General features: G+C 37.1%; 41 protein-coding genes. 19 read left to right on the top strand and 22 right to left on the bottom strand.

Going from position 1 to position 41,735, the window contains the following annotated elements:
* Both H4J39_RS17970 and H4J39_RS17965 read left to right on the top strand, forming a co-directional pair.
* A partial coding sequence (locus H4J39_RS17970; protein WP_182228802.1) for a RimK/LysX family protein occupies positions 1–115 on the top strand: 115 nt, incomplete at its 5' end.
* 24 nt (positions 116–139) lie between these two features.
* On the top strand, positions 140–1,021 hold the full coding sequence (locus H4J39_RS17965; protein WP_182229707.1) for a mechanosensitive ion channel family protein: 882 nt from the start codon (positions 140–142) through the stop codon (positions 1,019–1,021).
* A gap of 84 nt (positions 1,022–1,105) precedes the next feature.
* On the opposite strand, the gene H4J39_RS17960 is transcribed toward H4J39_RS17965, so the two are convergent.
* Both H4J39_RS17960 and H4J39_RS17955 read right to left on the bottom strand, forming a co-directional pair.
* Positions 1,106–1,963 (bottom strand): mechanosensitive ion channel family protein, encoded by an 858-nt coding sequence (locus H4J39_RS17960; protein ID WP_182229706.1) that lies wholly within the window; start codon positions 1,961–1,963, stop codon positions 1,106–1,108.
* A 27-nt stretch (positions 1,964–1,990) separates the two neighbouring features.
* Positions 1,991–2,629, bottom strand: a complete 639-nt coding sequence (locus H4J39_RS17955) for a phospholipid-binding protein MlaC (protein WP_182229705.1) — start codon at positions 2,627–2,629, stop codon at positions 1,991–1,993.
* A gap of 463 nt (positions 2,630–3,092) precedes the next feature.
* Here H4J39_RS17955 and H4J39_RS17950 point away from each other — a divergent pair, with 463 nt between their 5' ends.
* From H4J39_RS17950 to H4J39_RS17935, 4 genes are all read left to right on the top strand, one after another.
* Positions 3,093–3,416: a hypothetical protein gene (locus H4J39_RS17950; protein WP_182178248.1), complete on the top strand. Its 324-nt coding sequence runs from the start codon at positions 3,093–3,095 to the stop codon at positions 3,414–3,416.
* Between the two features lie 116 nt (positions 3,417–3,532).
* Positions 3,533–3,739, top strand: a complete 207-nt coding sequence (locus H4J39_RS17945) for a cold-shock protein (RefSeq protein WP_070374424.1) — start codon at positions 3,533–3,535, stop codon at positions 3,737–3,739.
* Between the two features lie 324 nt (positions 3,740–4,063).
* Positions 4,064–4,654, top strand: a complete 591-nt coding sequence (locus H4J39_RS17940) for a LysE family translocator (RefSeq protein WP_182229704.1) — start codon at positions 4,064–4,066, stop codon at positions 4,652–4,654.
* Between the two features lie 229 nt (positions 4,655–4,883).
* Complete coding sequence (locus H4J39_RS17935; protein WP_182229703.1) at positions 4,884–5,909, top strand: hypothetical protein; 1,026 nt, start codon at positions 4,884–4,886, stop codon at positions 5,907–5,909.
* Between the two features lie 155 nt (positions 5,910–6,064).
* Here the strand turns inward: H4J39_RS17935 and H4J39_RS17930 are convergent, their stop codons facing one another.
* Both H4J39_RS17930 and ccoG read right to left on the bottom strand, forming a co-directional pair.
* Positions 6,065–7,102 carry a zinc-binding alcohol dehydrogenase family protein gene (locus H4J39_RS17930; RefSeq protein ID WP_182229702.1) on the bottom strand — a complete coding sequence of 346 codons (1,038 nt, stop codon included), beginning with the start codon at positions 7,100–7,102 and terminating at the stop codon, positions 6,065–6,067.
* Between the two features lie 278 nt (positions 7,103–7,380).
* Complete coding sequence (gene ccoG, locus H4J39_RS17925) at positions 7,381–8,754, bottom strand: cytochrome c oxidase accessory protein CcoG (protein WP_182229701.1); 1,374 nt, start codon at positions 8,752–8,754, stop codon at positions 7,381–7,383.
* Between the two features lie 113 nt (positions 8,755–8,867).
* Here ccoG and H4J39_RS17920 point away from each other — a divergent pair, with 113 nt between their 5' ends.
* A complete protein-coding gene (locus H4J39_RS17920; RefSeq protein WP_259366580.1) occupies positions 8,868–10,304 on the top strand; it encodes a PLP-dependent aminotransferase family protein in 1,437 nt (478 codons plus the stop codon).
* Positions 10,305–10,496: 192 nt separating this feature from the next.
* Here H4J39_RS17920 and H4J39_RS17915 read toward each other — a convergent pair whose 3' ends face one another.
* The 4 genes from H4J39_RS17915 to H4J39_RS17900 all read right to left on the bottom strand — a co-directional run bounded on the left by H4J39_RS17915 (position 10,497) and on the right by H4J39_RS17900 (position 14,437).
* Positions 10,497–11,792, bottom strand: coding sequence for a Xaa-Pro peptidase family protein (locus tag H4J39_RS17915; protein ID WP_182229700.1), 1,296 nt, complete (start codon positions 11,790–11,792; stop codon positions 10,497–10,499).
* Positions 11,793–11,961: 169 nt separating this feature from the next.
* Entirely contained in the window at positions 11,962–12,570 is a 609-nt protein-coding gene (locus H4J39_RS17910) for a PilZ domain-containing protein (RefSeq protein ID WP_182229699.1), read from the bottom strand.
* A 12-nt stretch (positions 12,571–12,582) separates the two neighbouring features.
* Positions 12,583–13,197: a TetR/AcrR family transcriptional regulator gene (locus tag H4J39_RS17905; RefSeq protein WP_182229698.1), complete on the bottom strand. Its 615-nt coding sequence runs from the start codon at positions 13,195–13,197 to the stop codon at positions 12,583–12,585.
* Positions 13,198–13,210: 13 nt separating this feature from the next.
* Positions 13,211–14,437, bottom strand: coding sequence for a threonine/serine exporter ThrE family protein (locus H4J39_RS17900; protein WP_182178228.1), 1,227 nt, complete (start codon positions 14,435–14,437; stop codon positions 13,211–13,213).
* A 99-nt stretch (positions 14,438–14,536) separates the two neighbouring features.
* Here H4J39_RS17900 and H4J39_RS17895 point away from each other — a divergent pair, with 99 nt between their 5' ends.
* From H4J39_RS17895 to H4J39_RS17880, 4 genes are all read left to right on the top strand, one after another.
* A complete protein-coding gene (locus H4J39_RS17895) occupies positions 14,537–14,710 on the top strand; it encodes a hypothetical protein (protein WP_182229697.1) in 174 nt (57 codons plus the stop codon).
* A gap of 130 nt (positions 14,711–14,840) precedes the next feature.
* Positions 14,841–15,611 carry a class II aldolase/adducin family protein gene (locus H4J39_RS17890; protein WP_182229696.1) on the top strand — a complete coding sequence of 257 codons (771 nt, stop codon included), beginning with the start codon at positions 14,841–14,843 and terminating at the stop codon, positions 15,609–15,611.
* Between the two features lie 86 nt (positions 15,612–15,697).
* Positions 15,698–16,882, top strand: coding sequence for a mandelate racemase/muconate lactonizing enzyme family protein (locus tag H4J39_RS17885; protein ID WP_182178223.1), 1,185 nt, complete (start codon positions 15,698–15,700; stop codon positions 16,880–16,882).
* 123 nt (positions 16,883–17,005) lie between these two features.
* Entirely contained in the window at positions 17,006–17,788 is a 783-nt protein-coding gene (locus tag H4J39_RS17880; RefSeq protein WP_182229695.1) for a S1/P1 nuclease, read from the top strand.
* 242 nt (positions 17,789–18,030) lie between these two features.
* On the opposite strand, the gene H4J39_RS17875 is transcribed toward H4J39_RS17880, so the two are convergent.
* Entirely contained in the window at positions 18,031–18,414 is a 384-nt protein-coding gene (locus H4J39_RS17875) for a VOC family protein (RefSeq protein WP_182229694.1), read from the bottom strand.
* Between the two features lie 281 nt (positions 18,415–18,695).
* The gene (locus H4J39_RS17870; protein WP_182229693.1) at positions 18,696–19,562 is read right to left on the bottom strand and encodes a LysR family transcriptional regulator; all 867 of its coding nucleotides are present in this window, start codon (positions 19,560–19,562) and stop codon (positions 18,696–18,698) included.
* A 184-nt stretch (positions 19,563–19,746) separates the two neighbouring features.
* Between H4J39_RS17870 and H4J39_RS17865 the strand changes: the two genes are divergently transcribed.
* The 3 genes from H4J39_RS17865 (at position 19,747) to fghA (ending at position 22,349) form a co-directional block, all read left to right on the top strand.
* A complete protein-coding gene (locus H4J39_RS17865) occupies positions 19,747–20,073 on the top strand; it encodes a multidrug efflux SMR transporter (RefSeq protein ID WP_182178217.1) in 327 nt (108 codons plus the stop codon).
* A gap of 186 nt (positions 20,074–20,259) precedes the next feature.
* Complete coding sequence (locus H4J39_RS17860; protein WP_220460001.1) at positions 20,260–21,390, top strand: S-(hydroxymethyl)glutathione dehydrogenase/class III alcohol dehydrogenase; 1,131 nt, start codon at positions 20,260–20,262, stop codon at positions 21,388–21,390.
* Between the two features lie 119 nt (positions 21,391–21,509).
* A complete protein-coding gene (fghA, locus tag H4J39_RS17855; RefSeq protein WP_182229692.1) occupies positions 21,510–22,349 on the top strand; it encodes an S-formylglutathione hydrolase in 840 nt (279 codons plus the stop codon).
* Positions 22,350–22,451: 102 nt separating this feature from the next.
* Here the strand turns inward: fghA and H4J39_RS17850 are convergent, their stop codons facing one another.
* The 4 genes from H4J39_RS17850 to H4J39_RS17835 are packed head-to-tail and all read right to left on the bottom strand — an operon-like array spanning position 22,452 to position 28,260.
* Positions 22,452–22,775: a DUF3240 family protein gene (locus tag H4J39_RS17850; protein WP_182229691.1), complete on the bottom strand. Its 324-nt coding sequence runs from the start codon at positions 22,773–22,775 to the stop codon at positions 22,452–22,454.
* Positions 22,775–25,858 carry an efflux RND transporter permease subunit gene (locus tag H4J39_RS17845; RefSeq protein ID WP_182229690.1) on the bottom strand — a complete coding sequence of 1,028 codons (3,084 nt, stop codon included), beginning with the start codon at positions 25,856–25,858 and terminating at the stop codon, positions 22,775–22,777. Before H4J39_RS17845 ends, H4J39_RS17850 begins: the two co-directional genes overlap by 1 nt.
* Positions 25,859–27,016 (bottom strand): hypothetical protein, encoded by a 1,158-nt coding sequence (locus H4J39_RS17840; RefSeq protein ID WP_182229689.1) that lies wholly within the window; start codon positions 27,014–27,016, stop codon positions 25,859–25,861.
* Positions 27,013–28,260: a hypothetical protein gene (locus tag H4J39_RS17835; protein WP_182229688.1), complete on the bottom strand. Its 1,248-nt coding sequence runs from the start codon at positions 28,258–28,260 to the stop codon at positions 27,013–27,015. The genes H4J39_RS17840 and H4J39_RS17835 overlap by 4 nt, the downstream gene beginning before the upstream one ends.
* 157 nt (positions 28,261–28,417) lie before the next feature.
* Between H4J39_RS17835 and H4J39_RS17830 the strand changes: the two genes are divergently transcribed.
* The gene (locus H4J39_RS17830; RefSeq protein WP_182229687.1) at positions 28,418–28,909 is read left to right on the top strand and encodes a LuxR C-terminal-related transcriptional regulator; all 492 of its coding nucleotides are present in this window, start codon (positions 28,418–28,420) and stop codon (positions 28,907–28,909) included.
* 22 nt (positions 28,910–28,931) lie between these two features.
* On the opposite strand, the gene H4J39_RS17825 is transcribed toward H4J39_RS17830, so the two are convergent.
* From H4J39_RS17825 to H4J39_RS17810, 4 genes are all read right to left on the bottom strand, one after another.
* The gene (locus H4J39_RS17825; RefSeq protein ID WP_182229686.1) at positions 28,932–29,390 is read right to left on the bottom strand and encodes an Lrp/AsnC family transcriptional regulator; all 459 of its coding nucleotides are present in this window, start codon (positions 29,388–29,390) and stop codon (positions 28,932–28,934) included.
* A gap of 83 nt (positions 29,391–29,473) precedes the next feature.
* Positions 29,474–30,343, bottom strand: coding sequence for an amidohydrolase (locus H4J39_RS17820; RefSeq protein WP_182229685.1), 870 nt, complete (start codon positions 30,341–30,343; stop codon positions 29,474–29,476).
* Between the two features lie 55 nt (positions 30,344–30,398).
* The gene (locus H4J39_RS17815; protein WP_182229684.1) at positions 30,399–31,136 is read right to left on the bottom strand and encodes an SDR family NAD(P)-dependent oxidoreductase; all 738 of its coding nucleotides are present in this window, start codon (positions 31,134–31,136) and stop codon (positions 30,399–30,401) included.
* Between the two features lie 35 nt (positions 31,137–31,171).
* A complete protein-coding gene (locus H4J39_RS17810) occupies positions 31,172–32,683 on the bottom strand; it encodes a dipeptidase (RefSeq protein ID WP_182229683.1) in 1,512 nt (503 codons plus the stop codon).
* A 273-nt stretch (positions 32,684–32,956) separates the two neighbouring features.
* On the opposite strand from H4J39_RS17810, the gene H4J39_RS17805 reads away from it, so the two are divergent.
* Positions 32,957–33,439, top strand: a complete 483-nt coding sequence (locus tag H4J39_RS17805; RefSeq protein ID WP_182229682.1) for a GNAT family N-acetyltransferase — start codon at positions 32,957–32,959, stop codon at positions 33,437–33,439.
* A 52-nt stretch (positions 33,440–33,491) separates the two neighbouring features.
* Here the strand turns inward: H4J39_RS17805 and H4J39_RS17800 are convergent, their stop codons facing one another.
* Complete coding sequence (locus H4J39_RS17800; RefSeq protein ID WP_182229681.1) at positions 33,492–33,665, bottom strand: DUF3545 family protein; 174 nt, start codon at positions 33,663–33,665, stop codon at positions 33,492–33,494.
* Between the two features lie 172 nt (positions 33,666–33,837).
* Here H4J39_RS17800 and H4J39_RS17795 point away from each other — a divergent pair, with 172 nt between their 5' ends.
* Positions 33,838–34,086, top strand: coding sequence for a hypothetical protein (locus tag H4J39_RS17795; protein ID WP_182229680.1), 249 nt, complete (start codon positions 33,838–33,840; stop codon positions 34,084–34,086).
* 135 nt (positions 34,087–34,221) lie between these two features.
* On the opposite strand, the gene H4J39_RS17790 is transcribed toward H4J39_RS17795, so the two are convergent.
* Positions 34,222–35,979 carry a DUF885 family protein gene (locus tag H4J39_RS17790; protein ID WP_182229679.1) on the bottom strand — a complete coding sequence of 586 codons (1,758 nt, stop codon included), beginning with the start codon at positions 35,977–35,979 and terminating at the stop codon, positions 34,222–34,224.
* A 72-nt stretch (positions 35,980–36,051) separates the two neighbouring features.
* On the opposite strand from H4J39_RS17790, the gene H4J39_RS17785 reads away from it, so the two are divergent.
* Entirely contained in the window at positions 36,052–36,414 is a 363-nt protein-coding gene (locus H4J39_RS17785) for a DUF1294 domain-containing protein (RefSeq protein WP_259368882.1), read from the top strand.
* A gap of 99 nt (positions 36,415–36,513) precedes the next feature.
* Here the strand turns inward: H4J39_RS17785 and H4J39_RS17780 are convergent, their stop codons facing one another.
* Together H4J39_RS17780 and H4J39_RS17775 are read right to left on the bottom strand one after the other, a co-directional pair.
* A complete protein-coding gene (locus H4J39_RS17780; protein ID WP_182229678.1) occupies positions 36,514–38,547 on the bottom strand; it encodes a glycoside hydrolase family 97 protein in 2,034 nt (677 codons plus the stop codon).
* 107 nt (positions 38,548–38,654) lie between these two features.
* Entirely contained in the window at positions 38,655–39,554 is a 900-nt protein-coding gene (locus H4J39_RS17775) for a prenyltransferase (protein WP_182229677.1), read from the bottom strand.
* A 386-nt stretch (positions 39,555–39,940) separates the two neighbouring features.
* On the opposite strand from H4J39_RS17775, the gene H4J39_RS17770 reads away from it, so the two are divergent.
* Positions 39,941–41,416, top strand: a complete 1,476-nt coding sequence (locus H4J39_RS17770) for a carbon starvation protein A (protein ID WP_182229676.1) — start codon at positions 39,941–39,943, stop codon at positions 41,414–41,416.
* The last annotated feature ends 319 nt before the right edge of the window (positions 41,417–41,735 follow it).

Below are 41,735 nucleotides of genomic sequence, written 5' to 3'. Positions count from 1 at the left end.
TGAAATAACCTTAACCGATCGCTCTGACATGAGTTACTTAATGTTGTTAGGGCGTGAAGCACTTGGCAAGCGGTTTCTTGTTGACCCTTCTAAAGTGTTTTTAGGGTCAAAATAAAAGTTAGCTAACTTAAGGGATTTTATGGATTTTTCACAAATAAAAGCGATTTTATCTACTACGGTTATTACTGTTGCTGAGCAACCAGTGACATTAGGGGGATTATTATTAATCCCGCTTATTATCTTCCTTGGCCTGTTACTGACAAAATGGAGCGTCAGGTTGGTTACGCGGCGTTTAACGACAAGTAAAACAGATCCTAATATTATACATTTATTGCAGCGTGTTTTTTATGTCATAGCGATTGTCATAATGTTAATTACCACATTAGATCTGATTAATGTACCGATTACCGCTTTTGCCTTTTTATCAGGGGCTATTGCGATTGGTTTTGGTTTTGGCGCACAAAACATTATTAACAACTTTATTAGTGGTTGGATCTTAATGTGGGAACGACCGATTAAGATAGGTGATTTTTTAGAAGTAGAAAATGCCAAAGGTGTGGTAGAAGAAATTAACACGCGTTCAACACGTATCAGACGGGTAGACGGTGTTCATTTACTTATTCCTAACAGTAAATTACTTGAAAACACGGTAGTTAATTGGACACTTCGAGATAGTTTAGTGAGAACAAGTGTATCAGTGGGCGTTGCTTATGGTACGCGTGCTAGAACCGTTGCTGACTTGATTTTAGAAGCAACACTGGCACAAAAAGAAGTATTAACTGACCCTATGCCCGTGGTGGTTTTTGAAGACTTTGGCGATAACTCATTAATATTTTACGTCAACTTTTGGATTAACTCGAGTGGTGAAGCCGCTCTAAGAGTGACGAGAAGTAATATTCGTTTTCGATTAGATGAGTTATTTGAAGAGCATAATATTGTTGTCGCTTTCCCGCAACGCGACGTACATCTTGATGGTACGATTACTTTATTGAATAACGATCAAAAAAGTTATAAATCATAAGCCTCTAAAACAGCATAAATAAAAGTTCACTCAGTGACTCAATAATCGGTTGCTGAGTGAACTTTATCATGAAGAATACAAAATCTACGCGAACTTTGACGATGAAACCGTTTTATGTTCAAACCATAACTTCATAAAGTCAGCAGTGAGCTTTTGTTCTATTTCTAGTGCTATTTCTGTCGGACAAAATATCGTAAAGAATATTTGTGTGTCACCAATTTCAGAGGTTGCTACTTGAATGTGTGGCTCAGGTCCTGCTATTGGAATCTCTAATCGATTTTCAATGAGTTGATTATAACGAACAGCAACTTCGTTGAAATCATTACAGTAAGTGCTGGCATTTTTATGCAGTTCATCAATAAACTTAAAGGGGTTAACACTGTCATCACGCACAATGGTAAAATGATGCATTGCATAACGTTTCAGAAAGTTAAGGTTTTTGATAACCGAAGTAATTAACTGGCTATTTGGTAAATATAACGTTTTACCCGTATATTGATAATCATCTATATTAACTTCTAAAAGCGTCAGTTTTGCCCAATCGGTTGAATGAACCTCACCATAGTTATTACCCACTTGCACCCAGTCACCAATTCGAAATGGTCGGCTAGAGAGTAAATAAACAAAGCCAATAAAACATTGAATAAATTCTCTGGTTGCTAAGACAATTGCAACGATAAAAGCGGCAATAGAAAAAGCAAACTTTTGAAGTTCTTCAGTCCATATATTAAAAACCATTACGATCATCAATATGGTAAATATATTATTGACTATATTAATCTGTAGTCTTTTATCTTGTATCGATTTTGCTTTTATAATTTTTACAATGAGGTGTTTAATCATATAAAAAATGAAAATAAACAATGAAGCGATAACAAATTTGTTATTGGTAAGTACGAGTGTAAACGCTTTGAAATTATCCGTTTGATTTAACCATTCCATTTGAAATTTTATACCGTTTTTATTTATCTATGAAGAAGTGAAACTTCTTTGATTGATATTTTTTAGATGTGCTAAGGTGCCTTCAATACCTAGCTTGTTAAAGCTTGAATTTATTTCTTTTTGCTTTGCATCTAACAAGCTAATACCTTCAATAATAATATCAAAAAACTGCCAATTCCCTTCCTTAGACATCAGTAATTTTACAACGGCTTTGTTGACTTTTTTTTCACCAGTAATCGTTATGTTGACCATAGATATTTTGCCACTTTTAGATATCGAACTTGTGCCTATATCGATTGACTCACCATTATATTTACTTAATAAATTGCTATACGTATTGATTAATTGATTCGATAATTCAGTAATAAACTCTGTTCTAAGCTCTACTGATATTTTTGGAAGGTTTTGGTTAAGTACTTTATAACTAAAATATTGAACATCTACCTCAGGAAGAAGATATTGAGTTAACACTCCTTTGACATTACTTTTTGTAAACTCATTTTTACTTTTTAATGTTATTAATGCAGATTCTATTTGTCCAAAAACTGCTTTAGTCTTCACTTCTGGGCTGTCTGTTGATGCAATAGCTAAAGAGGCAATAAATAGGCTTAATAGCAAAAAAATTAAAAGATAGATGTTTACATTGTTTTGGTCTGTTTTTTTCATTATTGCTGATGTTGTTTTATAATAATTACTGAGATTATAAGCTTAAGAAAGAAACAATCAAGTGTAATAAATCGCATAGTTTAATCAAAAAAAATGATTAGATTATGCTTTTTAGAAATATCTTTGATTGTTAGTTTTTAGTAGAGCTCCGCTTTAACTTGTTAAATATGACGAGAAGGGATTTTCAATAAAACTATTTTATAACCAGTAAGTTATATTATTAAACGGCATGAAGATAAGTAAACTTTAATTAAATGTTATTTGTGGATAGTTGTGACTCAATAAACGTAAATATCATAATTGTTTGCTATTAACGCTTACCTTTTACAATAGAGACTATTTACTCGGGTTCATTCACTGTATAATAATTTTTTAAGCATGCTAGTTAAGACTGACTTGCTTCTCCCGTAAAGTGATTGCCTTGTGGCGTTGTCAGATAATAGCAGAAGAGTTAAATAATTTAATGAAACCATATTCAGATATTGCCGAGTTAATTGAAATGTTAACGTCGGAAATAGAATCACTTACCAATAAAATTACTACCTTGAAACAAGAGCCTCAGAGCTTTAATGAACAAATACTTTTTAAGTACATTGATACAGGTAGTACAGGTAAAACGAAAGATTTTGTTAGATCATTGGGCGTAAAGGCTGAACGTGGTTCATTCTTTTCATCGGGTGATGTAAGTAAGTTAATAAAAGACGGGGCTGATGATGTTTCACCTGAATTACTTGATATAGCACGAAAAGTAGTCAGTATGAAAAAGAAAGGTGGCATGCATCGTTAATTATTAATACAGTCTATAATTATTTATATAGATTGGATCAGTAAGATTCAAATTCTGACTCGTAATGGTGATAGCGAGTTAGGTTTATATTTTTCACCAATGAAAAAGAGAGTGTTATGAGTAAAGGTATAGTTAAGTGGTTTAATGCAGATAAAGGTTTCGGATTTATTACTCCAGAAGACGGCAGTAAAGATTTGTTTGTTCATCATTCAGAAATCCAATCTGGCGGTGAATACGCTACATTGGCTGACGGTCAAGCTGTTGAGTTTGAAGTTGGACAAGGACAAAAAGGTCCATGTGCAAATAAAGTTGTTGCTATCTAAGCGATAACTTATAACAAATAGGTAAGTAGAATGTACTTCGTGCACTCTCTTACCTATGCGTTATAGATAAACCCCCTTACATATCTACTTCAATATTAATAACTTGTTACCTTTCCTTTCTTTTTTGAAAGATAAATATTAAATAACCTAAAACCTAAAAATCGTCTTTAACTGCTATCACCTCTATAATAATGTATAACTATGTGAGTAGTCATAATTGTATCAACTTGCTAAACCACACCTAAAAACCCTGCATAAAATAGTGTCTAACGCTTATGCTTGAACTTTTATTCCATATTGTAAAAAATAAAGAGCAAACTGACTTTGAATTTTGAAATATTATCAGCTTTAACTATTTTTGCGTTTGTGTCTTCGATAACACCGGGCCCAAATAACTTGATGCTGATGAATTCAGGCGCGAATTTTGGTTTTAAAAAAACGATTCCTCACTTACTGGGAGTTGGCGTGGGGTTTACCTTGATGATTGCTTTAGTTGGTCTGGGCGTTATTAAATTATTTGACAGTTTTCCATTGAGTTATCAAATATTAAAAGTCATCAGTATTATTTATTTACTGTATCTAGCCTTTAAAATAGCACGTTCAAAAGGTAGTTTTGAACAAGAATCTTCAAGTTCTACACCTTTTACCTTTATTCAGGCCGCTTTGTTTCAATGGGTTAACCCGAAAGCATGGACAATGGCGCTTACTTCAATAAGTCTTTATGCACCATCAAAGAGCTTCGTTGCTGTGATGTTTGTGGCCATTGTTTTTGGCCTAATAAATTTACCGTGTATAAGTTCTTGGGTAGTTTTAGGTCAAAAAATACAAGTGCTTTTGACTGATCAAAAACGATTGAGGGCTTTTAATATTACTATGGCACTCTTATTGGTCATGTCATTATATCCTGCGATATAAAAATTCGCAAAATAAGGCCTTTAGAAATATAATAATCATATATGTTAATACTCAGTAAAACGCACTTTTCGGGCGATATAGCGAGTGTTTCTTCTCCTATTAATACGAAGGTCGTTTGTTAAAATAAACACTATTAGATGTATTAATCGTCAACGTAGTATTGATGAATATTATAGTAGATGTAACCTTGTAAATTATTGTTCTTCTCATATGGATTAAGGAATTTAAAATGAAAGGCATGACCAAAAAACTTGTAGCCATTATTATTTGTGGCGTTGCTCCATTTGTAAATGCGGGCGTAATTTCGGGTAGTAATACACTCGATGGCGGAAGTCGTTGGAATGCTGATTATTTTGATATATCGGGCATCGGTGAACGTTCTCTTGATGGTGGTTTAAGATACTCGTTGCAGGGCGGTTCAATGTCTGCCTATCGAGATTTGTTTTCTTGGAATTTACTTCCTAGTGAGCAAGATTTCACTAATGCGGTTCAAGGAGCATTTGATGTTTGGTCATCCGTTGACCCTGTTTCTGGGCTAGGTTCAGATTTATCGTTTGTCTCAGATTTTTCATCAAACGTTCAAGGGATACTTGGAGGCGGGTCAAATATAGCGGGTGCAGAAATTGATTTGTTTGGTGTAAACGATGCTTACTTTTGGGATCCAGGTAATAACCGTAATCAAGGCGAAACATGGGTAAGTACAAAATCTACATTAGCTACGCTTACCTCGGGTACAACTAACTATCAAGCGAGATCTATCTCCGGCGTTGATATCTACCTAAATAACAATAGTAATGCGGTATATACCCTAGATGTTTTTTCAAGGTTACTTATGCATGAAATTGGACATGGATTAGGGCTGCGCGATGTAGAAAGTAATATCAGCAGTTCTTTTATTGATGATAATTTTGATCCTAATGACCCTGTAAATACATTAAATAATTCGTGGGCAAGTTTGGTTAATGTGTACGACCCTAAATCTTCACCATTGTCGGTATACAATATAGGGAATGCGACATCTGTGTCAGGTGTTGATCTGCTTATGGAGTCTAATGGCTTGGGGATTTCAGTAGGAAACCCGTTAGGTAATCCAAATCCGCTAACGAATGATGAGTATGGTATGCGTCAATTTCTTTATCCATTTATTGCATCAAATACACAAGATCCAACGACTGTACCCGAACCAAGTACTTTTATCCTGTTTATATTTGCTGTTTTACTCATGAATAGAAAAATACTTTTAAAGCGCAAGTAATTTAATGATATGTAATATTTAGTTCGCTAAACACTACGCAATAAGTTTTTTGTTAATTGCCAGACGTAATACTTCGTTAAACACGAAATAACAACGAAGTAGCTGATAATAAAACTCACGGTATAATTTATTTATACCGTGTTTATTTCTTAACGTTAAAAACCTTCTAAAACTATTTTTCCTATCGAACGCCCAGATTCAAGCTCTTGATGTGCCGCTTTTAAATTCTCAGCATTGATGGTACCTAAATTTTTACCTATTGTTGTTTTTATATCGCCTTGATCAATTAAGTTGGCAATAGTGTTTAATAAATGGCTTTGCTCTTCAATGTCATTGGCATTGAACATTGACCGTGCAAACATAAATTCAATATGTAGAGACAAGCTTTTAAATTTCATTTTCATAACATCAATACTTTTTGGATCATCAATCATCGCTATTTTTCCAAAAGGAACTAATAAATCAATATAGTCATCAAAGTATGAATCCGTACTATTTAGACTAGCAACATGAGTCACTTGCCTAATTTCTCCTTTTGAAATTAAATCATTTATTTGTGGTTGTAGCGCTTTTGTATGATCAACAACAAAATCAGCACCTAAATCTTTCACCCATTTTTGTGAACTTTCACGTGATGCCGTCGCAATAATGGTTGCACCCGTAATGGCTTTTGCTAGTTGCACTAAAATTGAACCTACACCACCAGCGGCACCCACCACTAAAATAACTTCTGTTGATTTTCCTGTTGAGCCTGAACGCTGCTTTTTAATTGATAAATGCTCAAATAAAAGTTCCCATGCAGTAATTGCCGTTAAAGGTAATGCCGCAGCCTCTGCATCAGTTAAGCTTTTGGGTTTATGCCCAACGATACGTTCATCAACTAACTGGTATTCTGCATTGCTTCCTTGACGGTTAATATCACCGGCATAATAAACTTTATCACCCAATCTAAATTTAGTCGCTTTCTCACCTAGGGCGACTACTTCACCAACGCCATCCCAACCCAGAACGCTATACTCACCATTTTCAGGCATCTTATTTTGTCTGATTTTATAATCTACGGGATTAACCGCAATGGCGTTAATTTTTACTAAAATATCTCGACCCAATGCTATCGGCTGAGGCAACTCAATATTAACTAATGCATCTGCTTCATTAATCGGTAAAGATTTTTTATAACCAATGGCTTTCATGTGTATTCCTTAATTTGGTTCAGGTGTGTAGAGATCAAATGACATAATAAACGTTGATTTAACGAAAATAAACAGCGTAACAATTGAAACATTATCAAAAAATATTTGAAAATATGTTGTTGGACAATTCACATATTATTTTAAGAGTTGCGAGTTTAAAAGTATGACAAGCAGCAATGAGTTTAAATATGTCCATGGTAACAGTAAGTGCCACTATAAAAAGGGTTATTAGATAAAAGTGCACTAATTACAGACTAATCAGTGCATTGTTAAGCTTACTACCAACCTTCATTGCCACTATAAAATGAGCTTTTCTTACGAATACTATCGTTATTATTGACATCAATAATCGTAAAATTCACGTTACTTCTGGTATTCAGCAATGGTTTATCAACAGCGACAGTAATCGAATATACCGTTAACTCACCTGGTTGCACTTTAACTTTTGATGAACCTGTTATTTTTCCATTTGGTAAATCACTTATTTTAATTTCATAATTTTTTATTTGATTAGATTTATTTCTAATTTTGAAAAGAAAAGTATTTTCATTATTACCTTGCTGATTAACACGATAAAGCGCTTGCCTATCTCTTATAATGTTTACATCAAAACTTTGCCAAGTTGTTGTCCATACCAGTATTGTTAGTAGTGTTACTGACACAAAACTGCCATAGCCTAAATGCCGTTTCCAACTGTTTTTAGCGGGCTGTTCATGAGTAAAAGCGATAAGCCCTTTTTGATAATTGAACTTGTCCATGGTCATATCACAAGCATCAACACACAGGCCGCAGTTTATACATTCGTATTGCAATCCATCTCTAATGTCGATGCCTACGGGGCAGACTTGAACGCACAGGTTACAGTCAACACAATCGCCCATAGCCTCAGTTTTAGGCTCCGAGCGTTTTCTAGCTCCCCGGCTTTCACCACGTATATTATCGTAGCTGACCATCTTGGTTGATTGATCGAACATCGCCGATTGAATGCGCGAGTAAGGACACATATGCTGACACATCTTTTCTTTTATCCAACCAGCATTGATATAAGTACAAACGGCAAAGAAAACCACCCAATATACGGTGATTTCTGATGCGTTAAAGGTAAAGAACGGGAAGTAAAGTTGATCAACAGTCACGAAATATGACACAAAAATTAAGGCAGTAAATAATGAAATACTCCCCCAAAGAATATGCTTGATACTTTTTTTTATAATCTTAGCTAAGCTCATTGGCTGCGCATTTAATGATTTACTTTGGTTATGAGTACCCTCAACTCTTCTTTCTATCCAATTAAATAACAGCATCCAAACCGTTTGGGGGCAGGTGAAACCACACCATACGCGCCCATAAAATTGTGTGACATAAAATAATAGAAAAGCAGCGAGAATGAAAAACAAACTCATAATCACTAAATCCTGTGGAAATAAAGTCAGTGAAAATAAATGCACCTGTTGTTGCTGAAGATCAAAATATACAGCTTGAACACCATTAAATTTAATAAAAGGAACAAGGGCAAAAAGTAAAATTAAGACTCCGCTTAAACTACGTCTGATCAGCTGATATTTACCTTTCTGCTCGCGAAGATAAATTCTATCGTCAACGGCAGAGGTTTTAAAAATGAGGTTTTGTTCTAATAAGTCTGATGATTTCATTTGGTTTCCCCAGTAAGGATTTACATTGCGGGAAGTTTAAATTGTTAATCTGTCATTTATAGATACAGTATAATAAATTACAATAGGTACAGATTGATTGGCTGAGGTATAAGATGAGACAATTTAAATATGAACAGTTAGCGCATAAATTAATGCGGCAAATAGAAGACAACAAATGGCGATGTAATGAAAAGCTGCCTTCTATTCGTGATCTGGCAAGTATTTACAGTGTTTCAAAAATATCAGTTCAAAAAGCCCTTCACACCTTAGAAGCAAGAGGTATTGTTTTTGTTAAAACAAAGTCAGGTTATTACGTTTCAGCCGTTAAACCTCAACAACAGATCAGTCAAGGGCTAACTCAAATCGACAAACCCAAACTGGTTGATGTACCTGAAATTTTTTATGAAATTATGGAAAGAACGGCAGCTTTTGATATAGCGCCAATAAACTTAGACATTACTAAACCACCAAACCATTTATTGTTATTGAACCGACATATCAGCCGTGCGTTACGAAAGAATCCACAAAATAATGCGTTATATTATTGCGAACCCACCGGATATTTGCCATTAAGGCATCAAATTAGTGAGCATTATAGAAGGCGTGATCTTCATATTTCAGAACAGGAAATATGCATTACTTCAGGGTGTCAAAATAGTTTGTTTTTGGCGTTAACTGCAACGTGCGAACCCGGTGATATTGTTGCGATAGAGAGCCCTGCTTTTTATGGTGTATTACAGTTATTACAACAACTTAAATTAAAAGTGCTTGAGCTGCCAACTTCTTACACTATTGGTTTAACCGCTGATTCGCTTGAGGAAGCGACAAAAAAATGGGATATAAAAGCCTGTGTGCTAACCGCAAATTTTGCTACACCCACGGGGGCACTGATACCAACAAAAGAAAAACGTAAAATAGCAGCCCTTGCGACAGAAAAAAATATCATCATAATAGAAGACGATATCTATGGCGACCTTGGCTTTCATTCTAAAGTCGAGTCGCTTAAAAATTATGATACGCAGGGTAATTTTATCTTATGTAGCTCTTTTTCAAAGTCATTATCAAGAGATTTACGACTTGGGTGGATTGTAGCGGGTAAGCACTTAAACAAAATAGTCCACATGAAATTGGTTTATCAATTATCGACGAGTCAAGCCATTCAATATGGCTTGTCGAGTTTTTTGGCCGAAGGGCATTTCGAACGGCACTTGCATCAATACCGTAAAGTACTGCTTAAGCAAAGAGATCAGTTAACTGATGCGATTGCAGATAACTGGAAAATATCGACAACATTTACTGTACCTGACGGTGGTCTAGCTATTTGGGTGCAGTTGCCAACAGAGATTGATACATTCTTACTTTATAAAGATGCTATTGCTCAAGGGATAATTATTACTCCTGGCCGATTATTTTCATCGGTCAAAAAGTTCTCAAATTGTCTGAGATTAAGCTTTGCACACCCAACGAAAGGGCATAGATTACAAGCCTTAATAAAGTTGGGGGAGTTGTGTGAAAAGGTGATACAAAAGGGGAGAATTAAAGAAGGTTAATAGTGCTGAATTCTTGAGTGTTAGAACTTGTAGTGGGATTATTTTACCGCGTAAAATAATTCGCGCATGTTAGTTAGCGTGTTCACTACATGCGCGGCAATGGCAACTCCAATAATCAATATATCAAACAATGACCCTGTTTATATTTTGTATCATCATCAACAAAGTCTATAAATAAAGCTTAAAGGGCAACTAAGTAAATGTAGCCACTTTGCCTAAGGGTGAATCTAGAGAGTCGGGCGGCACAGTAAACCACTGCGGGCCCTTATCTGTCATGTAAATACAGTCTTCAAGGCGAACACCAAATTCTCCAGGAATATAAATACCGGGTTCATTAGAAAAGCACATGCCTGCTCTTAATTTCTCTTGTTCACCATGAACAAAATTCACACTTTCATGGCCTTCCATACCTATGCCATGCCCCGTTCGGTGAGATAAACCGGGTAGTTTATAATCAGGTCCAAACCCTTGTGCTTGATAATGCTTTCTTACGGCATCGTCAACTAAACCGGCAGCAGACCCTATTTGGGCTTGCTCAAACGCTATTTTTTGTCCTGTACGTACCGTTTGCCAAATATCACGTTGACGCTTTGATGGCTCACCTACGACAAATGTTCGGCTTATATCTGATTGATAACCATGAACATTACAGCCACAGTCCATTAAAACAATTGAACCTTCTTGGATCAAATGTTTCTTTTTACTGCCATGTGGGAAAGCACTTGCTTGATCAATTAATGCCATATTCCATGGGCTATTGCCACCCAACGTTGATTGTGCGTTACTCATCAGGCTTTTAACGTGTGAAGATGTCATCCCCACTTCTAATTTTGAGTAAACCTCGCTATAAGCTAATAGTGTTACTTCATTCGCTTTATGCATTAGTTGTAGTTCATGGTGGCTTTTAATGATACGGCAACCACGAGTTACAGGCTCTGCGCTAACATGCTGCATATTTGATAGTAAACTCATTACGCCATGTTGAACAAAGTAACGCACTGAATTTTCAAAACCAATAGTACCTTTTGCAAGGCTAATATTCCGGTCTACTAATATTTGTTTAATGCGCTCAAAAGGACTTTCATGTTCTTGCCAAACACGAATATCACCAGTAATAGCCAAACTTTCTTGAATGCTGGGTTCTTCAAAAAACGGACAAACAATACCAATTTTGCCCTGTTGCGGAATAACTAACGCGGTTAGGCGTTCGCTGCGCCACCATTGAATACCCGAGAAATAATCCATTGCTGCACCCGGCTCAATAATGAGTGCAGAGATATTCATTTGCTGCATTAATTTCTGTGCTTTCTTAATGCGAATTTCACGTTCTTTAGTAGTTATAGCCGAAACACTTTGGGTAATATTTTTCAGTGTTGAGTGCTTTGACTCTGCCATTTTAGTTGATGAGGCGAACGCAGCAGTTGATACCGATAATGCGGCAAGACCTGCACTACCCGCTTTTAGAAAAGCTCTTTTATTCATGTTCATAGGTATGTTCCTGAAATAGTCATCTAATAACGCTATCTGTTTTTGCTTTATTCAACAAGGAATAGGCGTTAAAGTGCGCGGTTTATCAGATAGATTTAAAGGGGGAAATACAGCATAAATCGTAATACTGACTTATTGCACGAATAACAAGGTGCAATAAAGAAGAGTATTAGGTTTGTTTAGCTGATTCTTCATTACGTTTTTGCGCTAAGATCTGTAATTGCTTTGATTGCTGATGTAGGCTACAACGTACTAATATTTCACGGTCTTCTTCACGAATATGATGATAAATAACCTTGAAGCTATTAAGTTCATCACTCTCAGTGTTGACTGAAATTATTTCACCGCAACAGTAAATTGCACAATTATCGTCAAGTAGGAATATTTTTAGTTCAATAAATTGGCCAACAGCGAAGGGGGTTTTACTGGTAAAAATAACACCACCACCACCGAAATCAGTGCCTTGGTAACGTTGTGCTTCATTGTCTTGTTCACTCAGGATATAACTGACAAGCAAATCAATTTTTTTGGCCTGATGATGTAAATAATCGACTAACTGTCCGGCAACACTACCAATTGTTTGCAAAGGTCTTAATGCCGCTTGGTCAAGTGTGATTATTTCAGAGGCCATCTTAAACGGCATGGGCATGGTGTTCATAAATGCGGGGTAACTCGGCGGAGTGTCACTTTCAATGAGAGTTGCGTTCACATTGAAAGGGTAAGTGATTGAAAAGAACTGATCAAACTGAGCTGTTTTATTTTTGTTGTCTTCAGACATGTTTAACCCTTGTTATATTTTTTGTTGTTGAATAAAAACCTTTACTACACACTCGCACATTTCATCAATATGGCTGGTATCAAGGTAAATTCCATCAATAAGTAAACGGACAATTCCGTGTAATGTTCCCCAAGTCACTTGCGCTAAACGTAAGCTATTTTCGTTTTCAATCAATAAACCTTGCTGTTGCCAAGTTTTGGTCATTTCTAGTTGATAATTAAAACTTGGGTAAGCGATGTCACGCAGTGCTTGATCGCTATTGTTTTTTTTCCAAATTGTTTTGCCAAACATCAATTCGTAAATTGAAGCGTTCTGTGTTGCAAATGTTATGTACTGATAAACAAATTCACGAAATTTTTCTTCCCCTGAAAGGTTTTTGTCGTCAAATATCGTATTAGAAATATTTGTCCATTGAATAAAACCTAATGCAGCTATCGCGCAAAGTAAATCATTCTTATTGTTGAAGTGGTGATACGTTGCAGTACGAGAAACACCAATGCGTTCAGCGAGCTTTCGTAATGAAAGCCCTTCGATGCCTGCTTCTTTTATCATTTCAGCACCCGTTTCTACGAGTGAACTGCGTAAGTCGCCGTGATGATAAGCGGTTTTTTTACTGGGTTGTTTCATTCAGGCACTTATATTACAACGCTTTACGTGAGGGTAGGGCAACATTTGAGAAAATAAGCCCCGCCACTAACGACATAAAAATTAAAAAGGCTTCTGAGCCAATATTATTGGTATTGAGCATATTTACACCAGATACCGCACTGTTTAAACCGATATAAACTTTACTCCCTGGCACAAGGACAACAAGCCCTAATAATTTAACAATACTAGAAGGTAACCTCATAATGCGTGAGAATAAATTAGCATACATCCCCAGTACAAATGCCCCAACAAACGCGCCTAGCGCTGGCCCCAGATAAGCGGCACCAATAATACTCGCACCGTAAGCCACATAGCCAGAAATCATTCCCCAAGGTGCATCTTTCTTACGCACGCGAAATAAAATAACCAAGCTAATTGATAAGGTGGTAACGGCTGCCCATGCGGTCCAAATTGGCATATTACCGGGGGTAACGTATACAACTTCGCCCCAAAATAACTTTCCTAACGCCATGCCTAGGACTGCGCCAAAATAAAGCTTAAACAGCATCATTATGGCATCCATAATACGTGCGGTTCCTGACATTAGATGTCGAGCGGCTAATTCAGCTAAACCAAGCGTTAAGGCTAAGCCAGGTATAAAGGCAATAATGGCAGAAAGTATCACCAATGGCATATTGATTGTTGGATCAATAAGGGTGATTGCCGAGGCCAATAGCGCGGTTGTTATGGCTGCAATTGGCTCTAGTGTCTCGGTAATTCGTCGAGAGTATTCAGCCCAAAAGGTAAATAAGCAAGCAACAAAACCGAGCAATACCGACCAAAACACATCATTCCAACTGGTGTGCATCAACATGGAAAAAGCACCACTTGAAGCGCCAAAAGCTAGAAAAGTAAGAAAACGCCCGTAAGGGTTAGGTTTGTTGGCTATTTCATCAAGTCGTTCAATTGCTTCAGTTAATGTGCGCTGTCCAGAACTTAATTCGTCAACTAACTCATCGGTTCGAGCAAGTGATCCTAAATCAAGTTCACCGGGCTTCACACGAATAACATGGTTATATTGCTGATTTTCTTCATCTTCAGATAATACAAACGTTAGCGCTGTTGGCGTGATGATAAAACAGGCTTTTAATTCAAGAAATGTTGAAACATCTTGCAGATGTGCTTCTAGGCGATAAGCTGGCGTACCAAACTTATGCAAAGCTTTCCCTAATCTTATAATAAACCTTCGCTTTTCAGCAAAGTTATCCGGTGCAGTCATTTTATTGTTTACGCATTTTACGTGTTATCTTGTTATGGTAATTGAATAATCAGCTAATGCAATGTGCAATTGATTTAGATACTCATAATTGGAGAAATAATGACATTAATAATGATTTTATTAGCGGTATTTGCTGGTATCGCATTAATGGTTATATTAGGTGAACGTTTTGGTAAACCTATGGGGGATGAGGAACAAGCTAAGTATTCAAAGATTATCCCAATTTTAGTGTTTATTTTACTCATTGGTAGCTTAATTAAGATGTTTATTTAAGCTAATGTGAATGACGACTTACCTTAGCTTATTTTTATCTACACTTTAAGGGTGATTTCTTAAACTAGTGGTTTGATTCGTATTATCGATGATTTAAAATATCAAAATAACAATTGTTTAAAGGACTTTAATGTTAACTATTCCACAGATTAACTTAAAAAATAAAGTGTCAGCACTAGAATGGCAAACACGTATTGATTTAGCGGCTTGTTATCGCCTTGTCGCCATGTATGGCTGGGATGATTTGATTTACACGCATATTTCAGCGCGTATTCCTGAGTCTGAGCACTTACTCATTAATGCTTTCGGTTTAGCCTTTGACGAAATAACTGCATCAAATTTAGTGAAAATAGACTTAGCGGGCAATATTATTGACCCTGATTGCCCTTTTGAAATTAACCCTGCAGGTTTTACTATTCATAGTGCAGTGCATGAAGCACGTCACGAAGCCCAATGTGTTTTACATTTACACACTAATGAAACTATCGCAGTCGCTAGCTTAGAAGAAGGGTTATTACCGTTAAGCCAATATGCTATGTTTGCACTTGCCTCTCTTAGCTATCATGATTATGAAGGTTTAGCGGTCAACGCTGATGAAAAATTACGCTTACAAAATAACTTAGGCACGGCAAATTTTATGTTGCTGAGAAATCATGGTGGCTTAACGTTAGGAGAAACAATCGGTGATGCGTTTATGCACATGTACGACTTAACGCGTGCATGCCAAGTACAATTGCAAGTGATGGCAACCGCAATGGCACCCATTTTAGTAGACCAAAGCATTGTCGACGGTATTAAAGCACAAGCTAATATTGTTCATACGGGCAGTACCGGTGGGCAAAAGTCTTGGCCTGCCATGGTCAGAAAAGTGTATCGTGCTGACCCTAGCTTTGCGACCTAACGATAATACAGCCGTATTTGCATCTCGTACGCCGCTATTGAAGTAAGTTCTCTGCGACAAACCTCAACCTATTTAGAGAAGATAAAATGAAAGTAACTCACGTAGAAATTTTTGATATTGAATGTCCAGATCGCGCTGGTTGGAACCCTGTTTTTATTCGTGTTCATACTGACGAAGGTATTTCTGGTGTCGGTGAAGCAGGGCTTGCTTACGATTGGGGACATAGCGCTGCAGCGGCGATGATAAAAGAAATTACCGAAGCGGTATTGATTGGTTTTGACCCGTTTAGAACAGAATTATTATGGTCTCGAATGTTGCGTGAAAGCTTTTGGGGGCTTGGTGGTGGTCCCGTTTTATATTCGGCAATGAGCGCAATTGATACCGCACTTTGGGATATAAAAGGTAAAGCATTGGGGGTGCCTGTTTATCAATTATTAGGCGGTAAAGTTAATGATAAGTTACGCACTTATGCTAGCCAATTACAGTTTGATTGGGATGTTGAAGTTAAGAAGTTATTTTTACCTCAAGAATATGCTGAAGCGGCATTAAAAGCGGTAGCAGAAGGTTATGACGCAGTAAAAGTAGACCCTATTGTTTATAACGCTGATGGCACCTCATCGTTTGATCGCACTAAATTATTCACCAAACCACAAATGCGATTATTCGGCGACAGATTACGCGCTATTCGCGATGCGGTCGGCGAAGATGTTGATATTATTTTTGAATCGCATTCATTAATGGGCGCTGCTTCTGCGATTCAAATGGGCGAAATTGTCGAAGAAGTTGGCTGTATGATGTATGAAGAGCCTGTTAATTACTTGAACGCTAAAGTACATAAAAAAGTGGCTGAGCGAGTTAATGTCCCGATTGCTGGTGGCGAGCGTTTATATCACCGCTGGGATGTGCGCCAGTACTTTGAAGATCAAAGTATTGATGTACTTCAGCCTGATGTTGGCTTATGTGGTGGTTTTACCGAATCTAAAAAAGTGTGTGACTATGCTGATGTTTATGATATTCGAATTCAAGCGCACGTTTGTGGTGGTCCGGTAGCAACAGCAGCATCTTTGCATTTAGAAACAGCTATCCCTAACTTTTTAATCCACGAGCACCATACTTATGCGACCAAGCATTGGAATCGTGAATTGTGTTTGCAAGACCCACAACCGATAAATGGTTTCTTTCAAGTCACTGAAGTACCTGGTTTAGGTATTGAATTAAATGATGAAGTGGTAAAACGCTCACCGAATGTTACGGTTAATGCGTTGAAGTAATAGCGAGTCGTTTCGCTTTAGCATGTGTTGTCAGTTTATGACTCATGCTAAAGCATATGCTTTAATAAGATAAAAATAAGATTTAAAGACTCACAATACAACGCTAAAACATGGATTATATAAATGATAAATAAAAGCTTGCTGGCGGTTATGATAATTACACTCGCCCATTTGCCGATTAAAACCGCTCTAGCCTTGGGTCCCAATGGACACCGAATAGTGGCTAAAATAGCAGAAGATAATCTCGACCCTTCTGCTAAACAAGCCCTTATGCAAATTACTAACGGTGATCCGTTAGCAAAACTAGCCAATTGGCCTGATAGCATTCGTTCAGATAAAAACTGGGACTATGCTAAACCTTGGCATTATATCTCTGTTGATGATGACGAACTATTTAATGGACTTGTGAGGAATAAGGCAGGTGATATATTAAAAGCGTTATCTGATTTTGAAAAAAAACTTCGAGATCCAAACCTCTCAAAAAAAGAAAAGTGGCAAGCATTGGCTTTTTATATACATTTTGTTGGCGATATCCACCAACCGCTACATGTTGGACGAAGAGATGATCTTGGTGGCAATACAATAACGGTAAAATGGTTTGGAAAACCCACAAAACTTCATGCTGTTTGGGATTCCTCAATTATTGAGAGGCAGCAATTGTCTTATACTGAGTATGCTCATTTTTTAAATAACCAAACGCCAGAAACGGTTACCTTATGGCAAAAGGCTGTTTATCTTGACTGGGCGAAAGAGTCTAAATCTAAAAGAGAAAGGGTTTATGATTTTCCTGAAGATAAAGAATTAGGTTATGAATATGTTTATAAAAACACGCCACTGTTAAATGAACGAATCGCTAAAGCAGGTATTCGACTTGCAGGTATGTTAAATAATATTTTTAAAAAATAAATAAAACACCAACAGTGTTAAATGAACAAATGGCTAAAGCAGGTATTCTACTTGCAGGTATGTTAAATAATATTTTTAAAAAATAAATAAAACACCAACAGTGTTAAATGAACAAATCGCTAAAGCAGGTATTCGACTTGCAGGTATGTTAAATAATATTTTTAAAAAATAAATAAAACACCAACTGTGTTAAAAAAACAGTTGGTGGTTAATATAATTATAATAGTCAGCTTACTGCGCTGTTATGCTTCTTTAAAGCAGTACACAGCAAGTTTGTTTCCGTCTAAATCACGTGTGTAAGCAGCGTAAGCATGAGGAGCCCAATCACGAGTGCCAGGAGCCCCTTCATCAGGACAACCCGCCGCTAAGGCTGCAGCATGAAAAGCATCGATTGTAGCGCGGTTTGGCGCTTCAAAGCTAACCATCCCCCCATTTCCAACACTGGCTGCTTGACCGTTAGCCGGTTTAAGTACAAAGAATGATGGTGCGTCTACGCCCCAGATTGAACCGTTTTCATCTAAATCGGCAATGCGTTTAAGGCCAATTATGCTTAAAATATTGTCGTAGAAGGCGCGAGCTTTGTTCAAGTCTTTAGTACCTACAGTTACATGAGTAAATATGCTCATTGAATCTCTCCATTTATTAATCATTAATTATTTGTTTATCGATTTGCAGCCAATTGCTGCGTCTTGTTTCGATGTGAGGATAATAGACTCTTTATTAATGGATGATAATAGTTAAAAATGTAAAAAACCTTTACCTATGTGTAATAGTTTTTTTAATAAAAAGAGACCGAATATGAGGGCGGTTTACCGGTGCTCGTGCGGGTAAACCTGCTATACAATCGAGAGTTGCTTAACGTTGAGCTAACGACTAACTCTGTAACCGCTTTAAATAACCCTTGAAATCAAAGCAACTGCTCAGCTAAATAGTCAACGAGTAACCTTATTTTGGGTGATAAATGGCGGTTTTGAGGATAAACCGCCCATATACCTTCGTCAGGCGCACGATAACTATCTAACAAGGTAACCAGTTCGCCACGTTGAATATGCTGTTGAACATAGTAATCAGGTAACTGCACTATCCCTAAGCCTTTGAGTGCTGCATCGGTTAAGCTATAACCATTGTTGTATCGTAACCTCCCCGTTACTCGGATACTTTTTTCTCTGCCTGACTCTCTAAAATGCCAGTGATCATTTGTTCCCAATAAACAACTGTGCTTATTAAGCTCTGATATAGAGTGTGGTATACCCTGTTTTTCTAGATAGCTTGGCGAGGCACAAACATAGTTTGCTCGCTTACCTAATTTTTTTGCCATCATTGTCGAATCACTTAATTTACCCAGACGAATAGCTAAGTCATACCCTTCATCAACAATGTCAATTTGACGATTGCTTAAATAAGCTAACACTTCAACATCGTCATATTTTTTTATAAAGTTATTTACTAGCGGCAATATTTGTTTTTCCCCATAGGTGACGGGAGCAGTTAGTTTAATTTTACCTTGAGGTTTAGATTGTAAATTTGTGATGGCACGCTCAGCGGCATCTAAACCATCGAGAACGCTGCGACAGTGCTGATAAAAAACACGGCCTTCATCAGTTAATGAGACTTTTCGTGTGGTTCGATAAAATAATTTGATATTAAGGCGTTTTTCTAACGCACTTATCTGGCGACTCACTTGTGCAGTAGATATCGCCATTTTTTTTGAAGCGAGCGTAAAGCTCTCATTTTCCGCCACGTAAACAAATTCGCTGATCCCATCCCACTGCATGATTGTTACCCCTGTGTACAAGTTATTTACTAAATTAGCATATTATCATTTCTTTAGAAGTAAATATAATAGCAACCATCAAGACAAGCTTGCTGTGATTGAGTTATTTGATGAGTAACTTACTCAGAAAAAGTGCAGCATTACTCAGGCAATAACTGCCTGCATAACATTATAGGAAGTAAAAATGAGTTGGTTATTCCTTTTTTTAGGTGTCGTTGCTGAAGCAATGTCTCATGTTGCATTAAAAGAAACTGATGGTTTTACTCGACCTGTGCCAAGTGCTTTAGTTTTACTCGGGCATTTAGCCGCATTCATGTTTTTAGGCCAAGCAATGAAAGGTATGCCAGTGGGTATTGTGCATGCGTTGTGGGCAGGGTTAGCCATTATAACCGTGACGTTATTATCTACGGTTGTGTATCGTCAACATCTGGAGTTAACCACTTGGCTTGGTATGGGATTAGTCGCTATAGGTATCGGCATCATTAATCTTTCACAAGGCCACAGCCATTAAAGTAATGTATTCATGATGATGGTACTTTATCAATACTAACTTTATTGTTACCAACTGGTAAAAGTGAATTACGTTTTTAACGTATTATCATCTTTCATTAAACACCGTAGACTAGACTCAAATATAGCAAGTTCGTCTGCAATATAAACTTTTAGAAACGCTATCAATTGAAAAGTGAGAATCAACATGACTGATAAATTTATTAAATCAAAAGCCGCTATTGCTTGGGGCCCTAAGCAACCATTATCCATCGAAGAAATCGATGTTATGCTGCCTCGTAAAGGTGAGGTGTTAGTAAAAGTAATTGCCTCTGGCGTATGCCACACTGACGCATTTACTTTATCTGGGGATGATCCAGAAGGTATTTTCCCTGTTGTTTTAGGTCACGAAGGTGGTGGTATTGTTGAGCAAATTGGTGAAGGTGTTACCAGTGTTCAAGTAGGCGACCATGTTATTCCTTTATACACACCAGAATGTGGCGAATGTAAATTCTGTCTCTCGGGTAAAACGAATCTTTGTCAAAAAATTCGTGAGACACAAGGCAAAGGCTTAATGCCTGATGGCACAACCCGTTTTTATAAAGACGGTCAGCCAATCTTCCATTATATGGGCTGTTCAACATTCTCCGAATACACCGTATTACCTGAAATTTCATTAGCAAAAGTCAATAAAGAAGCGCCATTAGAAGAAGTTTGTCTATTAGGTTGTGGGGTGACCACGGGCATGGGCGCGGTCATGAATACTGCGAAAGTAGAAGAGGGCGCAACAGTGGCTATCTTTGGCCTTGGCGGTATTGGTTTATCAGCGGTTATTGGTGCAACTATGGCGAAAGCCAGTCGTATTATTGCGATTGATATTAACGAAAGTAAATTCGAGCTTGCCAAAAAATTAGGTGCTACCGATTTTATTAACCCAAAAGACTACGACAAACCTATTCAAGACGTAATTGTTGAAATGACAGACGGCGGCGTTGATTACTCATTTGAATGTATTGGTAATGTAAACCTAATGCGCTCTGCCTTAGAGTGTTGTCATAAAGGCTGGGGTGAATCAGTGATTATTGGTGTTGCGGGTGCCGGACAAGAAATATCAACCCGCCCATTTCAACTAGTGACTGGGCGTGTATGGAGAGGCTCTGCGTTCGGTGGTGTTAAAGGTCGTACTGAGTTACCTGATTACGTAGAACGTTATTTAGCGGGTGAGTTTAATTTGAGTGATTTTATTACTCATACTATGGGGCTTGACGATATTAATGAAGCGTTTGAGCTAATGCATAAAGGCGAAAGTATTCGCAGTGTTATTCATTTTGATAAGTAACGTTTGATAAATAATATGACTAATTTTTTCAGTCACCATCAGCGCCGTTAAGTGCGCTTATTTGCCACTTTTAGCGTAGCCGCATAAATACAAAAGTGGCATTTTTTTGAGGTTTTATCATGACGATAGAAAACATCAGTGTTAATAAAAGCTTTGGCGGCTGGCATAAGCAATATAGTCACCCATCTAAAACGCTAAATTGCACAATGCGTTTTGCTATTTACTTGCCACCGCAAGTATCAAGCGGGGAGAAAGTTCCTGTGTTGTATTGGCTTTCGGGACTAACCTGTACCGATGAAAATTTTATGCAAAAAGCGGGGGCATTGCGCATGGCTGCTGAATTAGGCATGGCTATTGTTGCTCCTGATACTAGTCCTCGTGGTGAAGGTGTTACCGATGATGAAGGTTATGATTTGGGCCAAGGTGCAGGTTTTTATGTTAATGCCACACAAGCACCTTGGAATCGTCACTATCATATGTACGATTACGTTGTTAATGAATTGCCCGCCATTATTGAAGACGCTTTTCCGGTATCCAATAAACGCGCGATTAGCGGACATTCAATGGGCGGACATGGCGCGTTAACCATTGGCCTGTTAAACCCTGAACGTTACAGCTCAATGTCAGCATTTAGCCCTGTTTGCAACCCAACAAAAACGCCTTGGGGCAAAAAAGCTTTTACCACTTATTTAGGGAAGGACACCGGGACTTGGCGCAAGCATGATGCAAGTGAGTTGATGCGTATAGCAACGCAGTTTATTCCCGCTAAAGTTGACCAAGGTGGCGCTGATGATTTTTTGAAAACGCAATTAACGCCGGAAGCATTAGCAGAAGCAGCCAAAGTGAATGGCTACCCATTAACACTTGCTGTGCACGAAGGCTATGATCATAGTTACTACTTTATCTCATCATTTATTGAAGATCATTTGCGGTTTCATGCAGAGCACTTAAGTCAATAGCTAAAGTATATGGCTTGGTTTTTAGCGCAGTAGTTTAAAAATTAAAAAAGGATGGCTTGCCATCCTTTTTATTACGCTGAATACCCAAAGTGCCTTTTAAACTTAAAAGTGACCACTACTTATTATTGGCAGAAACCAATATTTTAGTTTAGCAGGCTGACAAACTGGCTTTAAATGCTCAAGTAACTCTTCTTGTAAGTTACTTTTTAGTAAAACTTCAAATTGAATAAACTTTCTATAACCAGCAACTTGTTCAGTAATATTAAAGTAACTGTGCTCTTTACTGTAGCCGTTAATTACCTTTAAATTAAAACCTGTTAGGCTCGACATTGTCATCAGTAAATCAACAATATTATCTTTCAAAGGATTTGGCGCAACTAAAATAAAGAGAAGTTCTTCATCTTTATTTGGGGAAATGGAGGACATCAATTTTTCTCCTGTTGTTTCTTGGTTATATTTCTTTCCATAAAACAATAAAATAGCGGTAATAAATAAAGTGTGGTGATGGTTGAGGTGATTAAGCCTCCGATGACAACAATCGCGAGAGGTTTTTGAATCTCTGCCCCAGGACCTGTTGCAAAAGCTAAAGGAAGTAAGCCAACGAGTCCGGTAGTCGCTGTCATTAATATTGGGCGTAAGCGTCTATTGGCACCAATTACTACACGCTGCTCTATGTTTCTTACGAGCATTTTTGTTTGCTCAAAATAACTTAGCATCACCACACCATTCGCGACAGCTACGCCTAATAAGGCAATAAAACCAACCGAAGCAGGTACTGATAAATATTCACCACTGATAAATAAAGCGATAATACCTCCCATAACGGCAAAAGGAATATTCGCGAGTATCAATCCTGATTTTGCTAATGAATTAAAAGTAGTGAAAAGAATGATGAAAATTAAAATTAACGAAACAGGTACAACAATAAGTAAGTTGTGTGTTGCACGTTGCTGGCTTTCATATTCTCCGCCAAAGGCGAGGGTATAACCGCTAGGTAAGTTTACTTTTTCGGTTATTTTTTGGCTAAGTTCATCAACGAAACCGACAACATCACGTTCAACAACATTCGTACTTATAGAAACAAAACGATTACCTTTCTCCCTTTCTATGAGTAAAGGACCCTTTTTAAATGACACTCTGGCAATAGTCTCTAGCGGTAATAATTGATTGTTGGGCATTAAAATTAAACTTGCTTTTAATTCAGCTAATGACGCAATGCTAGGGTTGTTCTTGCCAAAGACAATTGCCGTTGACTTATTACCGTTAAGTATCTTGGAAATGGTTAATTCTTCTAATTGGCTTTGAAGGAATGAAGATAATGCTTGTGTGCTCATACCTGATTGAGCGGCTATTTCAGGTATTAGCTTTATGTTTACGTATTTCCCTCCTTCAATAATTGCAGCCTTTACATCAGAGCTTCCTAGGGTTGTATTAACAACGGCTGTTATATTATTTGCTAGTTCAGCGAGAATGTTCATATCATTACCAAAGACTTTAATAGATACATCACCCGTACTCCCCGTTAACATTTCAGAGACCCGCATTTGTATGGGTTGGGTAAAACCAATATTGATGCCAGGGAAGTTAGCGAGTACTTTTCGAATGTCTTCAATTAATTCGGCTTTGGTGTCGAAACGCCACTCAGACGAAGGGGCTAACTCCATAAAAACATCTGTCTCATTTAGTCCCATGGGGTCAAGACCAAGTTCATCAGAACCGGTTCTTGCAACAATTTGTTTTATCTCGGGGATTTTATTAAGTAAATCTTGTTCAATTTGATTATCAATCGCTACCGAAGACAATAAAGAAATACTTGGCGACTTTTCTAATTGAACAATAATGTCACCTTCATCAAGTAAGGGCATAAAACTCTTTCCTAAACTGCCAAATAAAACTAGACTAATCAATAGAATAGAGATAAGGGTGAACATGAGTTTCTTTGGTGCAGCTAACGTTTGCTTTAAGGATTTTTGATAAAAACTTTGTAAGGTGATAACCAGTTTAGGATCTTTTACTGCCTCATTTTTTAATGAAAGCGAGGCTAATATAGGTATCACTGTCAGTGATAATAATAAAGCGCTGATCATCGCGAAAACAATAGTTAAAGCGACGGGGGTGAAGAGTTTGCCTTCTAAACCAGTAAGCGTCAGCAATGGTGAGAACACGATTAACACGATAATGGTGCCAACAGAAACAGGGGTTGCCACTTCTTTACATGCTCTAAATATTACATGAAGGCGCGGTAAGGATTGGTTTCTTGATAATTGATTAACAATGTTTTCAACAATCACAACTGAAGCATCAACGAGCATACCAATGGCAATAACCAAACCGCCTAAGCTCATCAAGTTAGCGGAAAGATCAAATTGCTTCATTAATATAAAAGTCATTAATGCTGCAAGGGGTAATGATAATGAAACAACGATTGACGAACGTAAGTCTCCAAAAAACAAAGCTAAGATAATAATCACTAATATAACTGCCTGAGTAAGCGCACTCGTGATTGTGCCGATAGCGGTATTTATTAATGTTGAACGATCATAAAAGACATTTACTTTAGTGCCTTTAGGTAATGAAGGAATTATCTCGGCTAATTTTGATTTTACTTGGCTAACAACTTCTGCGGTATTACTATTTTTTAAGGCAATAATGAGGCCTTGAGTTGTTTCTTTGCCATCTTTAGTAACAGCGCCATAACGTGTTAAGTGACCAATGTTAATTTCTGCAATATCGCTTAAACGTACTATTTGATCCCCCCCTTGAGCTGACTTAATAACTAAGTTTGATAACGCTGCAATATCTTCTATTCTGCCCTGAGTTCGTAAAATCAAGGTGTCGTTACCTTTAATAAGTCGACCTAGGCCGCGATTAATATTGTTTAACGCCAGTACTGACGCTATATCATTGAATGAAGTGTTTAACTGCTGCATTTTTAGCACATCAGCAGAAATCTCATAAGTCTTAACAAAACCACCTAATGTATTCACATCAGCGACACCAGGGACGGTACGTAATAATGGTCTTATTTGCCAATCCAGTAATTCCCGACGTTCGGTTAACGACAAATTAGGATTTTCAACTGAAAACATAAACATTTCACTTAAAGGGGTGCTCATTGGCGCCATTCCGCCACTGATACTTTCAGGGAGTGAAGACCAAATGTTCATTAGCCGTTCATTAACTTGTTGCCTCGCCCAGTAAATATCGGTGCCTTCTTGAAAATCTATGGTTATATCGGTAATAGAATATTTTGTTGTTGAGCGCAGCATGGCTTGTTGAGGAATACCCAGTAACTCGGTTTCAATAACTCGAGTGACCTGCGATTCAATTTCAACTGATGTCATTCCAGGGGCTTTTAAAACAATTTTTACTTGTGTAGGAGATATGTCGGGGAAGGCATCTATTGGAATGCTAAACCAGGCATTAATACCGACAATAATCGTGATAAGGGTAATAATACTAACGAATAATCGTTGTGTTAAAGAAAACTTAATAAGAGAAGTTAACATTTACTCAGCTCCCGTCCCTAGTTCAAGTAATATCCCTTGCAGTGCACTAACGGATGACACTAATACTGAACGGTCAACTAAACTTTGCTGACTGGTAAAAAGGTAGTTGTTTTGGTTGGTTCCTTGTAACTCAACTGCGATAAGCTCAAGTTGGTTACCTTTTTTTACGGCAATATGGCTCTGATCATCTATCTCAAAAACAGCCTTCTTATTGATACTAAACGCTGCTTTGAGGTAAATGGGGGTGACAACCATACTTTCACCTAATGATATATCGCAAGTACTATTAATCGGTTCAGACCAAACAATAGTATTGAAATTGCTAATAATATTATTTTCAGTGGTGCTTGGGTCTATAGCTAAAATACAATCATTATCGAGTACTTTTACTTTTGCTAGTTGTTGAACATTTCTCATCGGTACAGAAATGACTAAGCGCAAAGCATTGTCAGGAATGACATCAAAAAGTAAGTCACCTTCATTTTTACTCTCTTTTGTTGCTTTGTAACGGACTGTGCCTGAGATAGATGAAACAATACTGACTCTTTTTTCTTCATGTGAATCTTTAATGTTTTGGTCATTCACCATCAGAAATTCGTTTAGGTGACCTAAATGACCAAAATGCAACTTCGCTTTAAAATACTGATCACTAATTTCTGTCCAGCGAGATTGTGATAATGCTTTTTGTTGATACAAGTTTAAACCTGTTTGATACTGCTGCTTGGCGTTCTTAAATAAGGTTTCTGCCGCTTGGTATTCTTCTAAAAAGTGATGAACGTCATACCCCTCTAAATGAGCAACCGCTTGGCCTTTTAGTATTTTTGAGCCGTTAGCAATAAGAAACTGACTTTGCTGAATAGAGAAAGGTAGGTAGGTAGAAAAATTTTCTCCAGGTCTTTCTTGGCTTTTGGCCAAGAGGTTTTGACCTGATACATGAGCAACTTCAATAACTTCTTCAAACGTTAACTGATAAGCTCCAAGCTGCTTTAGCGACAACTCAGTGTTAGTCGAGTTATCTAACGGATAATTAGCCTTTGCGGGTAACATCACCAGACTGTTCAACAATAGGATGCTTGGGATAATTTTTTTTACTATTTTCCCCCAAGTAATGTCTGTTATGGCTGATCGTTCGATTGAATTTTTTAGTAAAAAAATCATAAGGAAATTCCTGCTGCCTGTCTTAGCATGGCTGTATTTTTAAAGAGTAAAAGTTGGTTTAAAGTAAGCTGATATTGGCTTGAAAAAGCAGTTAACATTCTTCTTATTGCTTGTTCTTGGTCAATTTGGTCGGCATCAATGAGCAGTTGAGTTTCCTTTATAATGGCCTGTGATATTGACTGACCCTCTTCAAGCAGAGCTTGTTTTTGGCTCAATGTTTGTTGCTGACTCTGTAATGCTTGAAACTGATTCTTTAATGAGAAAAAAAGAGTTTGTTTGGTTGAGTCATAATTATTTCTTGCAGTTAACCATTCACTATTTAATGCCTGATTTTTTATATTGATAAATGTTAAAGGGATTTCAGCGCTAACACCTAGCTGGGTTTCGTCAAAAACAGGATTACTCAGTTGCTTTGCACTGAGTGAAAGTTGCCAAGGGGCATTAGTATTTGTGGCTAATTTCATACGCAATTTATGTTCAAGCCATTGTTGTTCAAGTTGTTTGATTTGTGGATGGGCTAAAATAAGTTTGTCGATTGTTAAAGACTCGTTTTTTAAAAAGTCATTATTCTCGTTAATGTTAATCGGTAAAATACGCAAACCAGTTAATTGCTGATATTGATTTAGGACTTGTTTAGCACGCTGACGGTATTCTAATTTTTTTATCTCACTTGTTATTTTTTCTTTTCGTATTAGCAGTAAAGAATATTTAGTACTGACAGATGATGTGAATAATTGCTGATATTGATTTTCTAAACGATCAAGAAAACCTAATTTTTTTGATAAATTATTGACTTCAAATTCTGCTAACTTTAATTCCCATACCTGCTCTCTGATCAAACCAGAGAGCAGTAGTTTTTTATGGTTGATAAATAATTTTTGACTCTCTAAACTCGCGTTGTTGAGCTGTATATCAAGCGCTTTTTGACCGGAGGACTTCATCATGAAATTTAGGCTAACTTCACTTTCATCATTACCCCGCTCTAAGTCAGTTTTTAAGTGACTAATGCCAATAGTGGGCGAAGAAACAAGCCAAGACAATGTTTGCTTTGAAGCTAAATGCTGACGATTTTTTTTATTTTCTTTCTCAACGGTTGCAGCTAAAACATCGGTTAATGTTATTGATTGCCCGTAAGTGTAATGAGTCGATATTACGCTAAAGAGTAATACTATGGCTGCCATTCCTTTTTTTAATATACACAATTTTAGCGTGGTTAAAGATGACCCTAATCGATGACTACTCATTTATTTAATACTTACCAAAGACGAATTTAGGAGGCATAATAATGAATTATGAATAGATTACATTAGACATATGTTAAATTTATCTTATGGTACATATGTCTATTGATTTTTTAGTTTGTTGTTTTTAAACAGTTTAATGAGTAGGTCTTAAGGTGTTATGAAAGATAGAATTATTGCTTCAGTGTTATTGATTATCATGGTGTTAAATTTCTTTGATGTTCTTACTGATATCTCTTTAGGGGTACCTATGTGGCATGTTTTTGAAGAAAGCATGATTGTTTTAATCTCAGGCATTGCGGGTGTTTTTTTAATTCTAGAGATAAAAAAGCGGACCCATAATGAACGTTTATTAAAAAATAAATTAAACGCCAGTACAGATGAACTCAACAATATTACCGAAGAAATGACCCTCGCACGTCGACAATATAGCCAAGTTATTCATGACCAATTTGAATTATGGCAATTAACCCAAAGTGAACAAAATGTCGCTATGCTCTTGTTAAAAGGGCTTAGCTTTAAGGAAATAAGTGCGGTGCGAGAAACGAAAGAAAAAACCGTTAGGCAACAAGCTTCTACGATTTATAATAAATCGGGGGTAGAAGGTCGGCACGATTTTGCGGCTTGGTTTTTAGAAGATTTTATTACTTGAGGAAAACAATATCTAAGCTACGTTACATATAGTCAACCGGTAGTGCGGTAGTATATTTAATTTCTTCCATGGCAAAACTTGAACTAATATCAGCAAAGTTTGCTTGGCCTATCAGTTTCTTATAAAAAGCATCATAGGCTTTCATGTCTGAAACCACGACACGCAGTAAGTAATCAACCTCGCCACTCATTCGATAAAATTCAATAATTTCTGGAAACTCTTTTGAGTTGATACTGAAATCATCAAGCCAGTCAGGGTTATGTTGGTTAGTTTTTATCATTACAAAAACCGTTAAGCCAACATTTAACTTCTCAGGATCAGCCAAAGCAACACGACCTTTTATAATGCCGTTTTTTTCCATAGTTTGAATACGTCGCCAACAAGGGGTTGTTGAAAGGCCCACTTGAGCCGCAACCTCACTGATGGGCTGTGTACAATCATTTTGTAATATTTTAAGAATTTTTCTGTCGAAGTTATCCATTAATTGACCCATTAAAATACAATGTAATGGAATACTATTTTATCTGAGGTGTTGTGGGTAGTTTTTTTTTCTTAGTTTAATCTTTACGTTGAAAAATTATAAAATTTTTGCGCATTTTTATAACATAACAATTCAAGATCGTTTACTGATAGTTGCTTGTTTTGTTGATGAGCGAGCCAGTTTTCTTGATAACTCTCTTTAAATAAACATAAAGGGAAATTACTCGCTAGCATGGTTTTATTTATGCCAAAACTTGCTATGCATTGTTTGATAATCTGTTGTTGCCATAACAACGAGTATTGCCGATTAGCCATTTCAAAACCTGAACATTTAAGGTTGATATTGTCATAGTGACCAAGTGCTTGAACGCTTTGTTGCCAATTTATCCATGCGTTACTACGTGTGTCTTCAGGTGGCCAACCCGCGTGATTAATGACTAATTTTAACGTCGGAAGTTCATTGACTACTTTTATTAATTGAGCGGTGGCCTTTACATTAGATAAAGGCATTTGGCATTCAAAAATCATTTCTTGCTTGGCTAACTGCGCTAAGTTTTTTTTAACTTGAGGATTTGATAAGTACTCGAAGGCATTTTCATCGAGAATATCGCGCACGCCAACAACAGATTTGTAGCCGTTAAGCTTTTTTAGTGCTTGTTGAAATTCATTTGTTGGTAAAAGTAAATTAATACCAGCAATCGATTTAAAGGGCAGGGAACAAGTACTTTCTAACCAAGCAATTTCGCGCCAAGGCTGCTGATTATCAAAGCCGGCTTCAATATGTACAAAGCCAGCAATTTCAAAAGGAGCAGACAAATGTAGCTCTTTTTCCGTCACGTTTTTTTCGATAATTTTTTTATCGGGCCAAAACGGGGGATTATCAGCTTTTAACCACTGGTAGTCGCCTTGCGCAAGGTTAAATAAATGCAGGTGTGGATCGATTATTTTTATCATGTATTTTTATTCTAAATGTTTAAAACTAACATTGAAACTAAAGCCATCAATACTGTTACTGTGCGGTATAACCGCCATCAATCACTTGTAAACTGCCTGTAATGAATTTAGCTTTATCAGACGCTAAAAAATAAACAAGTTCAGCGACTTCTTCGGGTTGCCCTAATCGGCCTAAAGGCTGTAAAGCCGCTTCTTCAGCATGGATCTCTGCTTTGTTTGCACCCGAGCGATCACAATAATTATCAATGGCTTGATGATACAAAGGTGTTTCAATAGTGCCAGGACATACAGCATTAGCACGAATATTAAAAAGAGCATAATCAAGCGCGGTAGTTTTTGCTATTGAAGCAAGCGCCACTTTACTGATGTTATAAGCGAACGAGTTTTGCTTGGCAATTAACGCTTGGTCTGAAGCCATTAATATAATAGCGCCATTTTTATTGGCTTTCATATTCGGTAATACCGCTTTTACTGCTGCATAAGCACCTTTGACATTAATATTAAGTACTTTATCTAGATCAGCCTCAGAGGTGTTCTCAATATTACCTGAAAAGTGAATACCTGCATTAGAGACCAAAACATCAATAGTCGCTGTTTTAGCGATATCATTAATAATATCGCTAACTTGTTCAACATTACTTATATCACACAAAATATCAGTAGAACCAAGCGCAGTAAGGTTACTGGGTTGTAAGTCTAGATTAAACACTTGATAGCCATGGTCAGTAAATAATTTTACGATGCTTAGGCCAATTCCCGAACTACCACCGGTAACTATACATGTTTTTTTCATACGTATTCCTATTCCTTACTGGCTTATCTCATGTGTTATTGCGCTTTGGCAGCAGCCATTTCAACTAAAGCCGCTGTATACATTTTTAAATTTAAAACAAACTGTTTCATGGTAATAAATTCATGCTCCGAATGTCCGGTATAATTGGCATTGGGCATTGATGGACCAAAGCTTACGGCATTGGGAAATAAGCGTGAATTTGTTCCACCACCAATAGCGATAGGCTTAGCATCTTTTATTCCGGTAAAGTGTGAAAATACAGCCAGTAATGTTTCAATATGTGGTGCATCTTTTTGAACAAAAGGGTCGCCAATATAATGCTCTAATTCGGTAATGTCAGCCATATTCGTCAGCTTCCATGTCGCGATAACATGATTAATTTCTTCTGTTAGCTGTTGCGCTGATTTACCCCGCGGACGACGAATATTAATATTCAATTCAATGTTGTTTTTAAGTTGTTTAATAACCGTCGGAGAAACCGTCATAGGCCCCATAAAATGATCACTATAGGCAATGTTGCCAAACTTTTTCCCTTCTAACCCTAAACCAATATTGTCATTAATAAAGTTCACTAATGTACCTGCACCGTTACTTGGCCAGCGTGTTTGTGACAATAAATCAGCTAAGAATGGAATAGCATTCACGCCTTCTTGTGGCTTAGATGAGTGAGCTGATTTTCCTAGTGCGGTAATAGTTAATTGGTTCTCTTTGAGTAAGAAATCAAAACTAACACCTTGATAGTTTCTTGCTTTGTCCATCATTTGCTGCAGTAAAGTCATATCTGCATTTGCAATAACCGCTTTAGCATCTTCAGGTATTTGACTACCAAAAAAACCACCACTAAATTCACTGATATAAGCGTCAAAACCTGTGTAATTATTTTTATTAAAAGCTATTTTTATGGTTCCGTAGCCTTTTTCTGCGGTGACCACAGGATATTCTGCATCAATGGTAATATTGGTTTGTGGCAGTGTATGCGTTTTAATATACTCTTGAAGCGGTCCCCAGTCTGATTCTTCTGCCATATAAACATATAATTCGATACGTTTATTTAGTTTTATATTTTTGTCTTTAATCGCTTTCATGGCATAGAGCGCTGTTGATATTGGGCCTTTGTCATCTTCTGTACCACGGGCGATAAGTTTGCCGGGCTCTGAAGTGGTATCAAGTTCAAACGGCGATTTCTGCCATTTTTTAGGATTTACTGGTTGTACGTCGCCGTGAGTGATTATTCCTAGGCGCTCTTTACTTTCGCCTAGACCAATAACAACGACATAACCATCGTCGGTATAATCAAATCCTAAATCTTCAGCTTGTTTTTTAAGCTCTGCTTTGAAAGCAATATGCTCAGGGTTGTTATTTGCTGAAACGCCATCAACAGCTAATGTATTGTATTTTACTAACTCAGTTAAGCTAGCGACCATTGATGCTTGATAGGTTTGAACGGCGTATTCAGCTGTTTGCTTTGCAGTTGGGCTGATATCAGCTGAAAATACTGGCAAAGTGATAAAAGTGAATAATGCGAGAGAAGCTATTTTATTGAACACGGACTTTCCTTTTGTTTTAATTGAGATAATTAATTTTTTATTGTAGCGATAAAGAGTTCTTCAAAACAGTGACAATTTTAAAAGAGTACCTGTGCCGTTTCTTTATTGGGTTAATTGTACCGTTTAAAGGGTTTAGTTACCTTGTTAGAACGCATTTTTTTTATTGGTTCAATATTCATTTTTACTTTTTGTTCTAATGTATAGGTCGTGAGAAAATATCTTTGTACTGGTATGCTGTACAGCAAAAATTAATTAAAAAAACGAGGAAGTAAAATGTCTGAAATAATTATACGTGAAGCGACTCTAAATGATGCAGAACTTTTGTTCACTTTTATTAAAGAACTCGCTATTTATGAGAAAGCAGAGCATGAAGTGTATGCGACTGTCGATACTATAAAAGACACTATGTTTTGTAAAAACACACAAGTACACGGTTTAATTTGTGAGCTTGATGGTGTTGCTATTGGATCTGCCATTTACTTTTATAACTATTCAACGTGGTTAGCAAAATCAGGTTTATACCTTGAAGATTTGTATGTAACGCCAGAGCATCGAGGTAAAGGTGCGGGCTTGAAATTATTAAAAACGATGGCAAAAACTGCTATCGATAATGATTGTGCACGTTTTGAATGGAGCTGTTTAGATTGGAATAAGCCCTCACGTGACTTTTATGAAGCCATTGGTGCTGTCTCACAAGATGAATGGGTCGGTTATCGTATGACAGGCAAAACCTTATTTGATTTTGCACAGACATAGAAAAAATAGAGTTGGCGCTGGACTAAGTGAAACTTACTCCAGCGCTTTGTGATTAAGAACAGTAGTTTTGTAAGTCATGAAGTTCCTGGTGTAACCGTTTTCTGTCTTTGTACGTTTCTATTTCACGCCATTTTCTTTTACGTGAGCGTGACTCTTTTTTGTCGATAAGTAAACTGTCGAAAAGGTTAAAAATTTCATCATATTCATCAAAGCTATTATGTTCCATGAGTATCCCTTATTGAGCTTTATTTAGTTAACGTGAAGCACTTTACAAGTAGAATATGACTTTTTTTTTACTGAATTATGACGATTAAAATACTTTTAGTTTTATTGATGTTGAGCAAAAAAATAAAGCTTGGCTATACTTATTTTTATAGAGTATTTTTATAGAGTTAGCGATGAAAAAAAGTAGTGACATAGAAATAATATCTCAAGCAGAGTTAGACAATCTATTACGTATTAATGAATTTATAGACCAAGTCGATGAGAATTCGTTGGTTAGTGAGCTTAAACTCGCCATATTAGACTCTGGAAAATTAGAATTAACGCAGTGGAAAAGTTTACGCGATCATATTCGAGAAATAGAAGAACTTATTCCTCATATTGATTTAATTATTAAACTTAAAAAAGAGCGACCACCTCGCTGATTTTATTCGCTTAACGTTATTTGATATGAAATATTTTAGCGATTGAAAAATTTGCCGATTATTGTGAAATAATCGGCACTTTAAATTATATGTTCAGTGATTACATCGATGATTGATGACGGCTATGGGTCATTACTACAACTGTTGATTAACCCAGTTAACGGTTAACTCTTCTAATAAAGCCATAGGTAAACTACCATTTTTAAGCATTTGGTCATGAAAAGTTCTAATATTGAATTTTTCAGCCAACTTTTTTTCTGCCATCGCACGTAACTGACGGATTTTGATTTCACCCACTTTATAAGACAGCGCTTGTGCTGGCCAGCTTATGTAACGGTCAATTTGCGCGGTAACATCTGCCATACTCAATGCTGTGTTTTGGGCTAAGTAGTCAATGGCTTGCTGGCGAGACCAACCTTTAGCATGCATACCGGTGTCTACAACTAAGCGACACGCGCGCCAAGCCTCATACGTCAAACGACCACAGTTGCTATAAGGGTCTTGATAAAAGCCCATTTCTTTGCCTAAACGTTCTGAATATAGCCCCCAACCTTCACCAAATGCGGCGTGGTAAAGTGTTTTTCTAAACTCAGGCATATCAACTTCTTGAGCAATAGCACTTTGCATATGATGGCCAGGTTCAGCTTCATGAAAGGTTAAGGCTTCTAGGGTATATAAAGGCTGACTTTTTAGGTCTTTAGTATCGATAAAATAAGTGCCTGAGGTAGTACCACTCCCATCTGATGCGACATAATAAGCTCCACCATTAGGAGATGCTTTTATATCGAAGGTTGAGCGGGGCAATACTGAAAACCATTTCGGTAATTGTGCGGCCATTTTACGCGTAATATAACTCGCTTTTTCAATTAAGTCGCGTGGCTCATCGGTATAAAATTGTGGGTCAGTGCGCAGGAATTTGATAAAGTCTGTAAAGCCACCTTTAAAATTAACCTCTTTAATAATCACCTCCATTTCTTGACGAATACGTGCTACTTCATTCAAGCCTAATTGGTGAATTTCTTCAGCTGACATCGATGTGGTGGTGTAAAATTCAATAAGATATTTATAATACTCTTCCCCACCTTTTAATGGACTTATACCAACATTTTGACGACAGTTAGCCATGTATTTTTTGGTAAAAAAATCATAAAACTTTTGATATTCAGGAATCACTTTTTGAGTGATCAGTTCCGCTGCTTTACTCTGATAATTTGCTTTGTCATTTGTTGATATTTTGTTTGGCATATGCAGTAATGGCTGATAGAAAAGACTCTTATTTACGTCCTCAACAATGTGTTTACTGATACTTTTATCAAAATCTTTGAAACTCTCACAGTAATGAGTATGGCCTTGAGCAATCGCGTCGGTTAGATTGTCGATATGCTCTTGGTTGTAACGAGGGAAGTCAGCAAGGCTGATTAAATAGTTGTCGTAATCGTTTGCCGTTAAAAATGACATGTTTGCTGGCGCACCCGCAAAATAACTGTGAAAGCCTGAGTAGATATTCATTGGATAAAATTGGTCTAGTTGCTGATAACTTTTGGCTTCTGTTTGACGTTCATATTTAAATAAACGGTAAGTCACTTGTTCTTTAGCGGAAAGCTTAGACAGCTCAATTTTATCGAGTCTGCTTAGCAAAGACTGATTAAAGTTCTCACGTCTTTGCTCTGACTGCTTTGAAAACGATGGAAGTTTACCATTCATGCGAAAAGCGTCAGGGTCTTTACGGAAAAATACCTGCTCTTTGTTGGCATTTTGCCAATGATCGTTTAACAGTTGTTCAAACTTCTGTGATGAGGAGACTTGGGTTTTATCAGCATGAGCTAAAAAACTAGCGCTCGCCGTAACTGATGAAATGAATAAAAGGGCGAGCGTAAATTTATTTCTTATCATTATTTTTATCTTTTGTTTGATTGGGAAAGCGAGGTTAATATAGCAACTACTGTTCCCCTTACAAAGTATATTATGCTTGCTATGAATATGTTTTCAAAAAGTATCGTCGCTTTATTTTTAGTTGTGCTAGGTATGCTCTTTATTAAGCAAAAAATTGCGCTATGGATCCCAGTGAGTTATTGCTTTTTAAGTTTTATAACTTTTTTACTTTATGGTATCGATAAAAGAAATGCGATAAAAAGCCGATGGCGCATATCAGAAAAAACATTACAAATATTTGCTTTATTGGGCGGGTGGCCAGGAGCGTTATTCGCTCAGCAAGCTTTTCGACATAAAACTCAAAAACGACCTTTTATTTTTGTGCTATGGCTGGCTATTTTGACTAATACTGGGATCTTTGGTTATTTTATATATTCGACTATTCTCAGTGTTTGAGTTAAAAAAGGGGAAAATAAAGTGAGACCCCATCTACCCCTTTTAACCTATTCAATGTTAGGTGACTTCATTCAGCCTTAAACACTCAAACACTTAAAGTTATAAAGCTTTAAAACGAATAGCAGCACCACCGCTGGTGGCGAGCGGTAACACTAATTCATCATTAGCCGTGACTTGTTTATTTTCAATGATCATTTCATATGGGTTATTAATCCATTCTGCGTTTTTACCGTCGCGATAAATTTGTGCTTGATAACGTTTATTCTTATCAAGAAAGTCTAATTTCAACGTTAATGTACGCGCTTTTTCATCAGTTAATGCGCCAACAAACCAATCGTCACCGCCTCTTTCTTGGCGGGCGAAGACAACATAGTCACCTACTTCACCAGCAATGGCTTTACTTTCTTGCCAGTTCGTAGGAACGTCTTTAATAAATTGAAATGCCGCTAAATTTGCTTGATAGTTTTTAGGTAAGTCAGCTGCCATTTGAATAGGGCTATAAAGCACCACATATAATGCCAATTGTTTTGCTAATGTGGTTTGTGGACGATTACTTTTATCACCCAAACCATTAAAACTCATATCAAAAATACCCGGGGTAAAATCCATTGGTCCTGCCAACATACGAGTGAAAGGTAAAATAGTAGTGTGCTCAGGTGGATTAGGTGGAGTGCCCCAGGCATTAAACTCTTGACCGCGTGCGCCTTCTCTTGAAATCCAATTAGGGTAGGTTCTGCGTAAACCGGTATCTTTAATTGGTTCATGGGTGTTAATACTAATTTTATGTTTGGCTGCCTCTGTTACGCTATGCAGGTACTCACTTACCATAAACTGACTGTCGTGCCATTCTTTGCGAATAATCCCTTTTTCATCAATACGTTTAATATCGCCACCGTCAGCAACATAGCCTGTTTTTACTTGCCTGACGCCATGCTTTTCATAAAGGGCATAAGCATCACTCATTTGATTACGGTAATTGGTCACATTACCTGAAGTTTCATGATGGCCAATTAACCTAACACCTTTTTTCTTGCCATATGCAGAGACTGCTGCGATATCAAAATCATCGTAAGCTTTACTGAAATTAAATACATCGCCATTAAAAAACCAGTCGCCATCCCAGCCTACGTTCCAACCTTCAACCAATACACCTGCAAAACCATGTTCGGCGGCAAAGTCAATGTAACGCATGGTTTCACTTGTCGTCGCGCCGTGTTTTTCACCGCTTCCCCAAGTGTTAGCATTAATGTGCATTCCCCACCAGATCCCGACATATTTAGCCGGTTCAACCCAAGAGACATCACCCAATTTATTGGGTTCGTTAAGGTTTAATATTAAATCAGAATTAAGTAAGCCAACCGCATCTTTACTTATTTGAATAGTGCGCCATGGGCTTTTAAAGTCAGTTTTTGTTTTTACTAATATGCCATCAGACCAAGGTGTTAAATCTGCTTTGAGTACGCCTGGTCGTTTTTGATTAAGGGTCATCGCAGCATAATCTACTAATGCGGCTTCATGAATACTGATATGAGTGTTTGAGTCTAGTTTAAAGGTAAAAGGGGTATGGGCTCGGTCAACTGATGCTACGTCAGTGGTGTTATAAATATATTCATAACGGTTCCAGCCTCTTGCGGGTATCCACCATGCGGTGGATTTTTTCGGGTTGTTAAGGGTGAACTCGGTGAATTCGTTAATAATTTCTACTTGATCTAAACCGTTTTGTTTGGGGACTTCGTAACGAAAACCAACACCATCATTAAATAGACGAAAACGTACGTTAAATGTCTTAGCGCCATTATTATTGTTTGTAGCAAAAGTCACTAATAATTCATGGTGATGGTCGGTAACATCTTTACGTTCACCCCAAGGGAGTTGCCATATTTCGTTAGCTGATTTTTCTTGGTGTGCAGAAATGGTGAATCCGTCACTAAATGCAATTGTATTTTTAAACGCTAAACCCAAACGAGATGGCTTGATAATGCTTTCACCAATAAAATTAATCGCGTAGTTTGGGTTTTTATCATCGTTAACACTGAGTACAATTTTTCCATCGGGTGAACTTACTTTCAGCGTTTGTGCGAATAACGTTGGGGATGAAAGCAGTACAATAAGGCTGAGCATTATTTTTTTCATGAGCGGTTCCTAATGTAATTTATTACATCAAGCATAAAGCGCATTGGATAAAATTACAGCTAAGCTACATACGTATTCATCAGTTTATATATAATTAATTATTTGTTTTAGTTAATAAAAACCGTAATTGCAATGGTTAGAGGTGTTAATAAAGTGCAAGCAGCATTAAAGGCAAGATATTTGGGGTGTTGACCAATACTGGCGCCAAATTTTATAGCGCCATATAAAGCAATATAAGCCAACGTTTGTGGAATAAGGGCAAGCGCACTCAGTGCAGGTAAGATGTTTTGACTGATATAAAAAAGAATCAATAAAGTTGAGCACAGGGTAAATAACGCAAAAATGCTATTACTGACCTTTATACCAAAGGCAATTGGAAAATGGTTGCGACCAATTGATTTATCAGCATCAATATCAGGGTATTGATTTAACAATAATAAGTTATTAATAAGAAAAAAGGGGATCACACCAATTACCCAAGGTGTTGACGAAGAATGTCCTGATAAAACAAGTTGCGTACCCGCCACCATCAGTAAACCAAAACTAAGACCTGGGACAACTAAACAGATAAACGGCCGTTTATTGATCCATCTAGTGTAACTTACAACAATGACTAAACCGATCACCCCTATTGGTATTAAAGGGATAATGGCTAAACCACGCAGGTATATGAAATAAAAGCCAATAAGAAGTGTCAAAAGGGTAGAGACAATTGCGGCAGTTTTTACCCATGGCAGTAATTCAGGCTGTCGGCACAACAAACCGCTACCACCGCTAAAGGGAGTACGTATTGTTTTTAGGTCTAAACCACTTTGGTAATCTTGATATTCATTAAGCGTATTAACGCCAATATGTGCAAAAATGCCACCCAACATAACAATGGCCAATAAACAAAAATCAATAGCACCTTGCTCTTTATAACTGATGCTAGCACCAAGAAATACACAAATAGGGGCTAATACCAAAAAAGGTATACGAAATGATGGAATGATGGCAGAGAGTTTCATGCGTACTTATCTTTTTTCTATTTATTAAAGATTAACGTAAAAGCGTTTTTATTCAAAGAAATTAGTATATTAAAGGTGAACTGTAATCTCATGTTTATGTAAAGTGAGTACGATTTGATATCGTTGAAGAGAAATTTTCAGCTAAAAGTATAACTCGGGCGGAGAGAATATATGGTTAAACGATAGGAAATTAATCGCTTATAAGTGAGCACGCACAAGTCAGTTAGCCTTAATTACCTATCGTTAGATGACTAAGTGTTCTTTAATAAAAATTATCCTTTAATACTTAATTTATATAGGCAATACTGAGCGTAAGTACGACTGCACAAATACCTGCCAAGTACCCTTTATTGAATCTATTTACTAGGACGGAGTAATAAAAACTTATGATTATCTTCTTTATCTGCATCACACTATTAATATTGGGCTATAAGTTTTATAGCCCTTTTATTGAAAAACAAGCTGGTATCGACCACAACGTTAAAACACCTCAGGTACGTTTTGAAGAGGGTGTTGATTATGTTCCTATTCATCCGGTTAAAGCCTTTCTTATTCAGTTTTTAAATATTGCGGGTGTAGGTCCTATTTTTGGTCCAATTCTAGGTGCCCTCTATGGTCCGGTGGCACTTATTTGGATTGTATTAGGTAATATTTTAGGCGGTGCTGTACACGATTATTTCTCTGGTGTAATGAGTATTAAAGAAGATGGTAAAAGTTTACCTGAAATAGCGGGGCATTATTACAACGTTTATTTTAAAGGGGTCATGCTAATATTTACCACAATGCTGCTATTTTTTGTTGGCGTTGTCTTTATTATGAGCCCTGCTGGTTTATTAAGTAATTTAAGTTACTTTGAAGGCACTTTTTTAGCGGGTAACACCTTTTGGGTACTAGTTATTTTAGGTTATTATTTATTAGCGACATTATTACCTATTGATAAAATAATAACTAAGCTCTACCCATTGTTTGGTTTACTTATGATAGTAATGACGTCGCTTATCGCCATATCATTACTTATCAATGCCCCGCATTTACCTGTTGCGGGCGATTTTTTGGGCTATTTTAATGCAGATCATTACAGCCATGATTTCTTAGAGCCTAATGCTGACGGACTTCCTGTATGGCCATTATTATTTATCACCATTACGTGTGGTGCAATTAGTGGTTTTCATTCAACACAAGCGCCAATTATTGCGCGTTGTTTAACCAATGAAAAATATGTGCGCCCGGTTTATTATGGCGCGATGATGTGCGAAGGTATTGTCGGTTGTGTATGGGCGTTGGCTGGTATAGCGGCATTCCCTGAAGGCTACTCAGAACTAAAATCATTACTTGATCAAGGTGGCCCTGGTTTAGTGGTTAACCATATTGCAAACAGTTATCTTGGCGCACTCGGTGGAATTATGGCTATTATTGCCGTTGCAATATTCCCTATTACCTCAGGTGACACTGCTTTTCGTTCATTACGCTTAACGTTAGTCGATGCGTTTAATATTCCTCAAAGCTTACGTAATCGCTTATTGTTAGCTGTACCTATTCTTATTATTGCTTATTTCATGACAAAATTAGATTTTTCAATAATTTGGCGCTATTTTGCTTTTTCAAATATGCTGCTTTCTACCAGTGTATTATGGCTGGCAACTAAGTATTTATTTGATCGTGGTACTTTCCACTGGATAGTGAGTTTGCCTGCCGTTATCGGCACCAGTGTTAGCGTATCTTATATTATGACCGCAGGAATAGGACTAAACTTACCTATGGAACATGGCAAGTTAATTGGAGCGATAACGGGTGCTATATTGCTTATACTCTTAATTGTGGCACATAAGAAACATGGTCAGGTGGCTTCTGTATCACCTTAGCGTTTTGGTAGTTGAGGTGGGACACTAAATAAAAAAGCAGTGCTAATAAGCACTGCTTTTTTTGATAAGTATAACGAGCAACTTGAGTTACAAGTTATCGCGGTTCATCTCAAATTTCATGGTAAAAAAGCCCCTACATATGAATATGAGGAGCTTTTTAAGGAGTATTTAAAACTGAATGATTTTAAGCTCTAGGTTGACAACCCTGAACAAGCAGCGCAACACTGGCCGCTGATTTTATACTTTCATAGTATGAGCTGGCATCCGTTCCTGTGCTTTTATTAATCACTAATCCTGACATCGCCGCAATTTGTTCAAG

The organism is Colwellia sp. Bg11-12, assembly GCF_014076955.1.
Taxonomy (GTDB): domain Bacteria; phylum Pseudomonadota; class Gammaproteobacteria; order Enterobacterales; family Alteromonadaceae; genus Colwellia_A.
The sequence above is the reverse complement of the archived record's forward strand: the minus strand, read 5'-3'. Positions and strand labels throughout refer to the sequence as shown.

Bases quoted from the DNA above. Each gene is read 5' to 3' on its own strand.
- H4J39_RS17965 (WP_182229707.1), top strand. From the start codon at position 140: ATGGATTTTTCACAAATAAAAGCGATTTTATCTACTACGGTTATTACT.
- H4J39_RS17960 (WP_182229706.1), bottom strand. From the start codon at position 1,963: ATGGAATGGTTAAATCAAACGGATAATTTCAAAGCGTTTACACTCGTA.
- H4J39_RS17955 (WP_182229705.1), bottom strand. From the start codon at position 2,629: ATGAAAAAAACAGACCAAAACAATGTAAACATCTATCTTTTAATTTTT.
- H4J39_RS17950 (WP_182178248.1), top strand. From the start codon at position 3,093: ATGAAACCATATTCAGATATTGCCGAGTTAATTGAAATGTTAACGTCG.
- H4J39_RS17945 (WP_070374424.1), top strand. From the start codon at position 3,533: ATGAGTAAAGGTATAGTTAAGTGGTTTAATGCAGATAAAGGTTTCGGA.
- H4J39_RS17935 (WP_182229703.1), top strand. From the start codon at position 4,884: ATGAAAGGCATGACCAAAAAACTTGTAGCCATTATTATTTGTGGCGTT.
- H4J39_RS17930 (WP_182229702.1), bottom strand. From the start codon at position 7,102: ATGAAAGCCATTGGTTATAAAAAATCTTTACCGATTAATGAAGCAGAT.
- ccoG (WP_182229701.1), bottom strand. From the start codon at position 8,754: ATGAAATCATCAGACTTATTAGAACAAAACCTCATTTTTAAAACCTCT.
- H4J39_RS17920 (WP_259366580.1), top strand. From the start codon at position 8,868: ATGAGACAATTTAAATATGAACAGTTAGCGCATAAATTAATGCGGCAA.
- H4J39_RS17915 (WP_182229700.1), bottom strand. From the start codon at position 11,792: ATGAACATGAATAAAAGAGCTTTTCTAAAAGCGGGTAGTGCAGGTCTT.
- H4J39_RS17910 (WP_182229699.1), bottom strand. From the start codon at position 12,570: ATGTCTGAAGACAACAAAAATAAAACAGCTCAGTTTGATCAGTTCTTT.
- H4J39_RS17905 (WP_182229698.1), bottom strand. From the start codon at position 13,197: ATGAAACAACCCAGTAAAAAAACCGCTTATCATCACGGCGACTTACGC.
- H4J39_RS17900 (WP_182178228.1), bottom strand. From the start codon at position 14,437: ATGACTGCACCGGATAACTTTGCTGAAAAGCGAAGGTTTATTATAAGA.
- H4J39_RS17895 (WP_182229697.1), top strand. From the start codon at position 14,537: ATGACATTAATAATGATTTTATTAGCGGTATTTGCTGGTATCGCATTA.
- H4J39_RS17890 (WP_182229696.1), top strand. From the start codon at position 14,841: ATGTTAACTATTCCACAGATTAACTTAAAAAATAAAGTGTCAGCACTA.
- H4J39_RS17885 (WP_182178223.1), top strand. From the start codon at position 15,698: ATGAAAGTAACTCACGTAGAAATTTTTGATATTGAATGTCCAGATCGC.
- H4J39_RS17880 (WP_182229695.1), top strand. From the start codon at position 17,006: ATGATAAATAAAAGCTTGCTGGCGGTTATGATAATTACACTCGCCCAT.
- H4J39_RS17875 (WP_182229694.1), bottom strand. From the start codon at position 18,414: ATGAGCATATTTACTCATGTAACTGTAGGTACTAAAGACTTGAACAAA.
- H4J39_RS17870 (WP_182229693.1), bottom strand. From the start codon at position 19,562: ATGCAGTGGGATGGGATCAGCGAATTTGTTTACGTGGCGGAAAATGAG.
- H4J39_RS17865 (WP_182178217.1), top strand. From the start codon at position 19,747: ATGAGTTGGTTATTCCTTTTTTTAGGTGTCGTTGCTGAAGCAATGTCT.
- H4J39_RS17860 (WP_220460001.1), top strand. From the start codon at position 20,260: ATGACTGATAAATTTATTAAATCAAAAGCCGCTATTGCTTGGGGCCCT.
- fghA (WP_182229692.1), top strand. From the start codon at position 21,510: ATGACGATAGAAAACATCAGTGTTAATAAAAGCTTTGGCGGCTGGCAT.
- H4J39_RS17850 (WP_182229691.1), bottom strand. From the start codon at position 22,775: ATGTCCTCCATTTCCCCAAATAAAGATGAAGAACTTCTCTTTATTTTA.
- H4J39_RS17845 (WP_182229690.1), bottom strand. From the start codon at position 25,858: ATGTTAACTTCTCTTATTAAGTTTTCTTTAACACAACGATTATTCGTT.
- H4J39_RS17840 (WP_182229689.1), bottom strand. From the start codon at position 27,016: ATGATTTTTTTACTAAAAAATTCAATCGAACGATCAGCCATAACAGAC.
- H4J39_RS17835 (WP_182229688.1), bottom strand. From the start codon at position 28,260: ATGAGTAGTCATCGATTAGGGTCATCTTTAACCACGCTAAAATTGTGT.
- H4J39_RS17830 (WP_182229687.1), top strand. From the start codon at position 28,418: ATGAAAGATAGAATTATTGCTTCAGTGTTATTGATTATCATGGTGTTA.
- H4J39_RS17825 (WP_182229686.1), bottom strand. From the start codon at position 29,390: ATGGATAACTTCGACAGAAAAATTCTTAAAATATTACAAAATGATTGT.
- H4J39_RS17820 (WP_182229685.1), bottom strand. From the start codon at position 30,343: ATGATAAAAATAATCGATCCACACCTGCATTTATTTAACCTTGCGCAA.
- H4J39_RS17815 (WP_182229684.1), bottom strand. From the start codon at position 31,136: ATGAAAAAAACATGTATAGTTACCGGTGGTAGTTCGGGAATTGGCCTA.
- H4J39_RS17805 (WP_182229682.1), top strand. From the start codon at position 32,957: ATGTCTGAAATAATTATACGTGAAGCGACTCTAAATGATGCAGAACTT.
- H4J39_RS17800 (WP_182229681.1), bottom strand. From the start codon at position 33,665: ATGGAACATAATAGCTTTGATGAATATGATGAAATTTTTAACCTTTTC.
- H4J39_RS17795 (WP_182229680.1), top strand. From the start codon at position 33,838: ATGAAAAAAAGTAGTGACATAGAAATAATATCTCAAGCAGAGTTAGAC.
- H4J39_RS17790 (WP_182229679.1), bottom strand. From the start codon at position 35,979: ATGATAAGAAATAAATTTACGCTCGCCCTTTTATTCATTTCATCAGTT.
- H4J39_RS17785 (WP_259368882.1), top strand. From the start codon at position 36,052: ATGCTTGCTATGAATATGTTTTCAAAAAGTATCGTCGCTTTATTTTTA.
- H4J39_RS17780 (WP_182229678.1), bottom strand. From the start codon at position 38,547: ATGAAAAAAATAATGCTCAGCCTTATTGTACTGCTTTCATCCCCAACG.
- H4J39_RS17775 (WP_182229677.1), bottom strand. From the start codon at position 39,554: ATGAAACTCTCTGCCATCATTCCATCATTTCGTATACCTTTTTTGGTA.
- H4J39_RS17770 (WP_182229676.1), top strand. From the start codon at position 39,941: ATGATTATCTTCTTTATCTGCATCACACTATTAATATTGGGCTATAAG.